General features: G+C 63.8%; 49 protein-coding genes (1 of these 49 running past the window's edge). 21 read left to right on the top strand and 28 right to left on the bottom strand.

Annotated features, from left to right (window positions below; translation table 11 throughout):
- The coding region (locus BMX94_RS03415; protein ID WP_286160002.1) for an Hsp20/alpha crystallin family protein at window positions 1–378 on the top strand (378 nt) is incomplete at its 5' end.
- 72 nt (window positions 379–450) lie between these two features.
- Here BMX94_RS03415 and nrdG read toward each other — a convergent pair.
- Both nrdG and nrdD read right to left on the bottom strand, forming a co-directional pair.
- Window positions 451–999, bottom strand: a complete 549-nt coding sequence (gene nrdG, locus BMX94_RS03420) for an anaerobic ribonucleoside-triphosphate reductase activating protein (RefSeq protein ID WP_091003567.1) — start codon at window positions 997–999, stop codon at window positions 451–453.
- Between the two features lie 424 nt (window positions 1,000–1,423).
- The gene (gene nrdD / locus BMX94_RS03425; RefSeq protein ID WP_091003569.1) at window positions 1,424–3,646 is read right to left on the bottom strand and encodes an anaerobic ribonucleoside-triphosphate reductase; all 2,223 of its coding nucleotides are present in this window, start codon (window positions 3,644–3,646) and stop codon (window positions 1,424–1,426) included.
- A gap of 508 nt (window positions 3,647–4,154) precedes the next feature.
- Here nrdD and BMX94_RS03430 point away from each other — a divergent pair.
- Window positions 4,155–5,315: an aminotransferase class I/II-fold pyridoxal phosphate-dependent enzyme gene (locus BMX94_RS03430; RefSeq protein ID WP_091003572.1), complete on the top strand. Its 1,161-nt coding sequence runs from the start codon at window positions 4,155–4,157 to the stop codon at window positions 5,313–5,315.
- A 106-nt stretch (window positions 5,316–5,421) separates the two neighbouring features.
- Complete coding sequence (locus BMX94_RS03435) at window positions 5,422–6,006, top strand: nitroreductase family protein (RefSeq protein ID WP_091003575.1); 585 nt, start codon at window positions 5,422–5,424, stop codon at window positions 6,004–6,006.
- A gap of 74 nt (window positions 6,007–6,080) precedes the next feature.
- Here BMX94_RS03435 and BMX94_RS03440 read toward each other — a convergent pair whose 3' ends face one another.
- From BMX94_RS03440 to BMX94_RS03450, 3 genes are all read right to left on the bottom strand, one after another.
- Complete coding sequence (locus BMX94_RS03440) at window positions 6,081–7,877, bottom strand: acyl-CoA dehydratase activase (protein ID WP_091003578.1); 1,797 nt, start codon at window positions 7,875–7,877, stop codon at window positions 6,081–6,083.
- 63 nt (window positions 7,878–7,940) lie between these two features.
- On the bottom strand, window positions 7,941–9,260 hold the full coding sequence (locus BMX94_RS03445; RefSeq protein WP_091003581.1) for a 2-hydroxyacyl-CoA dehydratase subunit D: 1,320 nt from the start codon (window positions 9,258–9,260) through the stop codon (window positions 7,941–7,943).
- 1 nt (window position 9,261) lies between these two features.
- Window positions 9,262–12,231: an insulinase family protein gene (locus tag BMX94_RS03450; protein ID WP_091003584.1), complete on the bottom strand. Its 2,970-nt coding sequence runs from the start codon at window positions 12,229–12,231 to the stop codon at window positions 9,262–9,264.
- Window positions 12,232–12,410: 179 nt separating this feature from the next.
- Here BMX94_RS03450 and BMX94_RS03455 point away from each other — a divergent pair, with 179 nt between their 5' ends.
- Window positions 12,411–13,376, top strand: coding sequence for a DMT family transporter (locus tag BMX94_RS03455; protein WP_091003586.1), 966 nt, complete (start codon window positions 12,411–12,413; stop codon window positions 13,374–13,376).
- A gap of 329 nt (window positions 13,377–13,705) precedes the next feature.
- Here the strand turns inward: BMX94_RS03455 and BMX94_RS03460 are convergent, their stop codons facing one another.
- From BMX94_RS03460 to BMX94_RS03495, 8 genes are all read right to left on the bottom strand, one after another.
- A complete protein-coding gene (locus tag BMX94_RS03460) occupies window positions 13,706–14,497 on the bottom strand; it encodes a hypothetical protein (RefSeq protein WP_143052263.1) in 792 nt (263 codons plus the stop codon).
- A gap of 634 nt (window positions 14,498–15,131) precedes the next feature.
- Window positions 15,132–16,250 carry a coiled-coil domain-containing protein gene (locus BMX94_RS03465; protein WP_286160003.1) on the bottom strand — a complete coding sequence of 373 codons (1,119 nt, stop codon included), beginning with the start codon at window positions 16,248–16,250 and terminating at the stop codon, window positions 15,132–15,134.
- 300 nt (window positions 16,251–16,550) lie between these two features.
- Window positions 16,551–17,012, bottom strand: a complete 462-nt coding sequence (locus BMX94_RS03470; protein ID WP_091003595.1) for a universal stress protein — start codon at window positions 17,010–17,012, stop codon at window positions 16,551–16,553.
- Between the two features lie 151 nt (window positions 17,013–17,163).
- Window positions 17,164–19,773, bottom strand: a complete 2,610-nt coding sequence (locus BMX94_RS03475) for a DEAD/DEAH box helicase (RefSeq protein WP_091003599.1) — start codon at window positions 19,771–19,773, stop codon at window positions 17,164–17,166.
- Entirely contained in the window at window positions 19,770–20,063 is a 294-nt protein-coding gene (locus BMX94_RS03480; RefSeq protein WP_091003602.1) for a hypothetical protein, read from the bottom strand. Before BMX94_RS03480 ends, BMX94_RS03475 begins: the two co-directional genes overlap by 4 nt.
- A gap of 34 nt (window positions 20,064–20,097) precedes the next feature.
- Window positions 20,098–21,132 (bottom strand): NADH:flavin oxidoreductase, encoded by a 1,035-nt coding sequence (locus tag BMX94_RS03485; RefSeq protein WP_091003605.1) that lies wholly within the window; start codon window positions 21,130–21,132, stop codon window positions 20,098–20,100.
- Window positions 21,129–21,542, bottom strand: a complete 414-nt coding sequence (locus BMX94_RS03490; RefSeq protein WP_091003608.1) for a holo-ACP synthase — start codon at window positions 21,540–21,542, stop codon at window positions 21,129–21,131. Before BMX94_RS03490 ends, BMX94_RS03485 begins: the two co-directional genes overlap by 4 nt.
- 96 nt (window positions 21,543–21,638) lie before the next feature.
- Window positions 21,639–21,860 carry a helix-turn-helix domain-containing protein gene (locus BMX94_RS03495; protein ID WP_286160004.1) on the bottom strand — a complete coding sequence of 74 codons (222 nt, stop codon included), beginning with the start codon at window positions 21,858–21,860 and terminating at the stop codon, window positions 21,639–21,641.
- Between the two features lie 114 nt (window positions 21,861–21,974).
- Between BMX94_RS03495 and BMX94_RS03500 the strand changes: the two genes are divergently transcribed.
- Entirely contained in the window at window positions 21,975–22,196 is a 222-nt protein-coding gene (locus BMX94_RS03500; RefSeq protein WP_091003614.1) for a hypothetical protein, read from the top strand.
- 34 nt (window positions 22,197–22,230) lie between these two features.
- On the opposite strand, the gene BMX94_RS03505 is transcribed toward BMX94_RS03500, so the two are convergent.
- Window positions 22,231–22,716, bottom strand: coding sequence for a hypothetical protein (locus tag BMX94_RS03505; protein WP_091003618.1), 486 nt, complete (start codon window positions 22,714–22,716; stop codon window positions 22,231–22,233).
- Window positions 22,717–23,042: 326 nt separating this feature from the next.
- Between BMX94_RS03505 and BMX94_RS03510 the strand changes: the two genes are divergently transcribed.
- The 3 genes from BMX94_RS03510 (at window position 23,043) to BMX94_RS03520 (ending at window position 25,377) form a co-directional block, all read left to right on the top strand.
- A complete protein-coding gene (locus tag BMX94_RS03510; RefSeq protein WP_091003621.1) occupies window positions 23,043–23,558 on the top strand; it encodes a ferritin in 516 nt (171 codons plus the stop codon).
- A 184-nt stretch (window positions 23,559–23,742) separates the two neighbouring features.
- On the top strand, window positions 23,743–24,327 hold the full coding sequence (locus BMX94_RS03515) for a TetR/AcrR family transcriptional regulator (RefSeq protein ID WP_091003623.1): 585 nt from the start codon (window positions 23,743–23,745) through the stop codon (window positions 24,325–24,327).
- 57 nt (window positions 24,328–24,384) lie between these two features.
- The gene (locus tag BMX94_RS03520) at window positions 24,385–25,377 is read left to right on the top strand and encodes a DUF5692 family protein (RefSeq protein WP_091003626.1); all 993 of its coding nucleotides are present in this window, start codon (window positions 24,385–24,387) and stop codon (window positions 25,375–25,377) included.
- 193 nt (window positions 25,378–25,570) lie between these two features.
- Here BMX94_RS03520 and pyrE read toward each other — a convergent pair whose 3' ends face one another.
- Both pyrE and msrC read right to left on the bottom strand, forming a co-directional pair.
- Entirely contained in the window at window positions 25,571–26,233 is a 663-nt protein-coding gene (pyrE, locus tag BMX94_RS03525) for an orotate phosphoribosyltransferase (protein WP_091003629.1), read from the bottom strand.
- Window positions 26,234–26,283: 50 nt separating this feature from the next.
- Complete coding sequence (gene msrC / locus BMX94_RS03530) at window positions 26,284–26,811, bottom strand: free L-methionine (R)-S-oxide reductase MsrC (RefSeq protein WP_091003632.1); 528 nt, start codon at window positions 26,809–26,811, stop codon at window positions 26,284–26,286.
- Between the two features lie 107 nt (window positions 26,812–26,918).
- Here msrC and asnS point away from each other — a divergent pair, with 107 nt between their 5' ends.
- The 3 genes from asnS to BMX94_RS03545 all read left to right on the top strand — a co-directional run bounded on the left by asnS (window position 26,919) and on the right by BMX94_RS03545 (window position 32,308).
- Window positions 26,919–28,328 carry an asparagine--tRNA ligase gene (gene asnS, locus BMX94_RS03535; RefSeq protein WP_091003635.1) on the top strand — a complete coding sequence of 470 codons (1,410 nt, stop codon included), beginning with the start codon at window positions 26,919–26,921 and terminating at the stop codon, window positions 28,326–28,328.
- Between the two features lie 26 nt (window positions 28,329–28,354).
- Window positions 28,355–29,335 carry a magnesium transporter CorA family protein gene (locus BMX94_RS03540; RefSeq protein WP_218138453.1) on the top strand — a complete coding sequence of 327 codons (981 nt, stop codon included), beginning with the start codon at window positions 28,355–28,357 and terminating at the stop codon, window positions 29,333–29,335.
- 180 nt (window positions 29,336–29,515) lie between these two features.
- Window positions 29,516–32,308: a glycoside hydrolase family 3 protein gene (locus BMX94_RS03545; protein WP_091003638.1), complete on the top strand. Its 2,793-nt coding sequence runs from the start codon at window positions 29,516–29,518 to the stop codon at window positions 32,306–32,308.
- Between the two features lie 183 nt (window positions 32,309–32,491).
- Here BMX94_RS03545 and BMX94_RS03550 read toward each other — a convergent pair whose 3' ends face one another.
- From BMX94_RS03550 to BMX94_RS03560, 3 genes are all read right to left on the bottom strand, one after another.
- Window positions 32,492–33,889, bottom strand: coding sequence for a glycoside hydrolase family 32 protein (locus BMX94_RS03550; RefSeq protein ID WP_091003642.1), 1,398 nt, complete (start codon window positions 33,887–33,889; stop codon window positions 32,492–32,494).
- A gap of 84 nt (window positions 33,890–33,973) precedes the next feature.
- Window positions 33,974–35,944: a PTS sucrose transporter subunit IIABC gene (locus BMX94_RS03555; protein ID WP_091003645.1), complete on the bottom strand. Its 1,971-nt coding sequence runs from the start codon at window positions 35,942–35,944 to the stop codon at window positions 33,974–33,976.
- Between the two features lie 223 nt (window positions 35,945–36,167).
- Window positions 36,168–37,151 (bottom strand): LacI family DNA-binding transcriptional regulator, encoded by a 984-nt coding sequence (locus tag BMX94_RS03560; protein ID WP_091003648.1) that lies wholly within the window; start codon window positions 37,149–37,151, stop codon window positions 36,168–36,170.
- A 154-nt stretch (window positions 37,152–37,305) separates the two neighbouring features.
- Between BMX94_RS03560 and BMX94_RS03565 the strand changes: the two genes are divergently transcribed.
- From BMX94_RS03565 to BMX94_RS03575, 3 genes are read left to right on the top strand one after another with little or no spacing between them, the layout of a single operon-like run.
- Entirely contained in the window at window positions 37,306–37,974 is a 669-nt protein-coding gene (locus BMX94_RS03565) for a class II aldolase/adducin family protein (RefSeq protein WP_091003652.1), read from the top strand.
- A 60-nt stretch (window positions 37,975–38,034) separates the two neighbouring features.
- Window positions 38,035–39,213, top strand: coding sequence for a metallophosphoesterase family protein (locus BMX94_RS03570; RefSeq protein WP_177171314.1), 1,179 nt, complete (start codon window positions 38,035–38,037; stop codon window positions 39,211–39,213).
- Window positions 39,214–40,581 carry an MFS transporter gene (locus BMX94_RS03575; protein ID WP_091003658.1) on the top strand — a complete coding sequence of 456 codons (1,368 nt, stop codon included), beginning with the start codon at window positions 39,214–39,216 and terminating at the stop codon, window positions 40,579–40,581.
- A 119-nt stretch (window positions 40,582–40,700) separates the two neighbouring features.
- On the opposite strand, the gene epsC is transcribed toward BMX94_RS03575, so the two are convergent.
- From epsC to BMX94_RS03595, 4 genes are all read right to left on the bottom strand, one after another.
- Window positions 40,701–41,375, bottom strand: a complete 675-nt coding sequence (gene epsC, locus BMX94_RS03580; RefSeq protein ID WP_286160005.1) for a serine O-acetyltransferase EpsC — start codon at window positions 41,373–41,375, stop codon at window positions 40,701–40,703.
- Window positions 41,375–42,286, bottom strand: a complete 912-nt coding sequence (gene cysK / locus BMX94_RS03585; RefSeq protein ID WP_091003661.1) for a cysteine synthase A — start codon at window positions 42,284–42,286, stop codon at window positions 41,375–41,377. Before cysK ends, epsC begins: the two co-directional genes overlap by 1 nt.
- Window positions 42,287–42,486: 200 nt before the next feature.
- On the bottom strand, window positions 42,487–42,933 hold the full coding sequence (gene pth2 / locus BMX94_RS03590) for an aminoacyl-tRNA hydrolase (protein WP_091003664.1): 447 nt from the start codon (window positions 42,931–42,933) through the stop codon (window positions 42,487–42,489).
- A gap of 8 nt (window positions 42,934–42,941) precedes the next feature.
- Window positions 42,942–44,114, bottom strand: a complete 1,173-nt coding sequence (locus BMX94_RS03595) for a cation diffusion facilitator family transporter (RefSeq protein ID WP_091003667.1) — start codon at window positions 44,112–44,114, stop codon at window positions 42,942–42,944.
- Window positions 44,115–44,426: 312 nt separating this feature from the next.
- Here BMX94_RS03595 and BMX94_RS10850 point away from each other — a divergent pair, with 312 nt between their 5' ends.
- The 5 genes from BMX94_RS10850 to BMX94_RS03620 all read left to right on the top strand — a co-directional run bounded on the left by BMX94_RS10850 (window position 44,427) and on the right by BMX94_RS03620 (window position 50,525).
- Window positions 44,427–45,125 carry a prepilin peptidase gene (locus BMX94_RS10850; protein WP_091003670.1) on the top strand — a complete coding sequence of 233 codons (699 nt, stop codon included), beginning with the start codon at window positions 44,427–44,429 and terminating at the stop codon, window positions 45,123–45,125.
- 309 nt (window positions 45,126–45,434) lie between these two features.
- Window positions 45,435–46,280, top strand: a complete 846-nt coding sequence (locus BMX94_RS03605; RefSeq protein ID WP_177171315.1) for an HAD family hydrolase — start codon at window positions 45,435–45,437, stop codon at window positions 46,278–46,280.
- Between the two features lie 128 nt (window positions 46,281–46,408).
- Window positions 46,409–47,275 (top strand): methylenetetrahydrofolate reductase, encoded by an 867-nt coding sequence (locus tag BMX94_RS03610; protein WP_091003676.1) that lies wholly within the window; start codon window positions 46,409–46,411, stop codon window positions 47,273–47,275.
- A gap of 4 nt (window positions 47,276–47,279) precedes the next feature.
- Entirely contained in the window at window positions 47,280–47,987 is a 708-nt protein-coding gene (locus BMX94_RS03615) for a vitamin B12 dependent-methionine synthase activation domain-containing protein (protein ID WP_091003679.1), read from the top strand.
- Window positions 47,988–48,005: 18 nt separating this feature from the next.
- Window positions 48,006–50,525 (top strand): homocysteine S-methyltransferase family protein, encoded by a 2,520-nt coding sequence (locus BMX94_RS03620; RefSeq protein ID WP_091003682.1) that lies wholly within the window; start codon window positions 48,006–48,008, stop codon window positions 50,523–50,525.
- Window positions 50,526–50,573: 48 nt separating this feature from the next.
- Here the strand turns inward: BMX94_RS03620 and glpK are convergent, their stop codons facing one another.
- The 5 genes from glpK to BMX94_RS03645 all read right to left on the bottom strand — a co-directional run bounded on the left by glpK (window position 50,574) and on the right by BMX94_RS03645 (window position 56,231).
- On the bottom strand, window positions 50,574–52,067 hold the full coding sequence (gene glpK / locus BMX94_RS03625; protein WP_091003685.1) for a glycerol kinase GlpK: 1,494 nt from the start codon (window positions 52,065–52,067) through the stop codon (window positions 50,574–50,576).
- 2 nt (window positions 52,068–52,069) lie between these two features.
- A complete protein-coding gene (locus BMX94_RS03630; RefSeq protein WP_091003687.1) occupies window positions 52,070–53,080 on the bottom strand; it encodes an alpha/beta fold hydrolase in 1,011 nt (336 codons plus the stop codon).
- A 162-nt stretch (window positions 53,081–53,242) separates the two neighbouring features.
- On the bottom strand, window positions 53,243–54,460 hold the full coding sequence (eutH, locus tag BMX94_RS03635; RefSeq protein WP_091003689.1) for an ethanolamine utilization protein EutH: 1,218 nt from the start codon (window positions 54,458–54,460) through the stop codon (window positions 53,243–53,245).
- Between the two features lie 86 nt (window positions 54,461–54,546).
- A complete protein-coding gene (locus tag BMX94_RS03640) occupies window positions 54,547–55,458 on the bottom strand; it encodes a choline kinase family protein (protein ID WP_177171316.1) in 912 nt (303 codons plus the stop codon).
- A 131-nt stretch (window positions 55,459–55,589) separates the two neighbouring features.
- Window positions 55,590–56,231 (bottom strand): glycerol-3-phosphate acyltransferase, encoded by a 642-nt coding sequence (locus BMX94_RS03645; RefSeq protein ID WP_091003693.1) that lies wholly within the window; start codon window positions 56,229–56,231, stop codon window positions 55,590–55,592.
- Window positions 56,232–56,354: 123 nt separating this feature from the next.
- Between BMX94_RS03645 and BMX94_RS03650 the strand changes: the two genes are divergently transcribed.
- Entirely contained in the window at window positions 56,355–57,011 is a 657-nt protein-coding gene (locus tag BMX94_RS03650) for an HAD family hydrolase (RefSeq protein ID WP_091003696.1), read from the top strand.
- 485 nt (window positions 57,012–57,496) lie between these two features.
- On the top strand, window positions 57,497–57,671 hold the 5' end (the start) of the coding sequence (locus tag BMX94_RS03660) for a TetR/AcrR family transcriptional regulator (RefSeq protein WP_091003704.1). It continues 434 nt past the right edge of the window; only the first 175 of its 609 coding nucleotides appear in the window; it begins with the start codon at window positions 57,497–57,499; its stop codon lies beyond the right edge, outside the window.

Genomic DNA, 57,671 nt, shown 5'->3' on the forward strand with positions numbered 1-57,671 from the left:
TGGCCGTTCAACGCGTTCGACGACTTCTTCGCTCCGCTGGCAACCACCGATGGTGACGTGGCCTTCAAGATGAACGTCGAGGACGCGGGCGACAAGTACGTGGTCACCGCCGAGCTCCCTGGCGTCAAGAAGGACGAGGTCGACGTCGAGCTCAACGAGGGCAGGCTCTCCGTCAGCGTTGACAAGAAGGAGTCCGACGAGGAGAAGGGCAAGAACTACCTCCACAAGGAGACCGGCGAGTGGAGCGCCACGCGTGGCGTGTACCTTAAGGACGCCGCGACCGAGGGCCTAACCGCCAAGATGGACGGCGGCGTGCTCACGGTGAACGTCCCCAAGCAGGCGGAGAAGACCAACGTCACCAAGGTCGCAATCGACTAGTGGCGGCGTAGGTTTTGCCCACATAGCGCGTAGTGCGTGGCGGCGCCCCGGTTTCGGCCGGAGCGCCGTTTTCTATGCCCACGCGTGCTGAGCGAACTGGGGGTCGTCCTCCCAGATGGTGACGGAGCCCGTGGCAAGCGTTTTGGGGACGTCGATGAGACGCTGGTTGGACGAGCCGCGGAAGCGCAGCGTGATGTCGTGCAGCTCCTGCATGAAGGGTCCGTCTACCAGGACGTTTAGACAGGCGAGGATGCGGTCCATGTCAGGCGAGGCATGGTCGCCATCTCCCGTGAGCTGCTCCCACGTGCGCCCGGAGTACATCCAGATGTTCTTCTCGGGGTAGGCTGCGCGTACGCGCTCGAGAAAGGGCGCCAGGGCCGCGGCGTTCTCCGGTTCCGTGGGCTCGCCGCCCAGGACGGAGAGCCCGTCCACGTAGGGCGCGGCAAGCGACGAGAGGATCTCCTCCTCGGTCTCCTGCGTGAAGGGCTTTCCTGCCGAGAAGCTCCAGGCTTCCTCGTTGAAGCAGTTCTTGCAGTGCAGGCGGCAGCCAGAGACGAAGAGCGAGGTGCGCACGCCGGTTCCGTTCGCGATGTCGCAGTACTTGATGGTTGCGTAGTTCATGGGAGGACCCCTTTGCGAGAACGATGTGGGAGAACGATGCGCTAGCGGGTGGAGTGTAGCGGGACAGAGCCATGGGCAGCAATGCAGAGGCCGTCGCTGGGGCTGCGCTGGGGCTGGGGGCTGCGCCTGCGGCTGCGGGGTTCCGCTCCAAAACTGCGACTTAATTGCAACCTTCGTAATGGTCGCAGCCTGTCTACCTGCGGTTTCTCTCAGCGACGCACGAGGCTAACTGCAATTAAGTCGCAGTTTTCCGGGGGTCACGCCGGCCGGGAGACACCGGCCGAGTCGCGCCGGGTCGCGCCGGCCGCCAAGTGCGTGCCGTGGCTCAAAGAAGGGTCCACCCCCTCGTGGACGGCGAGTCGCGAAGCGAGCGAGCGCAATGCGCGAGCGCCGGGCATGTCCACGAGGGGGCGGACCCCAGGGCTTACAGGTGCAGCACGCGATCCTTGATCTCTTCCGTGCGACCCTGGTTCCAGAACTGCGTGCCAATGTAGCCGCAGGTGCGCCTGGCCACGTTGAGCTTGGACTGGTCGCGGTTGCCGCAGTGCGGGCACTCCCACACCAGCTTGCCGTCGTCCTCCACGATCTTGATCTCGCCGTCATAGCCGCACACCTGGCAGTAGTCGGACTTGGTGTTGAGCTCGGCGTACATGATGTTCTCGTAGATGAACTGCATGACGCGGATGACGGCCTCGAGGTTGTCCTGCATGTTGGGGACCTCGACGTAGGAGATGGCGCCGCCGGGCGAGAGGCGCTGGAACTCGCTCTCGAACTTGAGCTTGGTGAAGGCGTCGATCTTCTCGCGCACATTCACGTGGTAGGAGTTCGTGATGTAGCCGTGGTCGGTGATGCCCTTGACCACGCCGAAGCGCTTCTGCAGGCACTTGGCGAACTTGTACGTGGTGGACTCGAGCGGCGTGCCATAGAGCGAGTAGTCGATGTTCTCGGCAGCCTTCCACTCGGAGCACTTGTCGTTCATGTGCTGCATGACGGAGAGCGCGAAGGGCTTGGCCTCCTCGTCGGTGTGGCTCTTGCCGGTCATGTACTTCACGCACTCGTAGAGGCCGGCATAGCCCAGCGAGATGGTGGAGTAGCCGCCGTAGAGGAGCTTGTCGATCTTCTCGCCCTTGTCGAGACGGGCCAGCGCACCGTACTGCCAGAGGATGGGGGCAGCATCGGACAGCGTGCCGCAGAGGCGGTCGTGGCGGCAGCGCAGGGCGCGGTGGCAGAGCTCCAGGCGCTCGTCGAAGATCTTCCAGAACTTGTCCATGTCGCCGTCTGAGGAGAGTGCGACGTCGGGTAGGTTGATGGTCACGACGCCCTGGTTAAAGCGGCCGTAGTACTTGGGCTTGCCCGGCTCGTAGTTCTTGGCCTTGGCGACGTTGTCGTAGCCGTTGCCAGAGCGATCCGGCGTGAGGAAGGAACGGCAGCCCATGCAGGTGTACACGTCACCGTGGCCCTCGGTCTCACCCTTGGAGAGCTTGTACTCGCGCATCTTCTTCTCGGAGATGTAGTCGGGCACCATGCGCTTGGCGGTGCACTTGGCGGCCATCTTGGTGAGGTAGAAGTACGGATCGCCCTCGTGGATGTTGTCCTCCTCGAGCACGTAGATGAGCTTGGGGAACGCCGGGGTGATCCAGACGCCCTTCTCGTTCTTCACGCCCTGGTAGCGCTGCTTGAGCATCTCCTCGATGATGAGAGCGAGGTCGTGCTTCTCCTGCGCGCTCCGTGCCTCGTTGAGGTACATGAACACGGTGATGAACGGCGCCTGGCCATTGGTGGTCATGAGGGTGACGACCTGGTACTGGATGGTCTGGACGCCACGTGCGACCTCGTCGTGCAGGCGCTTCTCGACCATCTCGTCGATCTGCTCGGGCGAGGCCTTGTAGCCGATGGTCTCCATCTCGGCGTAGACCGAGCGGCGAATCTTCTTGCGGGAGACGTCGACAAAGGGCGCGAGGTGCGTGAGCGAGATGGACTGGCCGCCGTACTGGCAGGAGGCCACCTGGGCGATGATCTGCGTGGCGATGTTGCAGGCGGTGGAGAAGCTGTGCGGTCGCTCGATGAGCGTGCCGGAGATGACGGTGCCGTTCTGCAGCATGTCGTCGAGGTTGATGAGGTCGCAGTTGTGCATGTGCTGCGCGTAGTAGTCCGCGTCGTGGAAGTGGATGATGCCCTCCTCGTGCGCCTGGACAATGTCGGCGGGGAGAAGGTCGCGCATGGTGAGGTCCTTGGAGACCTCGCCGGCCATGTAGTCGCGCTGGACCGAGACGACGGTGGGGTTCTTGTTGGAGTTCTCCTGCTTGACCTCCTCGTTGTTGCACTCGATGAGGGCGAGGATCTTGTCGTCCGTCGTGTTCTTCTGGCGCTTCTGGTTCTGGACGTAGCGGTAGATGATGTACTTGCGTGCCACGGAGAAGTGATCGAGGGCCATGAGCTGGTCCTCGACGAGGTCCTGGACCTCCTCGACGGTGACCGTGTGGCCGGACTCCATGCACTCGTCGGTCACGTTGAGCGAAGCGAAGCGAATCTCGCGCTCGGTGAGGCGCTCGTCCTCGGGCACCTCCATGTTTGCCTTGCGGATGGCGTTCTCGATCTTTGCGACGTCGAACGTGACCTCGGAACCGTTGCGCTTGATGATCTTCATGTGCTCACTCCCTCTTGAACGGTGCCTGCAGAAGACGGAAAACGTGCAACTGTTGGCATCGCGTCTGGCTTGTCTCACTATGCGCTGCTGTGGGCGCAGTGTTGCGGCGCTGTCTACTATGACACAACATCTTGTGCCCATGACGCGAGATAAATACCGGATATTGTCTCGCGATATTTCACATTGCGTTGGAAGATTGCAGAGTCATCGCAGGTGAGAAAAGAGCGGAAGTTCAAACATTTAAGATAACGGTGCCACTTATCGCTCTGGTTTTCGGTGAACGGTGAAGGGGCCCTTGGGGGCTCGCGGGCCACACCACCCCAACGCCTGGGGCGGTTGTGGTGGCGTCCCGAGGACGCCAATGCTGCCGCTGGCCCGACCATGAGCCGCCGTCGGCCGCGCCCAATGTAACAATCGAGCGCGTCATTGCCCCAGGGCATGTTCTGCGGCCCGTCTGTGGTCTACAGTCCCATGCGTACGTTACGCCTGCATCCGGGGAGGGGTGCGCATGCAGTTCTCAAAGAGGCTCGACCTGTTTGGCGACGAGGTCTTTGCCGCGTTAAACGCCAAGCGTCGCGAGCTTGAGGCACAGGGTCGCGAAGTGTTTGATCTCTCGGTTGGCACGCCGGACTTCGAGCCGCCGCACCATGTCATTGAGGCGCTTAGGAAGAGCGCCGCAGACCCTGCCAACTGGAAGTATGCCCTGCACGACAAGGACGAGCTGCTCCAGGCGGTCTGCGACTACTACCGCACGCGCTTTGGCGTGGAGGGCATCACGCCTTCGATGGTTATGAGCTGCCGCGGGACGCAGGAGGGCATGGGGCACGTGTGCGCGGCGCTGGCAGACCCCGGCGACGTGGCCCTCATCCCCGACCCCTGCTACCCGGTCTTTGCCACCGGCACGCTCTTAGCGGGAGCAAAGCCCTGGTATTACCCCCTTACCGCCGAGCATGACTTTCTCCCGTGGGTGGAGGGCATTCCCGAAGACGTTGCGGACGCCGCCCGCTACATGGTGGTCTCGCTTCCCGCGAACCCGGTTGGCTCCGTGGGGACGCCCGAGGTGTACGAGCAGATCGTCGCCTTTGCGAAGACCCACGACATCGTTGTCATCCACGACAACGCCTACTCCGACATCATCTTCGATGGCCCTGCCGGCGGAAGCTTCCTCGACTATCCCGGCGCGCTCGACGTGGGCGTGGAGTTCCTCTCGCTCTCCAAGTCCTTCAACGTGACTGGCGCGCGCCTCTCGTTTTTGGTGGGACGCGAGGACATCGTGGCCGCAACGCGCAAGCTCCGCAGCCAGGTGGACTTTGGCATGTTCCTACCCGAGCAGGACGCGGCCATTGCCGCGCTCACCGGTCCGCGCGACTCGGTGGAACGACAGCGCCTGCTCTATCAGGAGCGCCGGGACGCGCTCTGCGACGGCCTGGAGGCCGTTGGATGGGAGCGCCCCAACGCGCACGGTTCGATGTTCGTGTGGGCGCGCATCCCGCACGGCCGCATGGACTCGCACGCGTTTGCGCTCGAGCTTATGGAGAAGGCCGGAGTCATAGTGACGCCTGGCGCAAGCTTTGGGCCCTCGGGGGAGGGCTACGTGCGCTTTGCCCTGGTCATGCCGCCTGAGCGCCTGCGCGAGGCATGCCGGAGGATTGGCGAGTCCGGGATCTAGCGGTGCCGCGTTTGGGGACGCGTGGACGGGACCTGAGGCGCGTTGTCGCTACCGGGGAACGGCTCCGGTAGGTGTCAGCCGGGCATGCCCGGCAGGGGGTGGTGAGATGAACTCGAAGAACTTCCAGGACTTGGTGCGATCGTCTCGCACGTACAGGCGGTTCGCCGAGGACGAGCCGCTGAGCTACGGGGACCTTGCAGCGCTGGTGAACGCCGCGCGCTTTGCGCCCTCGGGCAACAACATGCAGGTCCTGCGCTTCCACATTGTCGTTGATCCTGCGGAGCGCTCGGCGGTCTTCTCGCGCCTGCACTGGGCTGCGCTGCTGCGCGACTGGAGCGGCCCCGTCGCAGGCGAGCGACCCACGGGCTACATTGCCGTATGCGCGCCCACCGCCCTTGCCGCCAACCCCGTTCGCCTTATCGACACGGGCATCGCGGCGCAGACCATCGCCCTGGCCGCCGCATCGCGCGGCCTTGGCTGCTGCATGCTCAAGAGCTTTGATGCCGACGTGAGCGACGTCATGGGCGTTTCGGCCGAGGGCTATGTCGCCGAGCTGGTGCTTGCCCTGGGCGAGCGCGGGGAGCGCGTTGTGCTGGAGACGAGCGAGACCGAGCACGGGCTGGCGTACTGGCGCGATGACGAGGGCACGCATCACGTGCCAAAGCTCGCGCTGGAGGACCTTCTCGTCTAGGGGGCACTTGCGTACGGGATTGCTGCGGTAACGGCCCCTGTGGCGCCAAATCGGCGTCACAGCGGGCGCGTCCGTTACTTCTCGCCGTTGCGCTTGCCCAACGCATCAAGGCCGATAAGGGCCGCGCCGATGGCGCCGCACAGCTGCGAGTCCGCGTGCGTGGCAACCGGCGCCTTGAGCACCTCGGACAGCGCGCGCACGACGCCCTCGTTCTGCGCGACGCCGCCGGTCATGAGGTAGGGCGGCTCGGCTCCCACGCGGCTTGCAAGCGTGGCGGTCTTTCTCGCCACCGAGACGTCCAGGCCGTGGATCACGTCGGGGGTGGGGGTGTTTGCCGCCACAAGCGAGACGACCTCACTCTCGGCAAACACGGTGCACATGCTCGTGATGCGCACCTCGTGGCGCCACTCAAGGCCCCGGCGGCAGAACTCGTCGAGGTCCATCTCCAGCACGCGGGCCATGGCCTCCATGAAGCGACCGGTACCTGCGGCGCACTTGTCGTTCATCACAAATCCCGCCACGCTGCCGTTGGCGTTCAGGTGGATGACCTTGGAGTCCTGTCCGCCGATGTCGATGACCGAGCGCGCGTCGGGCGCAAGGTAGTGGGCGCCGCGCGCGTGGCAGGTGATCTCGGTGACCGAGGAGTCCATTCCCTCGATGTTGTCACGGCCATAGCCGGTCGACACGCGCATGGCCACGTCACCCGCGGCAAGGCCGGCCTTCGAGAGCGCCTCGTCCATCGCGCGCGCCGCGGCGTCGGCCGCTCGGGCGCCGGTAGGGACGATGACCGTGGCAACGATGTCCCGGTTGGCATCCATAATGACGACGTCGGTTGAGGTGGAACCGGAGTCCACCCCCATGACGTATGTGCCCGCCTTGGCGGCGTCGAGCGAGTTGCCCGTCGTGGCCGGCGCGGGCTCCTCATGGTGAGCTGCACCGCCGCGGGCCCGCAGGGTCTCGCCAAAGGCCTCGAGCCTCGTGCGCAGCTGGCCCTCGCTCTGTGACGTGCCGTCCGTCTCAATCTTCACCATGGGAATCTCGTCCTTCTCCGCAAGGGCTCCGTATTCGAAGCCATAGTAGTCGCAGAACTTCATCGTGTGGTAGACCACGCCCCGCTGACCGCGCTCGCCCACGAGCTCGTCTCGCTCGGCGACGTCGTCCATGCGCATGCAGGGAATCTGGCCGAGAAGTGCCGGCGCGTACCAGTCGAGGAAGGCGTCGAGGGGGTCAGCCGCGGCCATAGCTCCGGTGTTGTCGCAGCACGTGCCGCACGCCGGTCCGGCTGCCATCCGCGCAAGCTGGGGCGGGGGAGAGACCTTGAGGTGCCGACTCGTGCAGGTGGCGTTCTCCACGGGCATGCCCACGCCCTTCTCCACCTCTGCGACAAGCGATGCCGACGCGTGCGCGCCCATGAGCGTCACATGGTTGTCCGCGCGTCCCACGCCCGTCCCACAGGCGGCGCAGGCAGCCCCCACGTCGAACTGCGCGCCGCTGTACGCCGCATAGGCGTCCGCGAGCGCCCGCAAACGGCGCCGGAAGAGCGCGACCTCGGCGGGCCCGCGACGGTGCGGCAGGTCGAGCAGGTAGAGGAAGTCCATGCGGGCTGAGGCCCGTAGCACGTCGTAGACCCGACGCACCACGTCGCAGCAGGTCACAAGCACGGCCTCCCGAACGTCTGCGGCCATCATGCGCTCGATGAGTCCCTTGCCGTAGCCGCAGAGGTTGGGATGGGCCAAGGCATCCGCATACGCGAAGGAGGCCACGTCCGCCTCGGCAATGCGGGGCGTGGCGCCAAATCCCGCGAGAAGCTCGATGGGCGTGTACTTGCACGCGTAGAAGACTTCCCGATGTTCATACTGTCCAGATTGCATAGGTCAAAACTCCGTTATGTTCCTTGCGCAGCCATAGGCCCTTTGCGACTCTCGTGGTCCGTCCTAACTGCGCTTATCCTCCTGCTTGCGCTTCTCGACCATCTCGAGGAAGGCCGAGAATCTCGTGGACATCTGGCCCTCCATGCAGTTGGCGCGGTCGCAGGCGTCGCCGTCGAGCACCAGCACGGGCCAGCCGGCCCCCTCGAGCTGCCGACGGATGAGCTGCGCGGCGCCTGCCGTCTGCTTGCAGCCCCAGTGACAGAAGAGCACCACGGCGTCTGCGTTTGTCTCGCGCGCGAGATGCTCGATGCAGTCTGCCCGGCGCGTTGCGGGCCCGTTGAAGCAGCTGCGCACCAGGCGCTCGGCCATGAACTCAAAGGGGCTCGAGGCGTCGAACCAGGCTTCGCCGTCGGTGGGGACGTGCTCGAACATCATGTCGGACGCCACGATTTGCGACGTTTTGCTGGTGTTCACAAGCTCGCCGATCGACTCCAGGAAGTAGGGCGAGACGTGCGCCCACACCAGATTCACGCCCTCGTAGGGCGCGGCGGCGAGAAAGTCCCGCTGCATCTCGTGCGCCAGGTCTTCGCACTCGGGGAGCCCCAGCAAGAGGTGGAGGTCGAGCATCTCCATCATGTCGATGGTCATGGTGTTTGCCAGGTAGCGTCCGCGGCGCGTGGGGAGCGTGGCCGCAAGCTCCCGGATGGTGCGCTCGGAGCACGCGCAGGCCTGTCGCAGGCGCTCCTCGTCGAGCTTGCGCGAGAAGGCGTCCTCGGCGGCGTGGGCCATCTCGCGAAGCTCGTCTGCGACGTAGAGGACCGAGTCGCGCGAGACGTCGTAGGGGACGTCCACGTATGCGTGGGGGACGCCCCAGAAGCGGCCCAGGGTCTTGAAGGTGAGGTTGTTGGCATCACAGGCAACCGAGCAGCTAGCGAGCATGCGGGGCTTGCCCAGCACGCCCGAGGTGGCCATGCCCATGAGGATACGGTGGTAGGAGCAATAGGTCTCGGGTATGCCGCGTCCTTCGGCAGCGGCGATGAAGCCCCCCTCCGCTTGGGCGCCACTCGCGAAGGAGGCCACGGCCTCCGCCGTCACGGGACGCGCGCCCAGTGCGTGGAAGATCTCGTTGGGGGTGAAGACGCTTGTGACCACGGCGTTGTCGAAGTCTGCGAGCGCGCCTACCACAAAGTCCATGAAGAGCTGGTATCCGTGGTTGCCCGAGGGCAAGAGGTCACCGTAGGGTGCAAGGTGGACCTTGCCGCGCATGGCCTGGAAGCCCAGCATGAGCCAGTTGCGCACGAAGGCCGGCCGCGAAGAGAGGTTCTTCTCGGCAATGCCCCCGTACCAACCTATGAGGCGCTCGCCAGCTGACGGGCCGGCCACGCTACGCCTCCTCGCTGCCGACGAGCTCGCGCACGTCGAGGTCGAGGCCAGACGCCTCGATGGCCTCGCGCGGGCCAAAGACGCAGACGCCCGCGGAGGCGGAGTTGGGCTCGAGCGCGGGCGCAAGCGCGCGCACGGCGTCGGCGGTGGTGTCGAGCTCCTGCTGGCGAATGATGTTTCTCCAGTTGGCCGGCCTGCCGTTGAAGCGCTGCGCGTCCTGCCGGCGGGCAAGCGCGCGGGGCTTCTCGGGAGCGTCCTGCGCCGCCACGGATGAGACAATATAGCCGGAGAGCTCGTCGTCTGTGGGTACCCACTTGGCAAGCCACGCGGCAGCACCGTCGTAGTGCTCGAGCGTAGAGGCCACATTGGGGTCGCGGAACGACCAGAACCTGCGAATGCCCTCGGTTGTGCGGCTGAAGCCCACGCCGTAGGCCCCACCCTTCACGCGGACCTCGTTCCAGAGGTAGTCAAAGCTGAGGGCGCGGGTCGCTACCTGCCAGGTGCCCAGCGTACCGGCGTCAGCCGCAGTTGGCGCAGCGCCGCGTGCAACGAAGGAGACGTTCGAGGGAATCACGAAGCCCTCGCGCGCGACCTTGGGGGAGGGAATCTGGAGCCTGTGCTCGCAGACGTTCTCGCCCTGCTCCTCGAGGCCCAGCGTGCCTCCAAGCTCCCAGAAGCGCGCGCGGTCGTCGGCAGAGCCGGTAAAGCTCACCGTGACCTCGTCGGCGGTGAAGATGCGGTCCGCCAGGTTGGGGAGAATCTCCTGGAGAGCAGGGAGCCTGCGGTCCCAGTTGGCGAGGAGTCGCTTGAGGAAGAGGTAGTAGTCGATGCCGCCCATCTGGCTCGATGCCACCGATGCGGACGAGAAGTAGCTTGTAGCGCGGGCGGCCGCCGCCGTGTGGCCCGAGTTCACGAAGTACTGCTCGAGGGCGACCTTGCGTTGCGTGAGGATGTCGCGCATACGGCTGCCGTCGAGGTAGAGCGTCTTGGCCCAGACCTCCTGCGGGATGCTCGCCAGGGCGTCGACCTTCTCGGAAAGGGCGCTCGCGCTCACCACGAGCATGGGGCGGGCAAACGAGAGGTCATCATCGCGACCGTAGGTCTCGTAGCCAAAGCCAAGGTTGCCGAGGTTTGTCTCGACCAGCGTGTCGAGGTCCGACGCCGTGTGGAGCTTGGTGTCGAGCTTGCCGAGAAGATCGGTGAGCACGCCCACGTAGGGAAGCTCGGCAAAGCCAACGCGCCGCAGGTCAAAGTAGTGATAGACGTAGTCGATGTGGCGGGTGTCAAGCTCGTGGGCAACGCAGGGGAGCGGCGCCTCGACGTCTTTTGCCTCGGGGTCTGGGCGCGCGGGCTCGATGTCCGCAACGGTGAGCGTGGGGAGCGTGGCCAGGGCCTCCGGGGAGTCCGGCGCCTCCTGCTCGGCACGGAGCGCCTCGACCTCGCGGCGCACGGCCTCGACGTCCTCGTCGCTCATCTGCGCGCGCAGCTGGGTCAGCTCCTGTGCCTCCTCGGCTGCGTCGCCGCCCTCCGTGGGAACGAGCTCGGCCAGTGCGGAGTGGGGGTTCTCGCACACAATCTGCTTGAGCAGGTCCTCGAACATGTTGTTTTCCAGGCCCTTCTTGAGAACGGCCAGAGCCTCCTCGTACCTAAGGTAGTCGAAGGGGTGATCGTCGTCGTAGAGCCAGCTCGAGAGCGCCTGCATCGAGAGGGCAACGCCGTCGGTGGCCCAGGAGCCAAAGTCGCGCTCGCGCAGGTTGAACTCCGCCTGGGCAAGGGAGGCCTCGAGCTTGTCGCGGGGGATGCCGTTCTCTGCAAACTCGCGGCAGGAGTCCTCGATGAGCTTGCGGAAGCGATTCGCCACGTCCGCATGGGCGCCCTTGAGCAGGAAGACCACCTCGGGCTGTGCCACGCCGTCGACGAGCACGGCCTGGAAGTCGTTGGCCAGCCCGGCGTCGAGCACGCGGCGCTTGAGCGGCGCCTCGTTGGAGCCGCAGAGCGCGTCGAGCAGCACGTCCACGGCAAGCACGCGCGTGCGCTGGCTGGACGTGGCAACAACGTATGCCAGGCCCACGGAGGCGTTGTCGGGGGCGGTTGCCATCTCGACCCTCACCGGAGCTGCGGTAACCGCAGGCTGGAGCGGCAGGGGGTTGGGCGTGCCCGCCTGGCGGTTCTCGGCCCCACGGAAGCGCTTGTCAATGAAGGCCAGCTCGCGGTCGATGTCCATGTCACCGTAAAGGATGGTGTAGCTGTTGGGAAGGGCGTAGTGGCGGGCGTGCGCGTCGAGAAATCCCTCGTACGTGAGGGTAGGGATGGCGCGCGGCGCACCGCCGGACTCAAAGCGGTAGGGGCTCTGGGGGAAGAGCGCGCGCGAGAGTGCCAGGTCAAGGACCTCGTCCGGGTCTGAGAGGGCGCCCTTCATCTCGTTGAAGACCACGCCGTTGTACGAGAGCGAGCCGTCATCCGCCGCCTCAAGGTGCCAGCCCTCCTGCTCGAAGATGCGGCGGCGGTGGTAGATGGCCGGGTGAAGGACGGCGTCCAGGTAGACGCCCATGAGGTTCTCGAGGTCGGCCGTGTTGGTGGAGGCCACCGGGTACATGGTCTTGTCCGGGAACGTGAGGGCGTTCAAGAAGGTCTGCATGGACGTCTTGAGCAGGTTGACGAAGGGCTCCTTCACGGGATAGGCGTCGGAGCCGCAGAGCACGGAGTGCTCGATGATGTGGAAGACGCCCGTGTCGTCTGCGGGTGGCGTCTTGAAGGCAATGGAGAAGGACTTGTTGTTGTCGGCGCACGAGATCCACATGGCGCGGGCGCCCGAAGCCTGGTGGCGCAGCACGTAGATGGTGCCGGAGACCTCGGGGACGGGGGTTGCGGACACCACCTCGAAGCCGGCGTGCGCGCTGCCGGGTGCAAGCGATGGGTCGGGCGTGAGGTAGTCCCGCTTGGGTGCTGTGGTGATGCCTTCGGATGCCATGGTTCCTCCTAGCGATGTGCGGGCGCGCGATGGCCGGCTTGCGTTCCCGCGACAAAGGGTGGCACGCGGCCGGCGCTGTCGTTATTCAAGAAGAAGCTTAACACGCATGGTATGGTGCCCGTTTTTCCCAGCAAGCAGACTCGCTTGCCGCCGAGAGGGGTGTTCCGCTGTAGAATCGCATGAGACAAAGGGACAGTCCCTTTGTCTCATCCGAGAAAGGCGAGGACTGCTCGATGACAGAGGAATTGCCGCTCAGTGACGAGCAGCGCCGCAAACGAATTCTTCGCGGTGTGGTGTGCACGCTCGTGGGCGGCACCTTCTGGGGCATCAACGGCACGGCGTCGAAGCTGCTCATGGATGCATACGCGGTTGACCCTCTGTGGCTTGCGTGCTTTCGTGAGCTTGCTGCCTGCTGGCTCTTTCTTGCGGCGGCGCGCGTTACCAACAAGGGGCAGGTCACCCGTGCACTTCACGACCCGCGTTCGCTGGTGGGGATCTTTGGCGTGAGCCTTGGTGCGATTCTCTTCTCGCAGGTTGCCTACCTCGAGGCCATCAACTGGACAAACTCCGCCACGGCGACAGTCATGCAGAGCCTAGGGATGCTCGCCGTGCTCACGTACGTCTGCGTGAAGATGCGGCGCGGGCCAAAGCGCCGCGAGGTTCTGGGAGTGATACTTGCCCTGGTGGGGACCTACCTTTTGGCGACGGGAGGCAATCCCGGGCAGCTCAGCCTGCCCGTGGGCGGGCTTGTGTGGGGGCTTCTCTGCGCGGCGGCGTCCGCTTGCCTCTCGATTCTGCCGGCGCGCCAGCTTGCGAAGTGGGGCAACTTTGTGGTGAACGGCTTGGCGTTTCTCTTCTCGGGCGTCATCCTGCTTGTTGCGTATAGGCCCTGGGAGCACATGCCGCAGCTTGATGCGACGGCCGTGGCTCTGCTCGCATTCATGGTGGTTGTGGGGACGTTTGGCGCGTATGCCCTCTACCTGCAGGGCGTGAAGGACGCGGGCTCCATGCGCGCGAGCCTGCTGGGGACCATAGAGCCGCTCACTGCGACGGTGACCTCGGTCCTGTGGCTGGGTACGAGCTTCTCGCCAGCCGACCTTGCGGGCTTTGCGCTGGTGCTTGCGATGGTGTACCTCACGGCGTAGCCGTCGGTTGGCGCTTGGCCGCTGGCGTTCTGGCTGCCGGCGAGCCGGCCGCTGGCGGAGGGGCCTCTGGCGGAGGGGCCTTAGGGCAAAACTGCGGTTTAATTGCAGTGTCCAAGAGGGGTGCAAGCCATGTACCTGCGGTTTCTCTCAGCGACGCACGATGCTAACTGCAATTAAGCCGCAGTTTTTCTGGAGCGCGGGGGCGGGCGAGCGCGAGCGCGTGCGAGAGCGCGGATGGGGAGCGCGACGAATGGGCGCGTCAGGCGCCGATTATTCGACGAGAAACGGCGGAATGGCGGCGATCCGGCCCTATCCCCGGATGTCGAGGTCTATGCGCCGATTGCGTCATACGAGGCGAGCAGGGCATCAAGCCACCCGTCATCGTCCTCGGGTGGAAGCTGGATTCTCGTTCCTTGTACTCCCAGTACCTCGCTGCGGAGCCATGCCCTTCTCTGCCTAAAATGCGGTGTTTCTTCTGGAAGCTCGTGGTCGAGCCATCCGGCAAGCTGGTGCAGTATGCCTTCGAAGACGAGAAGGTCATAGACCTCGGGGGAGGTGAGCGTCATCGCGCGGATGCCCATCACCTTGTATCCCTTCATGCGACGTGACGTGTCCGCGGTTCCCTGGCGGCCGCCGTGCCAGAGGAATCCGGTTGCCTCCACGGCGACCCCGTGATCCGGCCAAAAGAAATCCGGCTTGATCCAGGACGAGCCGAAAAGGCGTTGAGCCGTGCCGGAAACTTCGAGTGTTGAGTTAACAAGGGGCTTGGGGATGCCGGCACTGCCGTTTGCCCGTCCACAGAAGGCAAGCGTGTAGATCTGGGCCTCTAGCGGAGAAGCAAGGCCATCTGCCGCGAGAGACAGTGATCTACCAAGCAGCCGCGAACCCCAAGCTCGCGGCATGGCGGTGGCATAGGAGCGTATGCGGTCCAAGCTGGAGAGCGGTGGCAACCCGTAGACTGTCGTTGGGCCTGCGCATGCCTTCTCGTCGTCTCGCCGCTCGAAGCTCGTTCCCGAAATCTGTTCATAGAAGGGGACTGCCTCTGGCCGGAGGATTCTGTAGCTGCCAATCACTTGGTCAACGAGCAGCGCGAGCTTTGGCCTGCTCAGAGAACGGGCCATCTGCATCAGAGCCATCTCTGGGGGACAGACAAAGGGGTTCTCGCCAGTATGGCTAGCTGATACCAAGTCGCCAAACGGCTGTCCATAGGACCATCCGTGCGGAACAACCTGTTCGTTTGACCTGAGCCCGGGCCTATTCGAGACGATTATGTGTACTGGCTTTGGCAGCCCAGAAAGATGGGCGACCCTGGAACGTCGCTGCTCGAGGGATGATGTGTCGAGAAGGGCGAGAGATTCGATGCCACCTCTGACCTGGGGAGTCATGCCGTGTGGTTGTGAGGGCGCCTTATTCCCCAGCCCCAGGAGGTCGTACGCCTCAATACTCGAGATATGTCCAAGTAGCATCTTCATGCACACATGATAGCTGCTGCGATGGTGGGGCTGCGGGTGTGTCGACGGGCGAGCGCGAATAGCCCCGGGACAAGAAAACTGCGGCTTAATTGCACCCCAAGAAAAGGGTGCGAGTCGCCTACCTGCGGTTTCTCTCAGCGACGCACGAGGCTAACTGCAATTAAGCCGCAGTTTTTCCTGGGATGGGGTTGCGTCGACGTTGAGAGGGGTCGACACTGCGTCGACGTTGAGAGGGGGTCGACGCCGCGACGGCGTTGAGGGTCCCGAGACGCCCCGTCCTCGCCTAGATTGCGGCCATGTTTGCTGCGACGGAGGAGTACCACGCCGACGAGTTGGGCGGGCAGTACTTCTGAGCCATCGCATAGGTGAGATAGCCGCCGTAGCCAGAGGCAAGTCCGGCGGCGTGGGCGTAGATGGCGCTCTCCCAGCTGCCCCAGCTCACGTTGCCCCAGCCCCACGCGTTGTGTGGGTAGGCGCAATAGAGGCCCTTGCTGCTCTCGACGGCAGAGATTGCGGGCGAGAGGCGCGGGTCGATGCCGTAGTCCCAGGCAGCGGCGGCAAAGGTGCTGCCGTAGCCAGCCAGCGGGGACCCGGCAAGGTAGGCGTCGATGCGAGCGCCCCACTGGGACACGAAGCTGTCCTTGTCGCTCTGCCAGTTGACGTTATCGCTGGAAGTGCTCGAGCTGCTGGAACTGCCGGAATCGCTCGAGGAATCACTGGAAGAACTGGAAGACTGAGGCACCTCGACGGTCGCCGTGTTGCCCGACTCGGTCTGGAAGGTCTGACCCTCGCTCTGGGCGGCCGCTTGAAGCGCCGCCTGGGCCTCTGCCTCTTGCGCTGCCTGCTCCTCTGCCATCTGCTGCTGCAGTGCCTCTCGAGCGGCAACCGCCGAGTCAAGCGCGTCCTGTGCGTTCTGGCGCTCGGTCTCGGCCTGCGAGAGCTGCGAATCAAGGTCTGCCTGCGTGTTTGAGAGCTCGGTCGTGAGGTCGACCAGAGACTGGATCTGATTCGTGTTGTACGAGGTCACGGAGTCCAGGAACTGGATGGTGGAAAGGAAGTCGTAGAAGCTGTCGGACGAGAGGATTAGCTCGACGAGCCCCTGCGAGCCCTGCTGCATCTTGTACTGGGCACGGATGCTCTGTGCTGCGGCGGCACGCACGTCAGGCAGTTGCGCCTCGATCTCGGAGATGCGCTGCTGGTTGTCGTCGATCTGCTGCTGCAGCTGTTCGACCTTCTCGTTTGCCGTGTTGAGCTCATCGTTGGTCTGCTCGACCTTTGCCTCGAGGTCATCGAGAGTATCGCCCCAGGCGACGGTGGGCCTTGCTGTGCTGACGCCAATTGCCATGGTGCAGGCAAGCGCAAGCGTAAGGACTCCTGATCGGGTTGTAGACGAGAGCGACAAAGGTTACCTCCGTGACCGACGTTTACGGCGTGCCGTGGTACAGAACATGCCAACAGCGCAGCTAGATAACCTTAGCGTGAAAAATGAGGTATCACGGTTCCTGCAAAAGTCTCAAGTCGTCATATAGAGTTGCGGCCCCTCCAATCAGGAGGAGCCGCAATGAAAAAACCGATATATACCTGCGACTTTACAAATCCCCTGAGCCACTCCCTCGCGCGGGAGAACAAGCTGTGGGATTTCTGTGGGATACCGTGAAAAGACCCAAGAAATCCGTGAACGGCATAATGCCCGCCGCAAGCGTTACTTCACTACGAGCACGTCGCAGGTTGTGGAGCGCGTGAGGAAGGTGGAGATGGAGCCGAGAATCGCGTACTTGATGGACGAGAGGCCGCGCGCCCCGCAGATGACAAGGTCGGGCTTGATCACGTCGAGCATGTCGTCCTTCAGGGTCTCGCGGATGCGCCCCGCCTTCACGATGACCTTGACGCTCTTGATCTGCGGCTCCGCCTCGGCCTCGGCGACCTGGTCGGCAATTGACTCGCGGAAGTCCTTCTCGAGCGAGGGTATGAGGTCGACGGGGTAGGTGCCCGCGGTCTCAAGCGCGGTCGAGTCGATGACGTGGCCAATGTAGAGCTCGGCGTTGTCGTTCGCCGCCATCACGATGGCGCGATGGAGCACCTTGGACTGGCGCTCGGTCCCGTCCAGCGACACAAAGATCTTGTCGTATCCGAGGTCCTGGTAGGTCTGGGTTGTCTCTGCCATGGCGTCCTCCTAAGCGAGTATGCCTGGGGCAGACGCCGTGCGCGTCGCCCCCGCGCTCTCGTTCTACCCGCCGGCGGGGCGGATTTCTCGAGAAACACGGGGAGACGTGCGACTTGCGCCACGAACGGTAGGCGCGCGGCGTCGCCTTTGCCTATGCGACCGTATCCACAAACCCCACGCGGTAGGTCTTGAAGACCACCGAGCCCTCGTCCTGCGTGGCATCGAGGTCGACGTCGCCCCAGATGCCAAAGTCGTGGTCGTCATCGGAGTCGCGGAAGACCTGGTGGACATGCCAGACGTGCTCGGTCTTCTCGTCTTTCTCGTCTATGTCGAGGTAGGCGGAGGAGCGGGCGTCGGCGTCCAGGAGGATCTGGTCGTGCTCGGCGTGGAAGGCGTCGAGAGCCTGCTGCCACACGACCGAGCGATAGCCCCAGTCCGCATCGAGGTCGCCTAGCTCCTCGACCTTGCCCAACGCCGCAAGGCGCACGCGGGCGAAGAGGGCGTTTCGAACGAGAAGGGTGAGGCCGCGCTTGTCGTGGACAACCTCGTCCGTGCTGGGCGCGGCAATCGCGGCACCATCCTCGGAGCCGGAACCCTCCCACTCGTCCACGAGCGAGGAGTCTGTGGTGCGCACGACCAGCCTAAGCCAGGTCACGATGTCTTCCAGGCGTTCGTCGCGCTTCTCGGCAGGCACCGTGCGGTCGAGCACGCGATAGGCATCGGAGAGGTAGCGCAGCAGCGTGCCCTCCGAGCGGGCAATCTTGTAGCGGCCGATGTAGGTCTTGAAGTCGCTGGCCGTCTCGACCATGTCGCGCAGGACGCTCTTGGGTCGCAGGCAGTAGTCGCTTGCCCAGGGGACCTTCTCGCAGTACTCCGCAAAGGCGGCGTCGAGAAGCTCCTCGAGCGGCTTGGGATAGGTGACCTCCTGCGCACGCTCCATGCGCTCCTCGTACTCGATGCCCTCGGCCTTCATGGCCGCGATGGCGGCACCGCGGGCCTCGCGCTCCTGGGCGCGCAGGATCTGCGGCGGATCCTCGAGCGTGGCCTCCACCATCGAGAGAAGGTCGAGCGCGTAGGTCTCACTCTCGGGGTCCAGAAGCTCGATGGCGGCGAGAAGGAAGGGCGAGAGGGGCTGGTCCAGGGCAAAGTCCTCGGGTAGGTCAACGGTGAGCAGGTAGGAGGCCGTGCCGTCCTCCTCCTCGCGACGCTCCACCACGCCAGCGTCGATGAGGGTCGCAAAGACCTCGTCCGTGCGCTGCGAGAGCGCGGCCTTCTCCTCGGGCGTCTGCGCGGAGTCCTCGATGAGCTTGTGCGTGCGGGCCCAGGCGTCTCCGCCCTGCTCGATTTCCGCAAGCACCATGGAATGCGTGATGCGCAGACGCGGGCGGAGCTTTTCGGGCTCGGCCGCAATGAGACGCTCGAAGGTCTGCTTGTTCCAGCCCACAAAGTCAGAAGGCGGCGTCTTTACCTTGATCTTTCGGGCGCGCTTGGGATCTCCGCCCGCCTTGGCCAGGGCCTTTGCGCGCTCGATGTCGTACTCGGTCGCCTCTGCGATCACGCGGCCCTCGGTGTCGAAGCCGGCGCGACCGGCGCGTCCCGCAATCTGGTGGAACTCCCGCGCGTTCAGGCGCCGCATGTGCTTTCCGTCGAACTTGGTGAGCTGGGTGAGAAGTACGGTGTGGATGGGGACGTTGATGCCAACGCCCAGGGTGTCGGTGCCGCAGATAACGGGGAGAAGCCCCTGCTGGGCGAGCTTCTCCACCAGCAGGCGGTAGCGCGGCAGCATGCCGGCGTGGTGCACTCCCACGCCCGTGAGGATGAGGCGCTTCAGGGTCTTGCCAAAGGTCGTGGTAAAGCGAACGCCCTTGACGGCGTCCTTCAGTGCCTCGCGCTGCTCCTTTGACGAGACGCCGTAGCTCGAGAGTGCCTGGGCGCTCTTGAGGGCGGCCTCCTGCGAGAAGTGCACGATGTAGAGAGGTGCGTCTCCGTCGCGCAGGGCAAGCTCCACCGTGCCCTCGAGCGGGGTCTCCACAAACTCGTAGGATAGGGGCACCGGGCGGGGCGCGTCGAGCACCTTGTCCACGGCGCGTCCGGTGTGCTCCTCGAGCGAGGTGGCAATGTCGGTGACGTCGCCCAGCGTGGCGGACATGAGCAGGAACTGGGTGTGGGGGAGAGCCAGGAGAGGCACCTGCCACGCCCAGCCGCGGTCCCGGTCGCTGTAGAAGTGGAACTCGTCCATGGCCACGCAGCCTATGTCCGCGTGCTCACCAAAGCGCAGCGCGTCCTGGGCAAGGATCTCGGCGGTGCAGCAGATGACGGGCGCCTCGCTGTTTATCACCACGTCGCCCGTGATCATGCCCACGTTGTCCTTGCCAAGAAGGTCCACAAGGTTGAAGAACTTCTCGCTGACCAGCGCTTTTATGGGTGCCGTGTAGTAGGCGCGGCGATTGGTGCAGTTGGCTATGAAGAGCATGCCCAGGGCAACCATGCTCTTGCCCGAGCCTGTGGGGGTGCCCAAGATCACGTGGTCGCCCGACGCAAGGTCGAGAAGAGCCTCCTCCTGGTGGTCCCAGAGCTGCATGCCGCGCGACTCGACCCAGCCGAGGAAGAGCTCAAGCGCGTCCTCGGCGGGGATGTTGGGGTAGGTCTCCTCGTCCGGCCAGGGGATGAGGCGCCCCAGCGAGCCGGGGCCGTTGGGGCCGAGGTCAACGGCGGTGGGACTCGGCTCGCTGGTCGTGGCGGCGGATTCCTCGGCGCTCATCGGGCGTCCTCCGAGCAGGGCTCGGTGCCGCCTGCAAGCTCCGCTCGCACCACGTCCTGGAGGTGGCGCTCGGCTGCCGCCGTTGCCTCCGCGTCGCCCGAGCGCTTGGCCTTGCGATAGGCGGCCATAGCCTGGGCGAAGGGGCCCTCGACGAGGCTGCCCGCGTCGTCCTGCTCACCGTGTGGAGCGTCTGCCGGCGTGCCTGCCGGCGCGTCGAAGGCCGTCCTCGCCCCGTTTGCCTCGAGCTGCTCGCGCAGCTGCTCAGCGAGCTTCATGTCGTCCTCGTCCATGCTGTCCTCCTCGGCCCTGCGGCCGGTGTTCTCGCTATCTTGCGGCGCCCCTTGCAGGCGCGTTGGCTGCGCGGAGCTTGGTGGTCTCGCGCCGCGCCCATGCGGGCCTGTTCAGTATCGCACGTCCAATGCCCGCGAGGTCGCACGCACCCTGCTCGAGGAGGGCCTCTGCCGCGGCGCCTGTCTTGATGCCACCCGCCAGGAGCACCGGCACGCAAACGGCTGCCCGGATGGGCGCCGACGAGTCAGCAAACCAGCCAGGGGTGTCCTCGAAACCGGGCCTGCCGTAATAGCACATGCCACCGGAGACGGACAGCAAACTTGCGCCCGCCGTCTCCGCCATGCGCGCCAGCGCCACGGCATCGTCGATGGTGTTGCCGCCGGGCAGGTAGTCGCAGCCGCCCAGGCGAACGGACACCGGGTAACCTGCGGGCAGCTCTGCCCGCACGGCGGAAAGGACCTCCAGAAGGAGCCTCGCCCTGTTTTCTAGCGAGCCTCCGTAGGCATCTCTCCGCAGGTTGGTGAGGGGCGAGAGGAACTGGTCGAGCAGGTAGCCGTGCGCGGCGTGTATCTCGATGCCGTCAAAGCCGGCCGCGCAGGCGCGGCGCGCCGCGGCCGAGAAGTACTCGGGTATGCGCGCGATGTCGTCGGCGCTCATTTGGCGGGGGAGGGGGTGGCCAACCTTGGCGCCCGGGCAGGTGACGGCAGAGGGTGCCAGGGGATGCGTGCCCGTGATCTTCTCGTCCGCTGCGGACCCTGCGTGCGAGAGCTGCACAAAGACGGGGGTGCCCTGGTCGTGGACGGCCGCCGCTTCACGCTTGAGGCCTTCGACGTCCTTGTCATGTGCGATGGATGCCTGGTGCGCGGTTGCCCGTCCCTCCTCGCAGACAAAGTGGTGGCCGCACTCAACGAGTCCCAGGTAACCGCCGCGCGCACGGGCGGCGTAGTGGTCGCAAAGCGCCTGGGTCACCCGGCCGCATGCGTCCGCCTTTCTCGTGGCAACGGGCACCATGACCAGTCGGTTCTTGAGCTCGAGCCCGCCCACAGCAAGCGGCTGGTCATACATCATGCGTGCGTGTCCCCCTTGCGGGGAATCCGAACCATGGCAGTTGCCAGCGCGGCACCGGCCTCGTTGGTGATGGAGATGCATGGCGGCTCCATGCTGCGTGCGGCCAGGGCGGCGGCCAGGGACCCCCGTACCGTGCACACGGGTGCGCCGGAGGTGGCGTCGAGGGTTTCCAGCTCGAGGGGATCGATCTTTGTGCCCGGTGGCAGGAGCCGTGCCAGGGCGTCTATCGCCGCTCCCTTGGCGGCGAGGTGGCCAGCCACGTACTCGGCGGGGTTCTCGCGCGCGTTTGCCTGGGCGAGTTCGGCAGGGGTGAGCAGGTGGGAGAGCCTGTCCGCTGAGTGGGCGAGAAGGTCTTGCGCGTTGGCTATGCGCACGAGACGTGTCCCCGTGGCGTGCATCCCCGTGTTCATGGTGCTCCCCGTCCCTCTTGTGTGGCCTGTCCCCTCTAGGGTAGCGCGGGGGAGGGCCGTGCGAGCGGCGGCGGGGCAGGGGCGTCCCGGCCGTGTTTAGTTGCCATGTCGCGGCAGCCGATTGTCCCAGACCTCTTGGAGAATGCGCTGCGGTGTGGTGCCAAGCGCGTCGGCGTAAGCGTAGACTTCGCTCAGGTGGAGCGAGCGCTCGCCAGACTCGAACTTCGAGATCATCGACTGGTTAATGCCCAAGCGGGCTGCAACCTGGTCCTGCTTCAGGCCAGATTCCATCCTCAGCTTGCGGAGGACCTTTCCCACGAGTCTGTCGGCAATCTCGTACATGCGCCGGAATGTAGACCCGCGCGCATGACATTCAAAAATAGAATATTCTGGTGTCTACCAGGAAAACGACGCTATTTAGCAGGTGATACTTTGGAAAACCCACAAGAAGAGCTTCACGGCTGCGCAGACATAGCCAGGGCACTGGCTCTCCAGGCAGCAAGTGGTTCTGTCTCTCCGGAGTCGCTCGACCTTCTCGCCGGCAAGATCGAGGACGCCGCGCGCATGCTTGACGGGGAGCGCATCGAGCGATGGGTCGAGGTCATCCGTGACGCCAACGGGGTCGAGCGCGAGGTTCACGAGAGCATGGCGTAGCTTTGTCGGCGCACGGTGCGGGCGCGGGTGCGGGTCACATGCCGTAGTCGAAGAAGGACGAGACGTGCACCGTGACGCAGTCGGTCTCGCGATCGATGAGGTCAAGCGTCTTTACCGTGTCTTCGACGATGGCAACGCGGCGCTCGGGGACCTCAAGCTCTTGCGCCAGCTGGCGGAGAAACTCGACCTTCTCGGACTTCTCCGCCACGGTCACCACATGGCTGGGGGCAAGGCCGTAGCAGCGCGTGACAAAGGCCCGCTTGCCGGGTGCCTCGACGTCGCTTGCCTGCGAGCAGGCCCATACGCGGTTCTCGCCCTTGTCCTGGACAAAACGTTTGATCTGCGGCACCGGACGCGAGCTGGCGTAGGGGTCGTGCGTGCGGACGTAGTCCTCCCAGTCCTCGTCAGGGCAGGCACTGTGGCAGAGGTCACCAAACTCGTAGACCGCAAGGACTCCGTCGATGTCAAAGACCACGGCGGTCTGTGGCTCTAGCAGGTACTTCATGAGCTTGGTCACCATGCGCTCCCTTCGCTTGCACTCCCGTCCGAACCTCAAATTGCGTCCCGAACGGACTCCTGCCCACGGAGTTTATCGCCTTTTCTCAAAACGTCTTCGCGGCAACTGGGCAAACGTGTCCGACGATTCATGGAAAGCGATAAAGAGTGACCGGTGTCGCCCAGCGGGGCAGGTGGCCAGCGGGGTGCCGACGGTGCCGCAGAGGCTGCAGGCACCGCTCGTCGCCAAACGGTGCAAGTTTCAAAGAGCTGACATTCGCGCGGCCCAATGGGTAGACCAACAAGTGGAAGCATTTCCCCAACGCCCTCCGGGCAGGAAAGAAGGCTGTCATGGCACTCGACAAGAAAGTCGGCGACACCCTCAACGCGCAGATCAACAAGGAGCTCTACTCGGCATACCTCTATCTCACGTTCGCCGACTACTACGAGGATCGCGGTCTCAAGGGGTTCGCGAACTGGTACATGGTGCAGGTGCAGGAGGAGGTCGCCCACGCCAAGATTCTTCGCCGTTACCTACTGGACAACGACTACCAGGTCAAGATGGCAGCTATCGCCGAGCCCGACAAGACCTTCACCAACGACCTCGAGCCGCTCCAGGCGGGCCTCGAGCACGAGCGCTACATCACGGCTGCAATCAACGAGTGCTACCAGGCTGCCTATGACGTACATGACTTCCGCACCATGCAGCTGCTCGACTGGTTCGTGAAGGAGCAGGGCGAGGAGGAGACCAACGCCTCCGACATGATCAAGAACATGGAGCTCTTTGGCTCCGACCCCAAGGGTCTCTACGACTTGGACCGCGAGTACCAGGCTCGTACCTACGTTGCGCCCACGATGGCGATGTAGGCCACACAGACATACACAGACGAGAAGCGCGGCGGCCTCTTCGGTCACCGCGCTTTTGTATGCGCATTGCCCGTGGCCTGCGGTCCGTTGACAGTTTCCGAAAACTGTTCGTTGCCACACATTCTCTTCACATCATATTATGGGCTCATTCGTTGACAGGGTGTCAACAAGGGAGGTGTAGTCGATGCGTGGTGAGATTGCCGAGACGCGCCGCGAGCAAATTGTTGCCGCCGCCCGCTTCCTGTACGAGGAGAAGGGGATCGACCGCACCTCGGTAAAGGACATCACCGACAGGGCCGGCATCACGCGCAGCCTCTTCTACCACTACTTCTCGAGTCGCGACGAGGTGACCGACGCCATTCTCGACGCCTACGTGGAGTCCTTCGTGGCTGCGGTGCGTGAGTGGAACGCACAGCGCGTGCGCGGGGACGTCACCGGCGCCCTCAAGACATGCGTCTCCATGCTGCGCCGTCACCTCTTTGACGCGGACAGCTTTAGGACCGACCTCCTCAAGAGCCAAAACGCCCTACTCTACCAGCGCTTTAGCCAGCAGACGGCCCGCACGCTTGCCGAGTACCTCACGCGCACCACCGTCGCCGAGTACGCGCGGTACCACCGCGTTGAGATACGCCATCCCTACGAGGAGTTCTACCTGCTCATCATTGGCCTCATGAGCTATATGAGAACCCACCCCAACGCCTCGGACGAGCTCGTTGCCGACCTCATTGCCGACACGCTTCATCTCGACCTTGGCTCCCAACAGGACTAGCCGCGCCGCGGCGCGACGGTAGCGTTTCCCCAAAGACAGCAAGAGAGAGGAAGTGCCATGTTGTTCGACCACAGTGCCAATCTGCCGTTCCAGCTTCTGGGGTGGGTGATGGTCTTTGTTGGGCTGATCGTGCTCAATGAGTTTGCCCGCAGGTCCAAGGTCGGGGGCCTCATCATGTTTGGCGTGCTGCCCGTTGCCATGACCATCTACTGCATTGCCATCGCCGTTGGCGTGGCGCAGGGCCAGGAGTGGGCGCTCACCAATCCCACCCACATCTACCAGAACAGCTGGTTCCACTATGCCAAGGTGTACGCGGCACTGGCTGGCTGCATCGGCTTCATGGCGATCAAGTACGAGTGGGGCAAGCTAGGCAAGGCGCACTGGTTTCGCGCCTTCCCATTTGTGATCGTTGCGATCAACATCCTCATCGCCGTGTGCTCCGATTTCGAGAGCGCCTACCACTTCTTTGCGCTGGGCGAGAGCACATGGGTGACCTCGGAGGGCGCGACGCAGCTCGCCGGCTGGAACAACGTCTTTAACGGCATTGCCGGCATCATCAACATCTTCTGCATGACGGCCTGGTGGAACGTGTACTCCTCCAAGGACGGGCGAGACATGCTCTGGCCTGACATGACCTGGGTCTTCATTGCCGCCTACGACATCTGGAACTTCTGCTACACCTACAACTGCCTGCCGCACCACGCCTGGTACTGCGGCCTTGCGCTGCTCCTTGCTCCCACGGTGGCGAATGCCCTCTGGAACAAGGGCGGCTGGATTCAGAACCGCGCCAACACGCTGGCCATCTGGTGCATGTTCGCGCAGGTCTTCCCTGCCTTCCAGGAGGAGTCGGTCTTCGTGACGCACTCCACGCTCAATCCCACCACGGCGACCGTCGTCTCCGTGATTGCGCTCGTGGCGAACGTTGCCGCCATCTGCTACATTGCCTTCCGTGCCAAGAAGCTGGGCGTCAACCCCTACAAGCAGGACGTCTTTGTCGGCACCCGTGACTTCGAGGAGGCAACCGCCCGCCGCGCCGATCTGGCCGCGTAGCCTGGCGCTGCAGCTCAAGGGTTCTAGGACTGGTGGGTCCCCGCTTTGGCGGGGGCCCATTCTTCTGGTATGGGGATGCTCACGTCTACCGTGAGTGCCTCGTCTGCTAAGAAGCCCCCTGTACGAACGCGGGGCGCCAGCATGTGCTGACGCCCCGCGTTTGCGTGCCACGCGTCTGCTGCGTGGTCGTGTGCTACTTCACGCCGTACTGCTTGTAGTACTCGTCGATGGCATCCTTGAGCTGCGGCGTAATGACGGTGCCGTCAAGCGCCTCGACAACCTCGGCCATGGTCACAATGCTCGCGACGGGGAAGCCGTAGCGCTCCTGGATCTCCTCCTGGGCGCTCACCTTGCCGCCCTTGCCAACCTCCATGCGGTTGAGCGAGACGATAAGGCCCTTGACCTCGACCTTTGCCGCACCGGTCACGATGGGGTAGGTCTCGTCGATGGACTTGCCAGAGGTGGTGACGTCCTCGATCATCACCACGCGGTCGCCGTCCCTAAGCTCGCTTCCCAGGAGGTTGCCCTTGTCGGCGCCATGGTCCTTGACCTCCTTGCGGTTGGAGCAGTAGCGCACCTCCTTGCCATAGAGGTCGTGGAAGGCGATGGCGCAGGAGACCGCCAGGGGGATGCCCTTGTAGGCCGGCCCAAAGAGAACGTCAAAATCAAGCCCAAAGTTGTCGTGGATGGCGTGGGCGTAGAACTCGCCCAGGCGCTTGAGCTGCGAACCCGTGACGTAGGCGCCTGCGTTCATGAAGAACGGCGACTTCCTGCCGCTCTTGAGGGTGAACTCACCAAACTTGAGCACCTTGCTCTCGACCATGAAGTCGATGAACTGGCGCTTGTACTCCTCCATTGACGTCTCCTCTCGGTGGTGACGATCGTCTCGTCAGAGATTCTACGCGACTACGGACGCATTGGTTGCACCGCTGGGCCGAGAAGCTCAGCGGAACTCTCCAGCGCGTGTACGACAAGCGAGAAACCGTCGAGGTCTGCTGCCGAGAAGCGCGCGGGGATGGGGCTGTCGCAGTCAAGGACGCCCCAGATGACGGTGCTGCCGTCCGAGGCGGTTGCGTGTATGGGAACCACGAGCTCCGAGCGCGATGCGGCATCGCAGGCAATGTGGCCGGGAAATGCGTGGACGTCGGGCACGAGCTGGGGCTCGTTTGTCTTCACGGCCGCTCCGCAGACGCCCGCGCCAGAGGGGATTCCCACGCAGGCGGGGCGCCCCCAGAAGGGTCCGAGGACAAGGTCCTGCTCGCCCGCGGGGCCTGCGACACTCACGTAGAACCCCACCCAGTTGATGCTTGGCAGAGTCTCGCCCAGGAGCGCGGCGACATTCGCGAGCGCGGGAAGCCACCCTGGCGTTCCCTCGGCAAGAGATCCAACCTGCTGGGCGAGAAGCCCGTAGTCTGTGGCGCGTGTGCTCTTCATGGCAGCGCCTCCTTCCAGTGCGGAGAATGAGGGGGTGCGGCCCCTGCCGTCGCGATAAGATGAGACAGTTAACGAGCATGACACAATTCCAGGAGGAAGGACGTCCCTTGAATCGCACGAGAATCGCCGCTCTTTATGCGGACATGGACCAGCTGGGGGGCACCGAGCTTACCGTTGCCGGCTGGGTGCGCTCCATCCGCGACATGAAGAACTTCGGCTTCGTCACCCTGAACGATGGCAGCTGCTTCAAGGACCTGCAGGTCGTTGTCAACCGCGAGCGTCTGGGCGACGAGACATACGAGGGAATCGTCTCGCAGAACGTGGGCGCGGCGCTTATCGTGCGTGGCACGTTGGAGCTCACGCCGGACAGGCCGCAGCCCTTCGAGCTGCAGGCGGCGTCCGTCACGGTGGAGGGTACCTCCGCGCCCGACTACCCCATGCAGAAGAAGCGCCAGACGCGCGAGTTCCTGCGCACGCAGCAGCACCTGCGCAGCCGCACCAACCTCTTCCGCGCCGTGTTCCGCGTGCGCAGCGTTGCCGCCTTCGCCATCCACCGCTTCTTCCAGGAGCGCGGCTTTGTCTACGTGAACACGCCCATCATCACCGCGTCGGACGCCGAGGGCGCCGGCGAGATGTTCCGCGTGACCACCATCGACCCGGCCAACCCGCCCCTCACCGAGGACGGCAAGGTGGACTACAGCAAGGACTTCTTTGGCAAGCCCACCAATCTCACCGTGTCCGGGCAGCTCCAGGCCGAGAACTTTGCCATGAGCTTTGGTGACGTCTACACCTTTGGCCCCACCTTCCGCGCCGAGAACTCCAACACGCGCCGCCACGCCGCCGAGTTCTGGATGGTCGAGCCCGAGATGGCCTTCTGCGACCTCGAGGGCGAGATGGACGTCTCGGAGCAGATGCTCAAGTACGTTATCAACTACGTGATGGAGCACTGCCCCGACGAGCTGGACTTCTTCAACAAGTGGGTGGACAAGGGCCTCAAGGATCGCCTGAGCCACGTTGCCACGAGTGACTTTGCGCGCGTGAGCTACACCGATGCCGTGAAGATCCTCGAGGACGCTCAGAACTCCGGCACGATGTTCGAGTACCCCGTCTCCTGGGGTGTCGACCTCCAGACCGAGCATGAGCGCTACCTCACCGAGAAGCACTTCAAGCGACCCACGTTCGTGACGGACTACCCACGCGACATCAAGGCGTTCTACATGCGCCTGAACGATGACGGCAAGACCGTCGCCGCTGCGGACTGCCTGGTGCCCGGCATTGGCGAGATCATCGGCGGCTCTCAGCGCGAGGAGCGTCTCGACGTGCTCCAGAGCCGCATCCAGGAGCTTGGCATGGATCCCGAGCAGTACAAGTACTACCTTGACCTGCGTCGCTATGGCGGCTGCCACCACGCGGGCTTTGGCCTGGGCTTTGAGCGTCTGGTCATGTACCTCACGGGCGTCGATAACATCCGCGACGTGCTGCCGCATCCCCGCACCGTGGGCAACGCAGACTTCTAAGGGCAGCGAGAGTAGGGGCAGGGCCTGTGATTGAGTGCTTCAAGACAACCGTCGAGGAGGACGAGAGCGGCGAGAAGGCCTTTCTCACCTCGCGCGTCGCGGGGCCCTGCCCAGGATGCTGGGTGAGCGTCGTGGCTCCCACCAAGCGGGAGCGCGCCTGGATGCAGGACGAGATGGGCGTCATCCCGGACTTTGTCGCCTCCGCGCTCGATGACGAGGAGAGCTCGCGCATCGAGCGAGACGACGAGACCAGGCAGGTGCTCGTGATTGTGGACTGCCCCTTCGTGGAGGACAAGAGCGAGGCCGAAAGCACCTCGATCGTCCAGTACGACACCCATCCGCTTGCCGTGCTCTTCTTGCCCGAGAAGGACCTGGTAATGACCGTGAGCCTTAAGGAGAACTGGACCGTCTCCGCGTTCGAGAGCGGCCGGGTGCGCGACATCAATACTGCGCAGCGCACGCGCTTCCTGCTGCAGATTCTGCTGCACATCTCCAAGCGCTACCAGGTTGACCTGCGTTCGGTGAACCGCCAGTTTCGCGAGAACGAGCGCGAGCTCAGGAGGTCCATGCGCAACGAGGAGCTCATCAAGATGCTGGGATTCGAGAAGTCGCTGGTGTACTTCTCGACCTCGCTCAAGGCGCTCGATGCCACCATCCAGCGCATAAGCTACGGCAGAATCCTCAAGCTCTACGACGAGGACCGAGACCTTCTCAACGACACGTCCATCGAGGTCAGGCAGGCCATCGAGATGTGCGAGATATACACGCAGGTCTACAACGAGACCATGGACACGTTTGGCTCGATCATCAACAACAACCTCAACCTCACGATGCGCACCCTCGCCATCATCACGCTCGTGCTCTCGGTGCCCACCACGGTCTTCTCGTTCTACGGTATGAACACCGGGCTTCCCATGGACGAGACCTGGGTGTTTCCGGTCATACTTTCCGTGGCGCTCTCCGTGTTTGCGACGTTTTGGATTATGAAGAGCCGTGTTGTCAAGTAGCCCCTTGCGTGCAGCCCAGAGGTGCGACTTCATGCCGTGTCTGCCATCCGGTGGCGGGCACGGCATTTTGCGTTGAGGCTTTGACCAATCGCGACGCGTCCGAACCTGGCACCCGCACGGCGCATACCCTTGCCAAGACGCGTATGGGTGCGCTTCTGTTGAGTTTGGTGAGGGGTCAAGATGCGGGATGTTACACGTCGCCAGGCGTTCGGTCTTGCTGCGGGTGCGCTTGCGGCATGTGCGCAGGCAGGCTGCGCAGCTGCGCCGTCGGGGGACGAAGGCGAGGGCACCAAGGGGGTCCGCGGCGTGCAGGGCGTCGAGCCGCTCGACTCCAGCGTGACCTCGGGGTGGGACAGTGCGTACTACACCCCCGCCTATGGGTCGCTCGAAGAGGCGGTCGCGGCATCGCGCGAGGTTGCACGCACGATCGAGGCCGAGGGCATGGTGCTCCTGGCGAACAACGGCGTGCTGCCGCTGCCGGAGGGCTCTGCGGTGAGCCTGCTGGGGCGTTGCGCAGAGGACCCGCTCTTTGGCGGCTATGGCGCGGGCTCGGTTGCGCCGGACGCCGTGTGCACGGGCTTCTACGAGGGCTTGATGCAAGCGGGGCTCGAGGTGAACCCCGCCGTCCACGAATGGCTCTCTGCCCACGTGCAGGACCGGCCCCGTGGAGGGATCCAGACGTTGGACGTGCGCGCCACCACTACGTACTACATTGGGGAGCTGCCCTGGTCGAGCTATCCGGAGGACGTGCGTGGAAGCGTCTCTGGGACCGTTGCCGTGGTGGTTCTTGGCCGGGCGAGCGGGGAGGGATACGACCTCTCGCTCGACCTCAATGCGTCGCTGGCAGACGAGCGCTTCTCGTCATTTGTCCCCAACGAGGAGACCGTGAACTACGCTGAGGGGCAGCACTCCCTCCAGCTCACAACGGAGGAGCTGGGCCTCATTGCGGGTGCGCGCGAGGCTGCGGACCACGTGGTGGTACTTCTCAACACGGGGACCACGCTCGAGGTGGGGCCTCTTGTCGAGGAAGGGAGCCCCTACCAGGTGGACGCGCTACTCCACGTGGGCTTTCCTGGAGCTGTGGGTGCGGAGGTGGTAGGCGAGGTTCTCTGTGGGAGGCGGAATCCCTGCGGCAGGACCTGCGACCTCTGGGCTCGGGAGATGCGCTTTGCCCCAAGCTTCAACACCATGGGCGAGCATCGCTACACCGACATTCACGACTTCTACCTCGGCAACACAACGACCGGCGATGGCGCGCGCTTTGTGGAGTACCTCGAGGGCATCTACGTTGGCTATCGATATTTCGAGACGGCCGCCGCAATGGGGGCAATCGACTACGACAGTTCCGTGACCTTCCCCTTTGGCTATGGCCTCTCGTACTCAAGCTTCAAGCAGTCGCTGCTTGACTGTCGTGTGGACGGCGAGAATGTCGTGCTTACCGCAAGCGTCACCAATGCCGGGCAGCTCTCGGGCAAGGACGTTCTCGAGGTGTACGTGGGTGCCCCGTGGGATGGCACTGTCGAGAAGAGCGCTGTGGCACTTGTCGCCTATGCCAAGACCGGAGAACTTGCGCCAGGCGAGTCCCAGACGCTCGAGCTGAGCTGGCCCGTGCGCCAGATGGCAAGCTGGTCTGCGCAGGATGGCTGCTGGGTGCTTGCCGCCGGCACGTACCAGGTCTCCCTTCGCACGGACTCCCACCATGTGGTCGAGACGCGCGCGATTGACCTGGACGAGAAGCGCTACAAGACCGACGACGCGACGGGGGCAGACGTTGTCGCTCGCTTTCCGGACCTGGACGAGTACTTCGATAGCCTGGCTGCCTTGGGGGCGGATGGCGCCCCGGCGCTTCTCACCCGCAAAGATATGGCGGAGAGCTTCCCGGCGCCCGCACAGGACAAGACCGCAGCCTCGGTGGGCGTGACGCTTTCCATGTACGATGCGGAGGCGGAGAGCGACGGGACGGCGACGGCGCCGCAGACCGGTGCCCAGAACGGGGTCTCGCTCATCGACCTGAGGGGTCGCGATTTTGACGATCCCCTGTGGGACATGCTTCTCGACCAGCTGTCTCCCGGGGACATGGTTGCCCTCGTATGCACCGACGCTGGCGAGAAGATCGATTCTGTTGGCAAGCCGGCCACCGACTGGGACGACTCGCCCGTGGCGATGGGCGGCATGGAGCGCGGCGGCTCGCACTGCGTGTGGCCGAGCGAGTATCTGGTGGCGGAGACCTGGGACGTTGACCTGCTGCGCAGTATGGGCGAGGCCGTAGGGGAGGAGTCCCTCTCGTCTGGCATCTTTGGTTGGTGGAGCCCTGCCATCAACATGCACCGCTCGCCCTTCTCGGGCAGGAACTACGAGTACTACTCAGAGGACCCCCTGCTTACGGGGTCCCTTGCCCGAGCCATGGTGGATGGTGGTGCCTCGCGTGGGATGGTCAACATGCTCAAGCACTTCTGCGTGTACGACCAGGAGACTAGCCGCAGGGAGCATCTGTGCACCTGGGCTACAGAGCAGGCCGTCCGCGAGATGTACGCGCGTCCGTTCGAGATGGTGGTCAAGTCGTCCGCGCGGCATGCGGTGCCCGTGCTGGATGCGTCGACGGGAGAGCAGGTCCAGTCTAAGGTGGAGGTACCCCTCTCGATCATGAGCTGCTACAGCTTTCTGGGAAGCGCCTGGGGCGGTGGACGAGAGGACCTTCAGACCGGGCTGTTGCGTGACGAGTGGGGCTTTGATGGCGTCGTGCTTTCGGACTATAGCGTGGACGACTACTACATGGACCACGACCAGGGGATTGCGGCCGGGACGGACCTCATGCTTGCGACCGCTGCCACGGGTACCGTTGCTGATCCGAGAAGTGCCTATACCCTCACCAACCTGCGCAGGTCGGTGCATCGGTACCTCTATGTGGTGGCGAACTCCAACGCCATGAACGGAATCCCGCCGACCGTGAGGGTCACGTATTCGAAAGGGTAACGAGGGGTGCTGCGGGGTGCCGCGGGTCGGACGGTGGCGCCGGAGGACGCGTTTTGGCAGCAGATGCGTACGAAGTCACCCCTGTGGCGCCAATTTGGCGCCACAGGGGCAGTTCCCGCAGCGACTCCGTACGAAAACCCCGCTGTGGCGCCGTCGCACCTGCCGCCGTCGCGCCCTCCGCCGTCACGCGCGCGGAGGCTCGCCACCCATCTCCCAGGAGCGGGCGCTCTCGCAGGTGGCGTGCAAGGTGACCAGCAGCGTGTCCGCCGTGGGGAACCACCTGGTGGAGAGAACCCCCTCGCCGTGGTTCACGTAGACTTCGACGGTTGATCCGTCCACCAGCACGCGCAGCTCGCGCAGCGTTGCGAGCGGCATCACGCGCTCGGTGCGCCCAACGGCGGACTTCTCGTCTACAAACGCAATCCTCAGCAGGCCGTCGTCAGCGGAGAAGGACAGCTCCAGCTGGCCGTCCAACCCCATCTCGAGGTTGCCCTCGATGTCCAGGAGCTCGATGTCAGCGTGGTGGTGGGGGAGAATTGCGCCCACTGCGGGGTTCACGGGCTGCGCAAAGCCGCGAAGGCCGTCGATCTCGGCAACCGGCCATTGGCGGAGAAGACCGTCTGTGCCAACCGTGACCTCGCGCGGCACGGTGAGGCAGTGGCACCAAGCAAGCCCGTCTGGTGCGGACGTGTACTCAGCATCTGGCATGCCCATCCAGCCGATGAGAATGCAGCGACCCTTCTCGTCCTCAAAGACCTGCGGCGCATAGAAGTCAAAGCCCCAGTCAAGCTCGACAAAGCTTGTCTCGTCCACCTGTGTGGTGCCAAGGATGCCCTGGGGCAGCGGGAAGTATCCGGCCTGGTAGAGGTTCTGCCAGCGCGTTGGCTCGCTGGGCAGCCCCTGCGGGCACACAACAAGGTAGTCGTGGCCGTCCAGCTGGATCACGTTGGGGCACTCCCACATGTAGCCAAACGGGTGCGCAGACTCGATGCGTCCGCGGTACGCCCACGTAACGGCATCGCTGGACTCGTAGAGAAGAACGTCGCCTACGTCGTCCGAGCGACGGGCGCCCAGCACCATGTAGGAGCGCCCGTCCTGCTCCCAGACCTTGGGGTCGCGCACGTGGCGCGTGAGATCGGAGGGATAGTCACGGGGGCGAAGCAGGACTTCCTTATCCGAGAGGGAAATGCCGTCCTCGCTTGTGACCATGATCTGGTTGGCGTCGCGACCGGTGTGGATGTGGTCGCCCTCGTACTTCACGTTGCCGGTGTAGTAGAGGCGCAGGAGGTCGCCGCCATCGGGCGCACCGCCAGCTACCACCAGGGCGGAGCCAGAATACACGCCGTCGGCGTCCTCGGGAATGGAGGGCGCAAGGGGCTCCCCCAGATCCTCCCAGTTCACCAGGTCACGACTGGCAAAGTGGCCCCAGCCCTTCTTGCCGGCGGCTGGCCAGTCGGGGGCTGCCTGGTAGAAGACATGATAGGTGCCGTGGAACTGACACAGACCGTTGGGGTCGTTGAGCCACCCCTGGCGTGGTGCCAGGTGGAAGTGGGGTGTCCAGCGCTCGTGCGTGGTGGACATGGGTCTCCTCTCTTAGGGGCACGGATTGAACGCGAGACGGGCGACCGCCAGAAGCGACCGCCCGCATGGGTGTGTTAGCTGAGCCTAGCGCGTGGCAAGTGCGGCGTCACCGGCCTTGACCTCGCCGGTTGCGAGCTGGTCGACCGCGGTGTACGCGTCGGTGTTGGTGATCACGAGCATCGTGGTGGCTGCCTTGCCGGCCTCCTTGATGGCACCAAGGTCGGCCTCCATGAGGACGTCGCCGCGCTTGACGTGGTCGCCTACCTTGGTGAAGGGCGTGAAGGGCTCACCCCTGAGCTCGACGGTGTCGATGCCAATGTGGATGAGGATCTCGGCGCCGGCATCGGAGAGCAGGCCAAGGGCATGCCCAGTCTCGGCTACCACGGTCACCGTGCCATCAACGGGCGAGACGATCTTTCCGTCCTTGGGTTCCACCGCGATGCCCTTGCCCATGGAGAGAGACGCAAAGACGGGGTCGGAGACGTCTGTGAGCGCGATGGCGGTGCCGGTGGCGGGGGCACCGATGGTCTCGGCCTTGGGGGCCTCGGCGGTAGCGACGCCGCTCTCCTCTGCCTGGAGGGCGCGGACCTCGTCGGCGACGGCTGCGGTCTCGGCCACGGTCTTCTCGGGCTTGGGGGCGTCTTCCTTATCGCGGTACACCGCTGAGGAGATGCCAAAGGCAACACCAAAGGCGACCGCGAACATGATGATGTACTGGATGGGCTGGGCGATGCAGAGCAGGATGCCAAAGATGCCCGTGACACCAGTGCCGGATGCGGCCAGGTTGAAGATGAAGCAGCAGAGGGCGCCGCAGGCGGAGCCAATCATGCCGGCCACGAAGGGCTTCATGTTGGGGAGGTTCACGCCAAAGATCGCGGGCTCGGTGATGCCCAGGAGGCAGGAGATGCCGGCGGGAACGGCGAGCGACTTGGTCTTCTCGGAGCGCGTCTTGAGGGCAACGGCCAGGCAGGCGCCACCCTGGGCGATGTTGGCGGAGCTGGCGATGGGCAGCCAGTAGGTGACGCCGTACTGTGCGAGCATCGAGACGTCGATGGCGGTGTACATCTGGTGCAGGCCGGTCACGACGGAGGGCGAGTAGATGAGGCCGATGATGATGTAGCCAATGCCCAGAGGTACCTGGAGGAGGAACATGAGCAGGCCGAGGATATTGTTCTCAAGCCAGACGAAGATGGGGCCAACAAAGAGAATCGTGATGTAGGCGGCCAGCGAGACGGACAGCAGGGGCGTCAGGAACAGGTCGAACATCTCGGGGACCACCTTGTGGAGGCGCTTCTCGAAGAAGCAGAGGATCCACACGCCCACCAGGATGGGGATGACGTGGCCCTGGTAGCCCACCCAGTCGATGCTGTAGAGGCCGGGAATCACGTCGAGGGTGATCATGGTTCCGTCGGCGATTGCGGTGCTGGCGCTGTAGGCGTTGATGAAGTCGGAGCTGATGAGCAGCGCGCCGAGGGAGGCGCCAAGGTACGGGTTGCCTCCAAAGACCGTCGCGGCGGAGAAGCCCAGAAGGATCTGGAGGTTGGCGAGGGCGCAGGCGTTGATTAGCGCTGCGATGCGCCACCACACCGATGTCTGGTCAAGCGAGAAGAACCCGGCACCGCCATCCGCGACGGGGGTGCCCATGTAGGAGAGTGCCCCCATGATGCCCATGAGCATACCGGATGCCACGATGGCGGGGATGATGGGAACGAAGACGTCCGAGAGGACCTTGATGGCACGCTGGAACGCGTTGCCCTGGTTGGCGGCGGCCTCCTTGGCCTCTGCCTTGGACGCAGCGGTGATGCCGGCCTGCTTGATGAACTCGTCGAAGACCTTGTCGACGGTGCCGGTTCCAAAGATCACCTGGAGCTGGCCCGAGGCCTGGAAGTTGCCCTTGGCGCCAGCGACGTCGTCGAGCTTGGCCTTGTCGATCTTGCTGTCGTCCGCGATGACCAGGCGCAGGCGGGTTGCACAGTGCGCCGCCGAGACGATGTTGCTCGAGCCGCCAATCGCCTCCAGCACCTCACGCGCCGCTTGAGCATAGTTCAGAGCCATGTGGTCTCCCTTCTCCATACCGCTCACATGAATATGGAACCGTTCTCATAGCAGATTTCATGGAGTAAGTAGTTGTTTAAACTAGTTCTCTATGAAATCGTTCTCACAGCGTCAATGGTAGTCATTGCAGGCCGTTGCAAATGTGGAATACGAGAATAACGGTGAGTGGTCGAGATGCGGCCGCGAGCGGCAAAGCGCCCAAGCGCCAGCCCCGGCGCTCGCACTAGCGCGAGCTCGTGCGAGCGTATATCTCGTAGCCCATGCGCAGCTCGCGGGGAACGCCGTCGTCGTCGGTCATGGCCTCGACGAGCATCTTCGCTGCCTCGACGCCGCTGGTGAGGTAGTAGAAGTGGACGGTAGTGAGACTGGGGGTCATGATCTTGGAGAGCTTGGAATCCCCCACGCCTGTCACCTGGACGTCTTCGGGGATGCGCTTTCCGTATTCGCGCAGGCAGGTCATGGCGCCAAAGGCAATGTCATCGGTGGCGCAGACAATCGCGTCGACATCTGGAACGGCGTCGAGGATCTTCTCGGCGCAGAGGTACCCGGAGTCCACGGAGAAGGTGGCGCTTTGCTGCGCCTGGGGGCTCACGGCAACGTTCATGCTAGCGCAGGCATCAAGGAAGGCACGATGGCGCTCCTGCCCAGCTGCCACGTCCTTCTCGTAGACGCCAATGTAGCCGGGGGTGTGAGAGGTCTTGAGGATTGACCGCGTGAGGTCGTAGACCGCGTGGTAGTCGTCCTGGTAGACGCAGGAGTGGCCATCTAGTCGCTGGCCCAGTATGACCACGGGGATGTTGAGCGAGTCCAGTGCCTTGTGGTGAGCAGCCGTAAATACTGTGGCTATGAGGATGATACCGTCGACCTTGTTGCGCTCGGCAAAGAGGTTGAGGTAGTCGACCTCCACCTTCTCGTCGTTGTCAGTGTTGGCGAGAAGTACCTGGTAGCCGTTCTGGCCCAGTACCTTGGTGATGCCGGCGACCATGCGGCTTACGGAATGGGAGTTAATCTTGGGGATGATGACGCCCACGAGCTTTGTCTTGCCCGTGCGCAGCGTGCGCGCCTGCTGAGAGGGGATGTAGCCGGTCTCGTTAATGACGCGCGAGATGAGCTCGCGCTTCTCCTTTGAGACATAGCCGTCGTTGAGGTAGCGCGAGACGGTTGCCCGCGAGACTCCCGCGAGCTTTGCTATCTCATTGATGTCCATGTTTTCCGCCCCCTCGCTCGCACGCGTTCCCCGTACGCAATATGAGAACGATACCAGAAGGCGATGGACATGACCGGACGAATGCGGCGAGGGGCATGGGGTAAGCTCTTGGACGGAGTGTAGCGACACGTGATCGGCAGGAAGGGAGCACGCCATGCTGATGGAGGACGCGCGCGAGCGCATTGTTGCCTATGGGAAGCGGATTGCCACGGAGGGACTTGCCGTGGGGACGAGCGGTAACCTCTCGGAGTACGACCCTGCCACAGGCCTCATGGCCATTAGCCCCTCAGGGCTGGGGTACTTCGAGACCACGCCCAAGGACGTGGTGGTGCTCCGCCTGGACGGCAGCGTGGTGGAGGGGAGTCGCCGCCCGTCCTCAGAGGCGCCGCTTCATGCCGAGGTCTACCGTCGTCGCCCGGCTGCCCGCGCCGTGGTGCACACGCACTCGCCGTATGCGACCACGCTTGCGGCGCTTGGCGAGCCCGTCCGCGCGGTGCACTTTACGATTGCGGACTCGGGTGCGGAGGAGGTGCCCCTCTCGCCCTATGTCACGTTTGGCACGCCCGAGCTGGCTGCTTCGGTGGGAGAGACCTTTGGCGAGCACCCCGAGACAAACGCGGTGCTCATGGAGAATCACGGTCTTGTTGCGTGTGGCCCAAGCATGAGCGCCGCCTTTGGGCTTGCTGTTAACCTTGAGTTCGTCTCCCGAATCCAGTGGCAGGCAGAGTGTGTGGGCACGCCGCGCGTGCTCTCGGGCGAGGAGGTCATGGGCGTCTCCCGGCGCTTTGAGACGTACGGGCAGCCTGCTGCAGTCAAGGCATAAGAGCTGCCATGGTGGGATTTTTCTCCCCGGGAGTTTAATCCCGCGCCAAAGGAGGAACGTGTGATTGACGAGACGAACAAGAACACGTGGCCGTTGCGATTTGACTCTGAGGGACGTTTCCGCGTGCTGCAGCTCTCTGACATCCAAGAGACCTCGCGCGTGCGAGACGACACGACGGCACTTCTCCGTGCGGCGCTCGACGAGGCGAAGCCAGACCTCGTGGTGCTTACTGGCGACCAGATAAAGGGCTACGCAATCGAGTTCGCGCTGGGCGAGAGCGCAGAGCGCGCCCGCACGGTGGTGCGGAAGATTTGCTCGCCCATGGTCGAGCGAAACATTCCCTTTGTGGTCACCTATGGCAATCACGACCGCCAGTGCGGCGTTGACAACGAGGAGCAGGAGAGCTGGTACAAGGCAATCCCCGGATGCGTGAACGGCATGGTTGCCGCCCGTGAGCCCCGTCTCTACCTTGGTGCCGGTACGCTTGCCGTGCCCGTGCTCTCGCATGATGGCGAAGACATCCGCCTGGCGGTGATTGTGGCGGACTCTGGCGCGGGCTCGGGAAGCGACGGCTACGATCCCTTCGATCCAGAGAAAACCGCTTGGGTAACCAGCTGTGCGCAGGATCTTGCGAGGCGCGCCGGACATCGTGTCCCCTGCATTCTCTATCAGCACATTCCGCCCATTCAGGTTTACGACTGCCTTCGTGACGCCTGCGAGGGCGAGCATGGCGTCCTTGGGTTCCGCACGCACTATCATCCCGGTCGCATCCTTGTTCCCGTCGATGACCTGCGTGTCTCCGGGGGACTTCGGGAACCCGTGTGCAGCCCCGACATCGATACCGGCGAGGTGGCAGCCCTTACGCGCGAGGGGAGCACCTTCGCCATCTACTTTGGCCACGATCACAAGAACACATTGGTCTCGCACTACGGCAGCATTGACCTTGGGTATGCACCGTCTGTTGGCTTTGGCTCCTACGGACCGGGCACGTCTCGTGCGGCGCGGCTTTTCTCCTTTGGCGAGAAGAACGCGGCGCTCTACACAACGCGCCTGCTCACGTACGCGGAGCTCATTGGTTCTCGCACCGAGCGTCCGCTTACCGACTGGGCCTCCGAGCGTGTGCCCGTCTCGACGGAGGAGGCTCGCGAGATGGTGCGGCCTGCGCTTCCGGTGCTTGGCGCGGCAGCTATTGCGGCGTTTGCCCTCGGTGTGGCAAAACGACAGAAAAGGGGCAGGTAGATGGCAGAGAAGCCAGTGGAAGAGGACGGCGAGAAGCCCGGTGGGAGCAAACCCGCCGGTCGAAGTCTCACCAAGCTCAACATGCGCCGGACCATTCTGGTGACGCTGCCCTTCATGGGGGCGCTCACGTTCTGGCAGGCCTACGATGGGCTGGTGCCGCTCATGTTCAAGAACACGTTTGGCATGGGAGACACGCTCACCGGCGTCTTCATGTCGCTTGACAACGTGCTTGCGCTCTTCATGCTCCCGCTCATGGGCGCGCTGTCCGACCGCATGACCACCCGCTGGGGTAGGCGCACGCCGTTCATCGTGGTGGGGGCACTTCTCGCCGCAGCGCTCACCCCGCTCATTGCCGTGGCAAACGCGATGCGCAACCTGCCGCTCTTTGTGACGGTGCTTGTTGCGACGCTGGTGGTTCTCTCGATTTACCGCTCGCCGTCCGTGGCGCTCATGCCCGACGTCACTCCGCGTCCGGTGCGCAGCAAGGCCGATGCCTTCAACTCGCTCATGGCCGCGGTGGGTGGCGTCATTGTACTTGTCGCCATTGCGCTTCTCGTCCCCGCCGTGGAGAACCCGGACTACATACCCGTCTACCTTGTCATCTCCTTCATGCTTCTGGTGACGACCATCATCTTCATGGTGTTCTTTCGAGAGCCCAAAGAAGTCGCGGCGATGCACCGCGAGAGCGCTGAGCTGGGCATTCCCGAGGACGAGGTCGATGCTTCGGACGAGGGAGGCAAGGAGCGCGAGGCGGATCCCATCAAGCGCCGCTCCCTTGTCTGCGTGCTTGTCTGCGTCTTCTTCTACTTCATGTCGAACAATGCCGTGACCAGCGGCATCTCGCGCTACGCTGACGTGGTGTGGGGGATGGCCGGAGGCTCGTACGCGCAGGTGCAGACTGTGGCAACGCTTGCGGCCATCGTTGCCTACATGCCCATGGCCGAGCTCTCCTGCAAGATTGGGCGAAAGGTCACGACCTACATTGGCATTGCGCTTATGGTGGTGGCCCCGCTGCTCATCTCGGGCACCACGGATTTCTCGGCGATTATCTACGTGTGGGTTGCCCTCTTTGGCATTGGCATGGCAACGGTCTCGCTCACCGTGTACCCCATGATCATGGAGCTGGCGAGCGCCAACTCGACGGGGCGCTACACCGGGTTCTACTACACGGCGAGCATGTCCGCGCAGGTGGTGACCCCTATCCTCTCCGGTGCCGTCATGCAGTTTGTGGGCTACCAGTACCTCTACATCTACGTGGCCATCTGCGCGGCAATATCTGCCGTGCCGCTGCTGTTCGTGAAGAATGCGGACTCGCTTACGATGGACGAGGTGCGTGAGCGTCAGGCTGCGGCGGAGGAGAAGCGCTAGGCGAGTTTCCGCAAGCGCCTTGCGTAGGCGCGCATCGCAAAAAGAAGGGCCGCCGGCATCCAAAAAGACGCCGACGGCCCGTTGCCTTCCTATTGGCGCGCCGAGAAGCAACCGAGAAGCTACAGTGCGCAGGACCAGCGGATGTTCTCGTCGTCCAGCTTGCTGGGATCGAAGTCGTCCTCCACGAGGCGGGGCCCCTTGAAGCGACGGTCACGCACGACCTTTGCCGGAACGCCTGCAACCGTGACGTCATGCGGGACATCATGGACCACGACCGAACCAGCGGCGACCTTTGCGTTATCGCCCACGGTAATATCGCCCAAAATGATGGCGCCGGCACCCACCATGACGTTGTTGCCAAGCGTGGGGTGACGCTTGCCGCCGTGCTTGCCCGTCATGCCAAGGGTTACCCCCTGGTAGAGGAGGCAGTCGTCGCCGATGATTGACGTGGCGCCAATGACCACGCCAATGCCGTGGTCAATGGAGAAGCGTCGGCCAATCTGCGCGGAGGGGAAGATGTCCGCCCCCAGCTTGCGGCGCGTGCGCTTGGCGAGAAGGAGCGCGAGGCTCCTCATGCCGTGGGTGTAGAGCCAGTGGTGGCGCCTATAGGCCCAGACGATATGGGTGCCCGTCGAGTAGAACACGATGTCCCAGATCGAGTTGGCCGCCGGGTCGCGCTCGAGCGCCGCATGGGCGTCCTCGCGCATGACCTCGAAGAGCGACATCTCGTCAACGGTACGCGTGTCCTCGGCAGAACCCGCTGCGGTGGCGACGCTTGTCGTTGCCGTGACCATTAGAGGTCCATTGAGAGGTAGCGCTCGCCGGTGTCGGGAAGGATGGCGACGATGACCTTGCCCGCGTTCTCGGGACGCTTGGCAAGCTCGACCGCCGCGGCGACGGCGGCACCCGAGGAGATGCCAACGAGCAAGCCGTAGTCGGCCGCAAGGCGCTTCTTGGTATCGATGGCGGTTGCGGAGGCAACGGGGACTACCTCGTCGACAACGGAGGCGTCATACGTCTTGGGGACAAAGCCAGCGCCAATGCCCTGAATCTTGTGGGAGCCGGCAGGCTTGCCCTCGAGGACAGCGGACTCTGCGGGCTCGACGGCGATACCCTTAACGGAAGGCTTCTTCTCCTTGAGGAAGCGGGCGGTGCCGGAGATGGTGCCACCAGTGCCAACGCCAGCCACGATGAAATCGACCGTGCCCTCTGTGTCTGCCCAGACCTCGGGACCGGTGGTCTCGTAGTGGGCCTGCGGGTTTGCGGGGTTCACAAACTGGCCGGCAACAATGGCGCCCGGGGTCTCTTGGCGGAGCTCCTCCGCCTTGGCGACGGCGCCCTTCATGCCGTCCTTGCCCGGCGTAAGGACAATCTGCGCGCCATAGGATGCGGCAAGCTTGCGGCGCTCGATGGACATGGTCTCGGGCATGACGAGAATCATCTTGTAGCCGCGCGCGGCCGCAAGCATGGCAAGGCCAACGCCGGTGTTGCCGGACGTGGGCTCGATCACGGTTCCGCCGGGCTTCAGAGTGCCGTCCTTCTCGGCGGCATCGAGCATTGCGCGGGCGATGCGGTCCTTGACAGATCCGCCGGGGTTGGTGGCCTCGTACTTGCCGTAGATGGTTGCTGCGCCATCAACGAGCCCCGAAAGGTCTACCAGGGGGGTTGAGCCGATAAGGGCCTCGATCTTCCTTGCTGCCTTCATCTTTCTACTCCTTGTGCGTCTGGTGACGAGGCAAGTCGGCTGCCCCCAGTGGGGCTCCTCCGCCGGACAACTCGTCAAGACAAGAGTGGCACTTATAAACCCACTCCACAAGTAGGAATTAATGAATGGAAATAATTCCCATTCAAGCGGTGGGAAATGAGACAAAGGGACTGTCCCTTTGTCTCATGGCAGCGGAGGTGCTAGTAGAGCGGCAGGTCTCCGGTGATGGGATCGATCTTCTCGGCAGGGAGGGGCTCGAAGGCCAGGCACGTGAGCGTCGCCTCGCCGTGGAACTCGGTGAGACCGGCGTCGCGCACGAGCGCTACGGCAAAGCCCTGCTCGCGGCCCTTCTCGGCGATGTTGAGCAGTTCTTCCTCGGAATCCACGTACACGCAGACCTTGGCAACGCCGGAGTCGAACCAATCCGAGAGCGCGGTGGAGTCTGCCTCGGGGTGGTCGAGGTAGACCCACGTGGGCGTGCCATCGGGGGCCGTGCGAACGCGCACCTGGTCCAGGCGCCCCTCACGGGCGAGCGCCATGAGCGTTGCCTCCACGCAGGCGTGTCCCGACTGGGCCGCGATCTTACCCTTGCGCATCTTGAGGTCGCGCCTCATGACGATCATCTGCTTGGACTTGTAGCCTGCCATGCCGTTCCTTACTGTCGTGACGATACGTAGCTGTTGTCGATGGTGATCTTACAGATGGCGTGCGGATACTTGGACGTGACAATCTTCGCTATCGCCGCGCGGAGCTCGTCGTTGGTCATTTCCAGGTCGTGCGGGCGAACGCAGTCAAAGATCACGTTGGTGTGGGTGGGTCCCGGCACGGTTCGCAGGTCGTGAATCGTGAGGCGCGGATCGATCTCCTTGATGTGAATCGAGATCCAGTGTCGCATGTCGGTTACGCGCGGGTCATCTGTCACGATGGGGTCGTAGTGGAGCGTCATGACCAGGCCCTCCTTGAGGAAGTCCTGCTCGATGTTGTCAAGGAGGTCGTGGGAGGCAAAGACGTCGCCCTCGCCCGCCATCTCGACGTGGGCGCTTGCAAACTGGCGGCCGGGGCCGTAGTCATGCACCATGAGGTCATGGGTTCCCAACACGCCGGGGTAGCTCATGATCTTGTCATGGATGTGCTGGATGAGCGCGGGGTCTGGCGTGCGGCCAAGAAGCGGATCGATGGCGTCTCGCACAAGGGAGAAGCCGCTCCAGCAGATGAACGCCCCCACAACGGTACCTGCAATGCCATCGAGGTCAAAGCCCGTGAAGTAGGAGACGATGGCTGCCGCAAGGACTGCGCCAGAGGTGATGACGTCGTTTCTCGAGTCGATGGCCGTGGCCTCCAGCGTCTCGGATGAGATGCGCTTGCCCATCGAGGTGTTGAAGAGCGCCATCCATGACTTGACGGCCATCGAGAGTGCGAGCACCGCAATGACCGCGGGGCCAAAATCCGTTTGCTCGGGAGAGACGATCTTCTGGATCGACGTCATGACCAGGTTGATGCCAACGGCAAGTACCAGCGCGGCGACGGTGAGCGAGGCCAGGTACTCAAAGCGCCCGTGCCCATAGGGGTGCTCGTCGTCGGCGGGCTTGCTTGCAAGCTTGAAGCCGAGAAGCGCGACTATGTTGCTCGATGCGTCGGACAGGTTGTTCACGGCGTCTGCGACAATCGACACCGAGCCTGCGGCAAAGCCCACGGCCCCCTTCGCGACGCAGAGAACCACGTTGCATACGATGCTGACGATGCCTGCGAACTGCCCATAGCGCGTCCTACCTGCAGGATCGGTAGTGCTAACCCCTGAAAGGAACTTCTGCACAAGCCACTCTGTCATCGTCGCCATCTCCTCCCATAGTGCGAAACCCAAGCTCAGCAGCCTGTCGCTGTGATTTGAGCAATTGGGCATGAGTCTAGCCCTTTTCAGGAAGTGGAATGGGGTGTCTCCCAAGCGTCACGATTCTGCCGTATGCGAATCTGTCACGTTTCTGACACTCGATGTCACGCTCTGTCATTCGCACAGGTCAGATTAGGTGTATGCCCCATTGCGTCTGGTGTTGCGGCGGCGCATGGGCTCACTTGAGTCCAATTTGCGTACGTGTGTTCGTATACCATCTCACCAGGGTGTGGTGCGTTGGCGGGAGTTGTCATGGACGCTGTTCTCAAGGTGGTCTTGCGGCTAGTGGTGGCGTCGACGTTGGGGGCCTGTGCTGTGGGCGCTGCGGGTTGGGCCGTAGCCAGGAGAGAGCTTGCAGGGTGGCCCGTCTGGTCTCGGAGAGTAGTGATTGCGTGCGGGGTGCTTGCGGGGGCTTGCGCGGGCGCCCTCGCGGCAAGCTGGCTAGAGACGGTAGAGCTTCTTGTGATTCTCTTTGCGCTGCTTGCCTGCAGCGTGGCCGATCTGGGGAGGCGTATCATACCCAACCGCGCGGTTGCCGTTGTCCTTGGCGCCAGGGCAGCGTATCTCGCCCTGGGGCCTTTGGTCTCGTGCGCCAGTGGAGTGGCGTGCAGCTGGGCTTTCGAGGGAATGTGCGCGTCGCTTGCCGGGGGCTTGACGGTGCTTCTCGTCTTGGCGGCTGTGCGACTCTTCCTGATGTGCGCAAGAGGCTGCCCCAGAGGGGACCTTGGAGGCGGGGACGTCAAGCTCCTTGTGGCCTGCGGTGTTTGTTTGGGGCCAGTGGGCGGTGCGGCGTGCGTTGTGCTCTCATGCGTGCTGTCGTTGGCGTTCTGCATGGGAGCCTGGGGCTTTGAACGAGTACGAGGCGTGGCTAGGGCATTCCCAAGCTCGTTTCCACTTGCCCCGGAGGTCCTTGCATCAGTGGTCATTTTGACCGCCTACCGAGCTATTTGACCGTTCACACCTTGTGTTCCTTCCAATTTGTTTCATAAAAAGTTTTTTAGTGTTGGGAGGGCGGCGGTAGTCGTACGATAGGTGGGCCACTGGCGGTCCCCCAACACCCGCCAGCGGTTCGGCTGGGTCATGCGGCCCCGTGTCGCGCCCTGTCGAATGGTCTTGCCCTTCGAGTGCGCGGCCTCGCGCCCCGGTCGTCTCCCCCTACGTCGGGGTGCTTGACGGCCGCAACGACGGTGCGTTTGCATCGCGTTACACTCGTGGGGCAAGGCCTGTATGCGCCTCGGCCACGGCCGTTTGGGGGGAAGCATGATAAAGCTCATCCTTTCAGATTTGGATAACACGCTGGCATGGGCCGGCGAGCACATCGTCACGCCGCACGCCCGTGCGGCCATCCACGCGGCCCAGGCCGCTGGTGTGCACTTTGCTCCCGCTACGGGGAGGGCTCCATCGGCGCTTCCTTGGATGTTCGATAACGACGAGGCCTGCCTCGCAACGGTGCTGGCAGACAATGGGCAGCTCATCTACGTGGACGGCAAGCTCGTCCATGAGGTTCCTCTCGACCTAGGGGCGCTTCGCCGTTGCGCGGATCTTCTCGACAGCATGGACGATGCGTGGCTCGTTGTTGACTACGTGGACACAGGCGAGCAGTACGCGGTGAGAGCCCCCTCCGACTACCTCGAGAAGTACCGAGTTCCGTACTTCTTTGCCGTGACGGGCAGCGTCGACGAGGTGCCCGACCGTCCCGTGGTGAAGGCGAACGTGCGTGTGGTGGGAGACTTCGTGCGTGGCCGAGAAGTGCGCACTGCCCTCAAGAACGACTGTCCCGAGTTCGACTTTGTCTTCCCCATGCAGGAACGTCCGCACATCGATATCCTGCCTGCGGGCTGGGACAAGGGCGTGGCAGGAGAGTGGCTCGCGCGTAATCTTGGCCTCACGAACGACGAGGTCTGCTGCTTTGGCGATGCCGAGAACGACCTCCCCCTCCTTATGCGCTTCTCGAACTCCGTTGCGGTTGCCAACGCCACGCCGGTTGCCTTTGGCGCTGCGCGTTGGCACATAGGCCGGGCGGACGAGGACGCGGTGGCAGATGCCATCTTTGACATTGCCCGCTCCACCGCGGCGGGCAAGATGCCCTCGTTCATGCGCGATTAGGGACGGCGCGCGTCCGTTCTAAGCGGTTCTTCTCGTAGCCATCTCGTAAACCGGCAGCAGCTCAGGGCAAGCCGGGGCTACCATGTGTTGTTACAAGCTCGGGGTCATTTCTGTGCGATTGGGGAGCCATGAGAATTACCGACAAGCTCGCGGCGGGGCAGACGCTCTCGTTCGAGATCTTCCCGCCCAAGGGGGAGATGCCGCTCGAGGAGGCATACCGCGTTGCCTCCCAGATCGCGGAGAACAAGCCGGATTGGATTTCGGTGACGTACTCTGCGGGCGGCTCGGGCAACTCGGCGAACACGGTGCCCATCGCTGCCAGGATCGAGGGCGAGCTTGGGGTTACCGCGCTGGCACACCTCACCTGCATGGGGGCGACGTGCGCCGACGTTGACGCCTACGTGGACAGCCTGGGCGCCGCGGGCATCCAGAACGTGCTTGCGCTTCGTGGCGATCACAGGCCTGGCGTGGGCGTGGTCGACTTTGCTCACGCCTCCGACCTCATCGCGCACCTTCGCAAGACGGCTCCGTCGCTGTGCATTGGCGCCGCGTGCTACCCCGAGGGTCACGTGGAGTCCGCATCGCTCGACGAGTCCATGCGTGCGTTGTGCATCAAGCAGGAGGCGGGGGCAGACTTCCTGGTGTCGCAGCTCTTCTTCGACAACGATGACTTCTACCGCTTCCGTGAGCAGTGCCTCCGCTATCGCATCAAGCTTCCCGTCGTCGCGGGCATCATGCCCTTCACGAGCGTCAAGCAGATTCAGCGCATGGCGTTCAACTGCGGCGCATCCATCCCCGCCAAGGTCGTGAAGCGCCTCGTGCGTGCGGGAGACGATCCCAAGGACCAGGCTCGCGCGGGCATCGAGTATGCGTGCGAGCAGATCTGCGACCTTGCCAAGAACGGCGTCGACGGCATCCACATCTACAGCATGAACCACCCGGAGATTGCCCGCGCCACCCACGACGCCCTTGCCAACATGGGATACCTGGGGTAGCTCGATGGTTGAGTCGTATGCCATAGACTCCATCGACCGCTCCGAGGTCCTGCGCTACATGGGCTATGCCGGCCAGAGCATGACGCCCGAGCTCGAGGGGCGCATCGACGACGGTATGGCGCGCTGCCTCTCCATTGGCGCACCCCGAGGCGTCTGGCGCGTCTTTGAGGTGGGGGGCCGCGGTGCCAAGGATGACGGCACGCCCTTCGTGCGTCTTTCTGGCACGTCGCTGGAGCTTCTCGGCACCTCCATGCAGAAGCACATGGACGGGGCCGTTGCGGTTGGCGTCATGGCGGTGACCGTGGGCATGGGGGTCGAGCGCGAGCTGCGGCGCCTCTCGCTCACCGACCGCGTGGGGCAGGTTGTCTTTGACGCTGCCGCCACAACGCTGGTCGAGCGCGCGGCAGACGCCTGCGAGGCGTCCATCGTCGCCGCAGGACACGAACGCGGGCTCTTTGCCAACTTCCGGTTTAGCCCCGGCTATGGCGATATGCCCATGACTACGCAACCTGTGCTCCTGCAGGCTCTCGACGCCCAGCGCCAACTGGGCATCACTCTTACAAACACCCTGCTCATGGTGCCCACCAAGAGCGTGACCGCCGTGGTGGGGCTCTTCGAGACCATCCAGTCATCCACGCATGCAAGCTGCGCGGGATGTCCCTGCTTCGACTTCTGCACCATTCGGCCAACAGGCCATACCTGCCGCGGCTAGCGGCGAGAGGAGCTGCCCATGAGCGCCAAAGGACCCCATGCGGGAGATGCGCGCTGGCCCAAGGACCGACTTGTTCCCCGCTCGCGCCGCGTGCGAGACGAGCACCTCGCTGCCGTTCTGCGTGGCGAGGAGTTCCTGCTCTTTGACGGTGCCATGGGCACGCAGCTGCAGGCTCGTGGGCTTGCGGCCGGAGAGCTGCCAGAGCTGCTCTGCATTACCAACCCCGACGAGATCCGCGAGGTGCACGCTGCCTATGTCGCCGCCGGTGCCGAGGTCGTGACCACCAACACCTTTGGTGCCAACGCGGCCAAGCTGGGAGACGCCGCAAGCGTGGGCGAGGTCTTCACGGCGGCGGTGTCTTGTGCGCGCAATGCCGGCGCCCGCTACGTGGCGGCGGACCTTGGTCCCACGGGCCAGCTTCTCGAGCCCATGGGTCCGCTTCCCTTCGACGACGCATACGACCTCTTTGCCGAGCAGGTGCGCGCCGCCGATGCAGCCGGAGCGGACCTCTTTGTGATCGAAACCATGGCCGACCTTGCCGAGGCCAAGGCGGCGCTGCTCGCCGTGCGCGAGAACTCCGACCTGCCTGCGTTTGTGACCATGACCTTTGGTGAGGACGGGCGCACGTTCCTGGGCACCATGCCCGAGGCCGCTGCGGTCACGCTTTCCTCTCTGGGAGCGGATGTCGTGGGCATCAACTGCGGCCTTGGCCCTGCAACCGTGGCGCCGCTTGTCGAGCGGATGCTTCCGTGGGCATCCTGTCCCGTGATGGCGCAGGCCAACGCCGGCCTGCCGCACGTGGTGGATGGCGCGACCACCTACGACGTGGGGCCGGAGGAGTACGCAGAGGCGGTGGCGGGCATGCTCGATGCGGGCGTCACCGTGATTGGCGGCTGCTGCGGAACCACTCCCGAGCACATAGCCCGCGAGCACGAGCTTCTCGCCGGACGCGTCCCCGCGGAGCGCCGCGTGCGCGACAGCTTTGCCGTGTCGAGCGCACAGGAGATCTGCTCGCTTGATTACGGCCAGGTGGGCGTCATTGGTGAACGCATCAACCCCACAGGCAAGCGCCTGATGAAGGAGGCGCTGCGCTCGGGCGATCACGACTACGTAATGAACATGGCCATCGAGCAGGGCCGTGCGGGGGCGCAGATCCTCGACGTGAACGCTGGGCTTCCCGAGATAGACGAGCGAGCCGTGATGTGCCAGCTCGTCTCGGAGCTCCAGGGCGTGAGCACGCTGCCCCTGCAGATTGACGCGGCTGACCCAACCGTGATCGAGGCCGCCGTTCGTAGCTACCCTGGCAAGGCGCTCATCAACTCCACCAACGGCAAGGCCCAGACGATGGCGGACGTGCTGCCCATCGTGAAGCACTATGGCTGTGCGGTGGTGGGGCTCACGCTTGACGAGGATGGCATTCCCGCCACGGCAGAGGGCCGCCTGGCCATCGCCAGGAAGATTGTGCGAGAGTGCGAGCGACTGGGCATCCCGCGCCACGACGTGGTCATAGACTGCCTCACCATGGCAGCCTCGACCGACCAGACCCAGCCCCGGGCCATTCTCGACGCCATTCGTCTGGTCAAGCAGGAGCTGCCTGGCGTGCGCACCGTGCTGGGCGTGAGCAACATCAGCTTTGGCCTGCCCTTCAGGCCCCTTGTGAACGGAACGTTCCTTGCCGCGGCCTTCTCGGCTGGTCTTGACCTTGCCATCATCAACCCCTGCCTTACCCGCATGATGGACGTGGTCGACTCCTGGCGCGTGCTCTCGGGCGAGGACGAGAGCGCCCAGTACTTTGTGGCCAACTACGCCGAGAGGAGCGACCGCACTCCCGCGTCGGCGGAGAAGGCCGTTGCGTCTCCGGCCAATGCCTCTGCCGTCCCTGCCGCAACGCCCGCCGAACCCACGGATCCCGCTGCCCGCGCCCGAGAACTGGTGCTCGCCGGCCGCAAGGGCCCCATGCCCGAAGTTGTCGCCCAGGTCATCGCCGAGCACGACCCCATGTACGCCATCAACGAGGTGCTCATCCCCGCACTTGACGTGGTGGGCGAGCGCTTCGAGAAGGGCGTCTTCTTCCTGCCGCAGCTCATGGCTTCGGCGGAGGCGGCCAAGGCCGGATTCGAGACCATCAAGAAGGCCGTGGATGCCAGCGGTCAGGGCGCGAACGTGCCCGAGAAGGGCTCCATCGTGGTCTGCACCGTTCACGGCGACATTCACGACATTGGCAAGAACATCGTGCGCATGCTGCTCGAGAACTACGGATACAACGTGATTGACCTGGGCAGGGACGTGCCGCCCCAGGCGGTGGCAGACGCTGTGGTCAAAGACCACGTGCTGCTCTGCGGGCTCTCTGCCCTCATGACCGCGACGGTTCCCGCCATGGCCGAGACCATCGAGCTCCTCCGCAAGGAGGCGCCCTGGTGCAAGGTGGTGGTTGGTGGCGCCGTGCTCAACCCCGAGTACGCGAAGATGGTTGGCGCCGACTTCTACGCGAAGGACGCCACCGAGACTGCCCGCATTGCGGCGGAGGTTTTGGGGTAGGGCTCTTGCCGCGTCGCGTGCCAGCCGACGTGCGACGCGGCAACGCCCCTACATCACGCGGTGCACGGCGTCGTGCCAGCCGGCCACGAGCTTCTCGACGCGCGCGGGGTCCATCTGGCGATGGAACACGTCGTCCGTCTCGTGCAGTGCCTTGAGCTCGTCGGTGCCGCTCCAGTAGCCGGTTGCAAGCCCAGCGAGGAACGCCGCGCCGAGCGAGGTGGTCTCGGTGTTCTCCGGCCTTCTCAGCTCGCATCCCAGGATGTCTGCCTGGAACTGCATGAGGAAGCTGTTCGCGCTGGCGCCGCCATCGACGTTGAGCACGCCCAGCGGGTGTCCGGCGTCCTTGGCCATGGCATCGGCGAGGTCATAGATCTGGTACGCAAGCGCCTCGAGCGCCGCGCGAGCTATGTGGTTGCGCGTGGTTCCACGTGTGATGCCGAGAATTGCCCCGCGTGCGTCCGGGTTCCACCAGGGAGCCCCAAGGCCCGTGAACGCCGGGACGATGTAGACGCCGCCCGTGTCCTCCACGCTCTTCGCCATCCACTCGGTGTCGGCGGCGTTCTGGACAATGCCCAGCTGGTCGCGAAGCCACTGGATGAGTGCGCCCGCCACAAAGACGGAGCCCTCGAGCGCGTACTCGGTACCCTCCACGTTGGGTGCCGAGGCGACGATGGTCGTGACCAGGTTGCTCTTGCTCGCCCGTGCCTCATGGCCGGTGTGCATGAGCATGAAGCAGCCGGTGCCGTATGTGTTCTTGGCCTGACCGGCCTCGAAGCAGCACTGGCCAAAGAGGGCTGCCTGCTGGTCGCCCGCCACGCCGGTGATGGGGATGCCTGCGGGCACGCCGGGATAGCTTGTCTCGCCAAACGAGCCGCTCGAGCGCCGAACCTCGGGCATCATGGAGAGCGGAATCCCAAAGAGGTTGAGCAGCTCCTTGTCCCAGCAGTTATCGTGGATGTTGTAGAGCATCGTGCGGCTGGCGTTGGTAACGTCCGTCGCGTGCACCAGGCCACCGGTGAGCACCCACACGAGCCAGGTGTCAACGGTGCCAAAGAACAGCTCGCCCGCCTCGGCGCGCTCACGGGCGCTGGGAACGTTGTCGAGGATCCAGCGGATCTTGCTGGCCGAGAAGTACGCGTCGGGGAGAAGCCCCGTCTTCTCCTGGATCATCTGGCGCGCCTCAGGTGTGCCGCAGAGTTGCTCCACGAGGTCTGCCGTGCGCCGGCACTGCCAGACGATGGCGTTGTAGACGGGTTGCCCGGTTGTGGGGTCCCACACGATGGTGGTCTCGCGCTGGTTGTCGATGCCTATGGAATCGATGTCCTCGGCCGTGAGGCCGCGCTTGGCGAGAAGCTCTGTGAGCGAGCCGAGCTGCGAGTACAGGATGTCCTGCGGATTGTGCTCAACCCAGCCGGGACGCGGGAAGATTTGCTGGAAGGGGCGCTGCACGCAGTCGACCATGCGCCCTGCGCGGTTGATGAGAACGGCGCGGCTTGAGGTGGTGCCCTGGTCAAGTGCGATGACGTACTTCTCGGTCGCCATGGCTAGGCCTCCTCGGCGGAGGTGGCCTGCGGCGTGGAGGCCGGTGCCACGCGCTTCTCGACCCACGCCAGCACGTCGGCAAAGACCTGCTCGTGACCAGTCTCGTTGAGGATCTCGTGACGCATGCGCGGATAGATCTTCACCTCGACGTCCGTAGAGCCGGCACCGCGGGCAAGGGCCGCGGCCTTCTCGACGCCCTCGCCGTTATCGCCAACCGGGTCCTCGGCACCGGCAATGAAGAGCAACGGCAGGCCGTGCGGGACGCTTGCGGCGCAGGTGGGGGAGTTGACCTCGGAGGTGAGAACGGCGACCTCGTGGTAGGCCCCCACCGAGAACATGAAGCCGCAGGAGGGGTCTGCGATGTAGTCGTCGACGTTCTTGCGGTTGCGGGAGAGCCAGTCGAGGTTGGTCCGGGCATTGGGGATGGCCTTGCCGTAGCCGCCCGCCCCCATGGAGTCGACAAAGGAGGAGCGATGATCGGCGCCCCTGAGGAACGACTCGAGCCATGTGATCTTGAGGGCCGCACCCGATGCAGCGGCAGGGAGAAAGCCGGTGCCGCAGATGATGGCGCCCGCAAGCCCCTCGCCGTGGTGCGCGATATAGGAGCGCACCTCAAAGCTGCCCATGCTGTGGCCAAAGACAATGTAGGGGGTTCCCGGAGCCACGCGCTCCTGCGTCATGTGGCGAAGGACGTCTATGTCCTCCACGAGTGCCCTGGCCCCGCGTCCAACGGGCAGCTCGCCCCAGTGCTCGGGCGAGCAGGAGCGGCCGTGGCCAATCTGGTCATGCCCCACGACGAGAAGCCCGTGGGAAGCGAGGAAGCGGGCAAAGGCGTCGTAGCGGTCGATGTGCTCGGCCATGCCATGGACGAGCTGCACGACCCCGCGGGGTGATGGCGTTCCCTCTGCCTCATCCGGCCCCATTCCCACTGGCCACCACGCACATGCGCTGATGGTCGATGCACCGTCTGTCGAGGGGAACGTGAAGCGCTCTCGGGTGACCTCTGTGGACATGCTGCCCCTTCCTCCGTCGTGGCTGAGCAAACATTATTGTTTGCCGCCGTGGGAGGGGCGGGCAGATGTCCGTGGCCGCGCAGAACGGGGCTGCGTGTGGGCCAGCGTTGCCGGCGAGTGGTTGCGGGCATGCGGCAGCGAGGAGACCCGAAGGACGTCCCGCTAGCCTTGGAGCTTATCCGTTGCGAGGTCGTGCGCCTCGAGTTCCTCGGCCTTTCGGATTGCCAGGCGAGTCGCAAAGAAGACCGCGCAGATACCGCCCGCAAGCTTGCCCAGGAGCACGGGCACGATGAGCGTGGGCTGGAAGTTGGCGGTGAAGGAGAGGTGGTCGCCAAACAGGAAGGCGCAGCACACGCTGAAGGAGATCACGATGACCTTGTCGCGCGCCTTGAGGTCCTTGACCATGGCAAGGGCAGCCAGCACGTTGGCAGAGGCGGCGAGAAGCCCGGCGGTGGCATCGGAGCTCAGGCCCACCGCGTGGCCAATCTTCGAGAGGGGCTTGGCGAGGTAGGTCTTGATGAGCCATACCATGGGGAAGGCGCCGCAGAGCATCATGCCAATGGCTCCGGAGACTTCCAGCGCACGGAACTGGTCCTGCTCGTCCGCAATGATGGGGTCAAAGCCAAAGGCCCCAAAGATGGTAGAGAAGAGCCCGGTGAAGTACTCGATGACAACCACGACAAAGACCACCTTGAGCAAGCTGTCGAGCACGCGCCCAAAGACGATGAAGCCGCGGATCATGGCGTCGGGTTTAGTGGCGAGACCAACGGCCAGCGCCACGCAGATGATGATGAGCGGTACCAGGTTGTGGGCAATCTGGGACCACGTGAGAGCCAGCTGATAGGTGGCTGCGGCGTTGGTCGAGACCGTCTCGCGAATAACAGGGTTAGCGATCGCGATGACGGCGCTCGCCACAAATACGCCAATGGGGATGGCGAGAAGACCGCTCATGACGCCGAGAGCGAGATACTTGCGGTCCTTTACCTCGAGCATCTTGAGCGCTACGGGCACGGTGAAGACTATGGTCGCACCTGCCATGTAGCCGGTCATCATGGCCATGATCCAGCTCTCCCTCGTCTGCGCGAGGGCGTCTGCCAGCTGATAGCCACCCATGTCCACGGCAATGAAGGTCGTGGCTGCCATGGCGGGGTCGGCACCGAGGGCGCCGAAGAGGGGCCCAAAGACCGTCGAGACGAACGCGGTGAGGTAGGGGGCGGACGCCATGATGCCCGCGACCGGCAAGAAGATGGGGCCAATGGAGTCTATGCCCGCGACGAACTCCTTGCCCAGCTCGCTCTCGGGACGCACAATCGAGGCAATGCACCCCGCCGCCGCGCAACCCATGATGATGAAGACTACGACCCTGCCAAAGACTTCCATGCTGCTCCCAACGGTTCAAAGGCACGCGAAGGCTTGGCTCGCATGAACGGTGCCAGCCTGGCGCGCCTGTTGCTTCTCTCGCGTTTCTAGATCTTTGATCCCAGCTGTTCCGCGCGCCTGCCGTATTCGGACGCGTAGCGATGCCAGAGGTCCTGCCAGTCTCCCACCGGGTCACCGCACTGGTCCTTGTAGAGTGCCCATACGAACCAATACCAGGCGGCAAATGCCACATACGAGATGCAGTGGAAGAGCTCGGCTGCGCTTGGCTCGCGCTGGAAGTACTCGCGGAGCACGTCACGCGCCTCGTCGTAGCTGTAGTCGCTGCAACAGATGAAGGTCCCGAGGTCACTCGCGTAGTCGGACATGCCGGAATACTCCCAGTCGATGAGCGAGATCTCCTCGCCCCTCACCAGGAAGTTGGGATTGTAGAAATCGTTGTGGCAGAGGACCGGCGCTCCCGAGGTTGCGCGGACGCGTTTTTCGAGGCCGTCGATGAGGGCTCGAATCTGATTGAAGTCCTTGTAGCGACCCTTCTCCTCCTCGCTCAGAAGATCGAGGATGCCACAGGTGTTCTCGAAGACGTCGAAGCTCCACTTGGACGCGACGCCACAGGAGTGGAGCTGCCTTGCCATCTCCATGGCGCGCCCCACGTGCTCTGTGTTGTGGTAGTCGAAGGGAACGCAGCCATCGATGTAGTGAGAGATCTTCCAGCCACGCCTGGGGTCCTCGTAGATGAAGGTGCGGTCGAGTCCAAGCTTGGCGGCGACGCCCTGGGCGAAGGCTTCTCCCTCGCGGCTGATGATCTTCTCGGTTCCGGCGCCTGGTTTGCGGTAGACATAGGCCTTCCCCTTGGCGACAAAGCGAAAGGAGTCATTGGTGAGTCCCTCCTGGATGGGGGAGAACTCCGTGACATCGTCTGGTGCGCAACCGAGGGTCGCACAGATGTTGCCGAGCGTCTCGATGTCCGTGAGCCCAGTCGTGGGCGTTGTGTCTGACATGGCTCTCTCCTTGGTCGCCACGCATTGGCGAATGTATGGGTATTGTTCATTGTTTATAAAGATAACGTAAGTCCTGAACATTTCCAAGAGAGAGCGACTTGCCACGGCATCGACAGACAATTACGAAAGGCCTAGCGCCTCTTTCCAAACAAGACCGAGAGGAACTTCTCGCTGATGGATGCACGTGGGGTTGCCCCGGTTCTGATGCCTGCCGCCGGACCTGCGTGGCACCAGAGCGCAACGGCCACGAGGACTGCCCCGGCAACCGCGTGTGCCGTGTTTCCGCACGCGAGCTCGATGGCGAGCCACGCCGCGGGGATGACAAGCGCGCCCAGGCAGAGGTAGCCGCCAAAGAGCACGACGAGAAGGCCTGCCACGGCGGCGATTCCTCCCGCCACCGGCGTGACGAGGATGATTCCCGCGCAGGTCGTAGCCACGCCCTTCCCGCCGCGGAAGCGATGCCAGGCGGGAAACACGTGCCCGAGCGTGGCCCCCGTGGCTGCGGCCGTGCCCGCGACGTCTGCCGTGTTGGGAAAGAGGGCGCGGGCCAACGCAAACGCAAGGATGGTCTTGGCAATGTCGCCGGCCAGCGTGACCGCTGCCCAGCGAGTTCCGTAGGTTGCCCCCATATTGGCCATGCCGGGGTTGCCCTGTCCCACGTCAAAGGCGCTCTTGCCGCTTACGCGCTTGCTAACCAGCTCTGCCGTGAGAAAAGACCCGCATACGTAGCCCATCGCAAGCGAGCCGGCCACTTCCGTTATCACCCCTGGCATCACAGTCAGCCTCCCTTGAACAAGATTAGGTATCGATGAAGTGAAGGGGCTTTTGAGACTTTCCAGTTAGGGTACCCTTCAACCTTGGGTGTGCCTGGGAAAACGATAGAAGGGATGCACCACATGTTCGACGGAGTCATTTTCGACATGGACGGCTTGATGGTCGATACCGAGCCTGTATGGATGGAGTGCTGGGAGCCGGCCCTTGCCCACTTTGGCTATCCCGTTCCCCCAGGCATCGCCGACGCGGTGCGAGGTTCGGCTGGCGACACGGCCACCCGCATCCTTCGCGAGATGGTAAGCCCTCAGCTCGACACCAAGGCGTTTTGGGCGTACTTCTCGTCCCTTGCCGAGAAGATCTTCTCCCAGGGGGTTGAGAAGAAGCCTGGTCTCGACGAGCTTCTCGCCTACCTAGGGGAGAGAAACGTGCCCTGCGCCGTCGCCTCGTCGTCCTCGAAGGAGGGCATCGATCGCAACCTGCGCTTCATTGGTGCCACCAACAGCTTCCAGGTCATCGTTCCAACGAGCGACGTCTCCCATGCGAAGCCTGCGCCCGACATCTTTCTCGAGGCGGCGCGACGTCTGGGGACCGCGCCGTCGCGCACGATGGTGCTCGAGGACTCATTCAACGGGGTGCGTGCCGGAGCTGCAGGAGGTTTTTTCACCGTGATGGTCCCCGACCTCGCCCAGCCCGACGACGAGATTAGGTCTATTGCCTCTCGTGTGTGCACGAGCCTGCTCGAGGTGCGCGACCTTCTCGCCTGTGGCGAAATAGGCTAATCAGCGGGCGAGTGGGCAGAGCCCCAGGCGTTCGTGCTTCTTCTGTCTTGTATTGGGGAGGGTCCCATGGGTGGTTTTCATTGCTCCGAGTGCATCTATTGCTCGTTTGCCATAAACAAGGAGACCGGTCTGTACCAAGGCTCCTGCAGCCGCGGCTTCACGCTTGCGGTGCCGCATGTGTACAAAGAGCCGGACATGTTTTTTGCAAAAAGCCCCGATGACCTGGTGCCCGTTGTCGATCGATACGGGAAAGAATACCTTCGCCAAGGCAACGTTTGCGACCACTTCCTACGGCCTCAAGACGCCAGGCCCTAGGAGGCGGAAGTAAGCCAAGGGGAAGTTTCTTGAATTTCTATCAAATGCTGCACTTCTTACGCTATTTAAACAACGTGTTGTGCTCATAATGCACTGCAGCTATGGGCTAGTGCCAAGGCGGCATTAGCACTGTCTAGCCACGCGCTAAAGAGGGAAAAGGCGGTAGCCAAATGTCGAGAAAGGCCCAGACTGACAGCGGGGAGACCAAGCGGGGGCTCATCGCGTCAGCCACAGAGGAATTTGCCGAGTACGGATACGAGGGAGCGTCCCTGCGCCAGATTTGCTCAAAGGCCGGTGTGACCACGGGAGCATTGTATTTCTTCTTTGATAGCAAGGAAGACCTGT

It is taken from the genome of Olsenella sp. KH3B4, assembly GCA_900111695.1.
Taxonomy (GTDB): Bacteria; Actinomycetota; Coriobacteriia; order Coriobacteriales; family Atopobiaceae; genus Tractidigestivibacter.

Coding starts and splice junctions, on each gene's coding strand:
- nrdG (WP_091003567.1), bottom strand. CDS start 999: ATGAACTACGCAACCATCAAGTACTGCGACATCGCGAACGGAACCGGC.
- nrdD (WP_091003569.1), bottom strand. CDS start 3,646: ATGAAGATCATCAAGCGCAACGGTTCCGAGGTCACGTTCGACGTCGCA.
- BMX94_RS03430 (WP_091003572.1), top strand. CDS start 4,155: ATGCAGTTCTCAAAGAGGCTCGACCTGTTTGGCGACGAGGTCTTTGCC.
- BMX94_RS03435 (WP_091003575.1), top strand. CDS start 5,422: ATGAACTCGAAGAACTTCCAGGACTTGGTGCGATCGTCTCGCACGTAC.
- BMX94_RS03440 (WP_091003578.1), bottom strand. CDS start 7,877: ATGCAATCTGGACAGTATGAACATCGGGAAGTCTTCTACGCGTGCAAG.
- BMX94_RS03450 (WP_091003584.1), bottom strand. CDS start 12,231: ATGGCATCCGAAGGCATCACCACAGCACCCAAGCGGGACTACCTCACG.
- BMX94_RS03455 (WP_091003586.1), top strand. CDS start 12,411: ATGAGACAAAGGGACAGTCCCTTTGTCTCATCCGAGAAAGGCGAGGAC.
- BMX94_RS03460 (WP_143052263.1), bottom strand. CDS start 14,497: ATGGCCCGTTCTCTGAGCAGGCCAAAGCTCGCGCTGCTCGTTGACCAA.
- BMX94_RS03470 (WP_091003595.1), bottom strand. CDS start 17,012: ATGGCAGAGACAACCCAGACCTACCAGGACCTCGGATACGACAAGATC.
- BMX94_RS03475 (WP_091003599.1), bottom strand. CDS start 19,773: ATGAGCGCCGAGGAATCCGCCGCCACGACCAGCGAGCCGAGTCCCACC.
- BMX94_RS03480 (WP_091003602.1), bottom strand. CDS start 20,063: ATGGACGAGGACGACATGAAGCTCGCTGAGCAGCTGCGCGAGCAGCTC.
- BMX94_RS03485 (WP_091003605.1), bottom strand. CDS start 21,132: ATGATGTATGACCAGCCGCTTGCTGTGGGCGGGCTCGAGCTCAAGAAC.
- BMX94_RS03490 (WP_091003608.1), bottom strand. CDS start 21,542: ATGAACACGGGGATGCACGCCACGGGGACACGTCTCGTGCGCATAGCC.
- BMX94_RS03505 (WP_091003618.1), bottom strand. CDS start 22,716: ATGGTGACCAAGCTCATGAAGTACCTGCTAGAGCCACAGACCGCCGTG.
- BMX94_RS03510 (WP_091003621.1), top strand. CDS start 23,043: ATGGCACTCGACAAGAAAGTCGGCGACACCCTCAACGCGCAGATCAAC.
- BMX94_RS03515 (WP_091003623.1), top strand. CDS start 23,743: ATGCGTGGTGAGATTGCCGAGACGCGCCGCGAGCAAATTGTTGCCGCC.
- BMX94_RS03520 (WP_091003626.1), top strand. CDS start 24,385: ATGTTGTTCGACCACAGTGCCAATCTGCCGTTCCAGCTTCTGGGGTGG.
- pyrE (WP_091003629.1), bottom strand. CDS start 26,233: ATGGAGGAGTACAAGCGCCAGTTCATCGACTTCATGGTCGAGAGCAAG.
- msrC (WP_091003632.1), bottom strand. CDS start 26,811: ATGAAGAGCACACGCGCCACAGACTACGGGCTTCTCGCCCAGCAGGTT.
- BMX94_RS03545 (WP_091003638.1), top strand. CDS start 29,516: ATGCGGGATGTTACACGTCGCCAGGCGTTCGGTCTTGCTGCGGGTGCG.
- BMX94_RS03550 (WP_091003642.1), bottom strand. CDS start 33,889: ATGTCCACCACGCACGAGCGCTGGACACCCCACTTCCACCTGGCACCA.
- BMX94_RS03555 (WP_091003645.1), bottom strand. CDS start 35,944: ATGGCTCTGAACTATGCTCAAGCGGCGCGTGAGGTGCTGGAGGCGATT.
- BMX94_RS03560 (WP_091003648.1), bottom strand. CDS start 37,151: ATGGACATCAATGAGATAGCAAAGCTCGCGGGAGTCTCGCGGGCAACC.
- BMX94_RS03565 (WP_091003652.1), top strand. CDS start 37,306: ATGCTGATGGAGGACGCGCGCGAGCGCATTGTTGCCTATGGGAAGCGG.
- BMX94_RS03575 (WP_091003658.1), top strand. CDS start 39,214: ATGGCAGAGAAGCCAGTGGAAGAGGACGGCGAGAAGCCCGGTGGGAGC.
- epsC (WP_286160005.1), bottom strand. CDS start 41,375: ATGGTCACGGCAACGACAAGCGTCGCCACCGCAGCGGGTTCTGCCGAG.
- cysK (WP_091003661.1), bottom strand. CDS start 42,286: ATGAAGGCAGCAAGGAAGATCGAGGCCCTTATCGGCTCAACCCCCCTG.
- pth2 (WP_091003664.1), bottom strand. CDS start 42,933: ATGGCAGGCTACAAGTCCAAGCAGATGATCGTCATGAGGCGCGACCTC.
- BMX94_RS03595 (WP_091003667.1), bottom strand. CDS start 44,114: ATGACAGAGTGGCTTGTGCAGAAGTTCCTTTCAGGGGTTAGCACTACC.
- BMX94_RS10850 (WP_091003670.1), top strand. CDS start 44,427: ATGGACGCTGTTCTCAAGGTGGTCTTGCGGCTAGTGGTGGCGTCGACG.
- BMX94_RS03605 (WP_177171315.1), top strand. CDS start 45,435: ATGATAAAGCTCATCCTTTCAGATTTGGATAACACGCTGGCATGGGCC.
- BMX94_RS03610 (WP_091003676.1), top strand. CDS start 46,409: ATGAGAATTACCGACAAGCTCGCGGCGGGGCAGACGCTCTCGTTCGAG.
- BMX94_RS03615 (WP_091003679.1), top strand. CDS start 47,280: ATGGTTGAGTCGTATGCCATAGACTCCATCGACCGCTCCGAGGTCCTG.
- BMX94_RS03620 (WP_091003682.1), top strand. CDS start 48,006: ATGAGCGCCAAAGGACCCCATGCGGGAGATGCGCGCTGGCCCAAGGAC.
- glpK (WP_091003685.1), bottom strand. CDS start 52,067: ATGGCGACCGAGAAGTACGTCATCGCACTTGACCAGGGCACCACCTCA.
- BMX94_RS03630 (WP_091003687.1), bottom strand. CDS start 53,080: ATGTCCACAGAGGTCACCCGAGAGCGCTTCACGTTCCCCTCGACAGAC.
- eutH (WP_091003689.1), bottom strand. CDS start 54,460: ATGGAAGTCTTTGGCAGGGTCGTAGTCTTCATCATCATGGGTTGCGCG.
- BMX94_RS03640 (WP_177171316.1), bottom strand. CDS start 55,458: ATGTCAGACACAACGCCCACGACTGGGCTCACGGACATCGAGACGCTC.
- BMX94_RS03645 (WP_091003693.1), bottom strand. CDS start 56,231: ATGCCAGGGGTGATAACGGAAGTGGCCGGCTCGCTTGCGATGGGCTAC.
- BMX94_RS03650 (WP_091003696.1), top strand. CDS start 56,355: ATGTTCGACGGAGTCATTTTCGACATGGACGGCTTGATGGTCGATACC.